General features: G+C 71.8%; 49 protein-coding genes (2 of these 49 only partly in view). 31 read left to right on the forward strand and 18 right to left on the reverse strand.

The annotated features are described in order from the left end of the window. Together AB0H84_RS22980 and AB0H84_RS22985 are read left to right on the forward strand one after the other, a co-directional pair. Nucleotides 1-770: the 3' portion of a DUF3097 domain-containing protein gene (locus tag AB0H84_RS22980; protein WP_357607467.1), read on the forward strand. It extends 37 nt beyond the left edge of the window; 770 of the gene's 807 nt are visible here — the last part of the coding sequence; the start codon falls outside the window, past its left edge; the stop codon is at nt 768-770. Further along, the gene (locus tag AB0H84_RS22985; RefSeq protein ID WP_357607470.1) at nt 767-1,549 is read left to right on the forward strand and encodes a DUF4870 domain-containing protein; all 783 of its coding nucleotides are present in this window, start codon (nt 767-769) and stop codon (nt 1,547-1,549) included. Before AB0H84_RS22980 ends, AB0H84_RS22985 begins: the two co-directional genes overlap by 4 nt. Here AB0H84_RS22985 and hemW read toward each other — a convergent pair. Next, nucleotides 1,546-2,766, reverse strand: coding sequence for a radical SAM family heme chaperone HemW (hemW, locus tag AB0H84_RS22990; RefSeq protein ID WP_357607473.1), 1,221 nt, complete (start codon nt 2,764-2,766; stop codon nt 1,546-1,548). The genes AB0H84_RS22985 and hemW overlap by 4 nt on opposite strands. An 89-nt stretch (nt 2,767-2,855) precedes the next feature. Between hemW and AB0H84_RS22995 the strand changes: the two genes are divergently transcribed. Both AB0H84_RS22995 and AB0H84_RS23000 read left to right on the forward strand, forming a co-directional pair. Further along, nucleotides 2,856-3,197 carry an NAD(P)-binding protein gene (locus tag AB0H84_RS22995; protein ID WP_357607474.1) on the forward strand — a complete coding sequence of 114 codons (342 nt, stop codon included), beginning with the start codon at nt 2,856-2,858 and terminating at the stop codon, nt 3,195-3,197. 274 nt (nt 3,198-3,471) lie between these two features. Continuing rightward, nucleotides 3,472-4,068, forward strand: a complete 597-nt coding sequence (locus tag AB0H84_RS23000; protein ID WP_357607476.1) for a hypothetical protein — start codon at nt 3,472-3,474, stop codon at nt 4,066-4,068. Between the two features lie 26 nt (nt 4,069-4,094). Here AB0H84_RS23000 and AB0H84_RS23005 read toward each other — a convergent pair whose 3' ends face one another. Then, nucleotides 4,095-4,739, reverse strand: coding sequence for an MOSC domain-containing protein (locus AB0H84_RS23005; RefSeq protein WP_357607479.1), 645 nt, complete (start codon nt 4,737-4,739; stop codon nt 4,095-4,097). Between the two features lie 138 nt (nt 4,740-4,877). Here AB0H84_RS23005 and AB0H84_RS23010 point away from each other — a divergent pair, with 138 nt between their 5' ends. From AB0H84_RS23010 to AB0H84_RS23020, 3 genes are read left to right on the forward strand one after another with little or no spacing between them, the layout of a single operon-like run. Next, nucleotides 4,878-5,366, forward strand: a complete 489-nt coding sequence (locus tag AB0H84_RS23010) for a hypothetical protein (protein ID WP_357607482.1) — start codon at nt 4,878-4,880, stop codon at nt 5,364-5,366. After that, nucleotides 5,366-6,634: a histidine kinase gene (locus AB0H84_RS23015; protein ID WP_357607837.1), complete on the forward strand. Its 1,269-nt coding sequence runs from the start codon at nt 5,366-5,368 to the stop codon at nt 6,632-6,634. The genes AB0H84_RS23010 and AB0H84_RS23015 overlap by 1 nt, the downstream gene beginning before the upstream one ends. Further along, on the forward strand, nt 6,631-7,323 hold the full coding sequence (locus AB0H84_RS23020) for a response regulator transcription factor (protein WP_357607485.1): 693 nt from the start codon (nt 6,631-6,633) through the stop codon (nt 7,321-7,323). Before AB0H84_RS23015 ends, AB0H84_RS23020 begins: the two co-directional genes overlap by 4 nt. Before the next feature lie 348 nt (nt 7,324-7,671). Here the strand turns inward: AB0H84_RS23020 and AB0H84_RS23025 are convergent, their stop codons facing one another. Beyond that, complete coding sequence (locus AB0H84_RS23025; RefSeq protein ID WP_357607487.1) at nt 7,672-7,962, reverse strand: hypothetical protein; 291 nt, start codon at nt 7,960-7,962, stop codon at nt 7,672-7,674. Between the two features lie 117 nt (nt 7,963-8,079). Between AB0H84_RS23025 and ccmA the strand changes: the two genes are divergently transcribed. Beyond that, nucleotides 8,080-8,703: a heme ABC exporter ATP-binding protein CcmA gene (gene ccmA / locus AB0H84_RS23030; protein WP_357607490.1), complete on the forward strand. Its 624-nt coding sequence runs from the start codon at nt 8,080-8,082 to the stop codon at nt 8,701-8,703. Next, on the forward strand, nt 8,700-10,283 hold the full coding sequence (locus AB0H84_RS23035; protein ID WP_357607492.1) for a DUF6297 family protein: 1,584 nt from the start codon (nt 8,700-8,702) through the stop codon (nt 10,281-10,283). Before ccmA ends, AB0H84_RS23035 begins: the two co-directional genes overlap by 4 nt. Here AB0H84_RS23035 and AB0H84_RS23040 read toward each other — a convergent pair. After that, nucleotides 10,271-10,762 carry a GNAT family N-acetyltransferase gene (locus tag AB0H84_RS23040; RefSeq protein ID WP_357607495.1) on the reverse strand — a complete coding sequence of 164 codons (492 nt, stop codon included), beginning with the start codon at nt 10,760-10,762 and terminating at the stop codon, nt 10,271-10,273. The genes AB0H84_RS23035 and AB0H84_RS23040 overlap by 13 nt on opposite strands. A gap of 18 nt (nt 10,763-10,780) precedes the next feature. Next, nucleotides 10,781-12,607, reverse strand: a complete 1,827-nt coding sequence (gene lepA / locus AB0H84_RS23045; RefSeq protein ID WP_357607498.1) for a translation elongation factor 4 — start codon at nt 12,605-12,607, stop codon at nt 10,781-10,783. 55 nt (nt 12,608-12,662) lie between these two features. Between lepA and AB0H84_RS23050 the strand changes: the two genes are divergently transcribed. The 6 genes from AB0H84_RS23050 (at nt 12,663) to AB0H84_RS23075 (ending at nt 21,421) form a co-directional block, all read left to right on the forward strand. Continuing rightward, entirely contained in the window at nt 12,663-13,649 is a 987-nt protein-coding gene (locus tag AB0H84_RS23050; protein WP_357607501.1) for a glycosyl hydrolase family 18 protein, read from the forward strand. A 108-nt stretch (nt 13,650-13,757) separates the two neighbouring features. Then, nucleotides 13,758-14,027, forward strand: coding sequence for a 30S ribosomal protein S20 (rpsT, locus tag AB0H84_RS23055; RefSeq protein ID WP_357607504.1), 270 nt, complete (start codon nt 13,758-13,760; stop codon nt 14,025-14,027). Between the two features lie 177 nt (nt 14,028-14,204). Beyond that, nucleotides 14,205-17,258 (forward strand): ABC transporter permease, encoded by a 3,054-nt coding sequence (locus tag AB0H84_RS23060; protein ID WP_357607507.1) that lies wholly within the window; start codon nt 14,205-14,207, stop codon nt 17,256-17,258. Then, nucleotides 17,255-19,822 (forward strand): FtsX-like permease family protein, encoded by a 2,568-nt coding sequence (locus AB0H84_RS23065; RefSeq protein WP_357607510.1) that lies wholly within the window; start codon nt 17,255-17,257, stop codon nt 19,820-19,822. The genes AB0H84_RS23060 and AB0H84_RS23065 overlap by 4 nt, the downstream gene beginning before the upstream one ends. Next, complete coding sequence (locus AB0H84_RS23070; protein WP_357607513.1) at nt 19,819-20,736, forward strand: ABC transporter ATP-binding protein; 918 nt, start codon at nt 19,819-19,821, stop codon at nt 20,734-20,736. The genes AB0H84_RS23065 and AB0H84_RS23070 overlap by 4 nt, the downstream gene beginning before the upstream one ends. Further along, a complete protein-coding gene (locus AB0H84_RS23075; RefSeq protein ID WP_357607516.1) occupies nt 20,729-21,421 on the forward strand; it encodes an ABC transporter ATP-binding protein in 693 nt (230 codons plus the stop codon). Before AB0H84_RS23070 ends, AB0H84_RS23075 begins: the two co-directional genes overlap by 8 nt. On the opposite strand, the gene AB0H84_RS23080 is transcribed toward AB0H84_RS23075, so the two are convergent. Continuing rightward, entirely contained in the window at nt 21,414-22,613 is a 1,200-nt protein-coding gene (locus AB0H84_RS23080; protein WP_357607518.1) for an MFS transporter, read from the reverse strand. The two genes, AB0H84_RS23075 and AB0H84_RS23080, sit on opposite strands and share 8 nt — an antisense overlap. A gap of 68 nt (nt 22,614-22,681) precedes the next feature. On the opposite strand from AB0H84_RS23080, the gene AB0H84_RS23085 reads away from it, so the two are divergent. Both AB0H84_RS23085 and AB0H84_RS23090 read left to right on the forward strand, forming a co-directional pair. Further along, nucleotides 22,682-23,167: a MarR family transcriptional regulator gene (locus AB0H84_RS23085; RefSeq protein ID WP_357607521.1), complete on the forward strand. Its 486-nt coding sequence runs from the start codon at nt 22,682-22,684 to the stop codon at nt 23,165-23,167. Nucleotides 23,168-23,251: 84 nt separating this feature from the next. Continuing rightward, a complete protein-coding gene (locus AB0H84_RS23090) occupies nt 23,252-24,382 on the forward strand; it encodes an epoxide hydrolase family protein (RefSeq protein WP_357607524.1) in 1,131 nt (376 codons plus the stop codon). 103 nt (nt 24,383-24,485) lie between these two features. Here the strand turns inward: AB0H84_RS23090 and holA are convergent, their stop codons facing one another. The 7 genes from holA to AB0H84_RS23125 form a co-directional block, all read right to left on the reverse strand. Beyond that, nucleotides 24,486-25,457 carry a DNA polymerase III subunit delta gene (holA, locus tag AB0H84_RS23095; RefSeq protein ID WP_357607527.1) on the reverse strand — a complete coding sequence of 324 codons (972 nt, stop codon included), beginning with the start codon at nt 25,455-25,457 and terminating at the stop codon, nt 24,486-24,488. Between the two features lie 225 nt (nt 25,458-25,682). After that, nucleotides 25,683-28,508 (reverse strand): ComEC/Rec2 family competence protein, encoded by a 2,826-nt coding sequence (locus AB0H84_RS23100; protein WP_357607530.1) that lies wholly within the window; start codon nt 28,506-28,508, stop codon nt 25,683-25,685. Between the two features lies 1 nt (nt 28,509). Then, nucleotides 28,510-29,052, reverse strand: a complete 543-nt coding sequence (locus tag AB0H84_RS23105) for a ComEA family DNA-binding protein (protein ID WP_357607533.1) — start codon at nt 29,050-29,052, stop codon at nt 28,510-28,512. Between the two features lie 649 nt (nt 29,053-29,701). Beyond that, nucleotides 29,702-30,796, reverse strand: a complete 1,095-nt coding sequence (locus AB0H84_RS23110) for a DegV family protein (RefSeq protein WP_357607536.1) — start codon at nt 30,794-30,796, stop codon at nt 29,702-29,704. A gap of 13 nt (nt 30,797-30,809) precedes the next feature. Next, nucleotides 30,810-32,018 carry an imidazolonepropionase gene (hutI, locus tag AB0H84_RS23115; RefSeq protein ID WP_357607539.1) on the reverse strand — a complete coding sequence of 403 codons (1,209 nt, stop codon included), beginning with the start codon at nt 32,016-32,018 and terminating at the stop codon, nt 30,810-30,812. 538 nt (nt 32,019-32,556) lie between these two features. Continuing rightward, nucleotides 32,557-33,975, reverse strand: a complete 1,419-nt coding sequence (gene hflX / locus AB0H84_RS23120) for a GTPase HflX (protein WP_357607542.1) — start codon at nt 33,973-33,975, stop codon at nt 32,557-32,559. A gap of 84 nt (nt 33,976-34,059) precedes the next feature. After that, nucleotides 34,060-34,749, reverse strand: a complete 690-nt coding sequence (locus AB0H84_RS23125) for a DUF4097 family beta strand repeat-containing protein (protein ID WP_357607545.1) — start codon at nt 34,747-34,749, stop codon at nt 34,060-34,062. A 153-nt stretch (nt 34,750-34,902) separates the two neighbouring features. On the opposite strand from AB0H84_RS23125, the gene aceB reads away from it, so the two are divergent. Genes aceB through AB0H84_RS23165 form a run of 8 tightly spaced genes read left to right on the forward strand, consistent with a single transcriptional unit; the run spans nt 34,903 to nt 44,005 of the window. Continuing rightward, nucleotides 34,903-36,480 (forward strand): malate synthase A, encoded by a 1,578-nt coding sequence (gene aceB / locus AB0H84_RS23130; RefSeq protein ID WP_357607548.1) that lies wholly within the window; start codon nt 34,903-34,905, stop codon nt 36,478-36,480. A 24-nt stretch (nt 36,481-36,504) separates the two neighbouring features. Continuing rightward, entirely contained in the window at nt 36,505-37,941 is a 1,437-nt protein-coding gene (locus tag AB0H84_RS23135) for an FAD-linked oxidase C-terminal domain-containing protein (protein ID WP_357607840.1), read from the forward strand. Beyond that, complete coding sequence (locus AB0H84_RS23140) at nt 37,941-39,104, forward strand: FAD-binding oxidoreductase (RefSeq protein ID WP_357607551.1); 1,164 nt, start codon at nt 37,941-37,943, stop codon at nt 39,102-39,104. The genes AB0H84_RS23135 and AB0H84_RS23140 overlap by 1 nt, the downstream gene beginning before the upstream one ends. A gap of 2 nt (nt 39,105-39,106) precedes the next feature. Next, on the forward strand, nt 39,107-40,309 hold the full coding sequence (locus AB0H84_RS23145; protein WP_357607554.1) for a heterodisulfide reductase-related iron-sulfur binding cluster: 1,203 nt from the start codon (nt 39,107-39,109) through the stop codon (nt 40,307-40,309). Beyond that, entirely contained in the window at nt 40,306-41,058 is a 753-nt protein-coding gene (locus AB0H84_RS23150; protein ID WP_357607557.1) for an IclR family transcriptional regulator, read from the forward strand. The genes AB0H84_RS23145 and AB0H84_RS23150 overlap by 4 nt, the downstream gene beginning before the upstream one ends. Nucleotides 41,059-41,077: 19 nt before the next feature. Further along, nucleotides 41,078-41,818, forward strand: a complete 741-nt coding sequence (locus AB0H84_RS23155; RefSeq protein ID WP_357607559.1) for an IclR family transcriptional regulator — start codon at nt 41,078-41,080, stop codon at nt 41,816-41,818. Nucleotides 41,819-41,821: 3 nt separating this feature from the next. Then, complete coding sequence (locus AB0H84_RS23160) at nt 41,822-42,034, forward strand: DUF2277 domain-containing protein (RefSeq protein ID WP_357607562.1); 213 nt, start codon at nt 41,822-41,824, stop codon at nt 42,032-42,034. Between the two features lie 57 nt (nt 42,035-42,091). Then, entirely contained in the window at nt 42,092-44,005 is a 1,914-nt protein-coding gene (locus tag AB0H84_RS23165; protein ID WP_357607565.1) for a hypothetical protein, read from the forward strand. Nucleotides 44,006-44,039: 34 nt separating this feature from the next. Here the strand turns inward: AB0H84_RS23165 and AB0H84_RS23170 are convergent, their stop codons facing one another. After that, entirely contained in the window at nt 44,040-44,528 is a 489-nt protein-coding gene (locus AB0H84_RS23170) for a DUF5946 family protein (RefSeq protein WP_357607568.1), read from the reverse strand. Between the two features lie 3 nt (nt 44,529-44,531). Further along, nucleotides 44,532-45,536, reverse strand: a complete 1,005-nt coding sequence (locus tag AB0H84_RS23175) for a helix-turn-helix domain-containing protein (protein ID WP_357607571.1) — start codon at nt 45,534-45,536, stop codon at nt 44,532-44,534. Between the two features lie 108 nt (nt 45,537-45,644). On the opposite strand from AB0H84_RS23175, the gene AB0H84_RS23180 reads away from it, so the two are divergent. The 5 genes from AB0H84_RS23180 to AB0H84_RS23200 all read left to right on the forward strand — a co-directional run bounded on the left by AB0H84_RS23180 (nt 45,645) and on the right by AB0H84_RS23200 (nt 53,304). Continuing rightward, nucleotides 45,645-48,026, forward strand: coding sequence for an FAD-dependent oxidoreductase (locus AB0H84_RS23180; RefSeq protein WP_357607574.1), 2,382 nt, complete (start codon nt 45,645-45,647; stop codon nt 48,024-48,026). Next, a complete protein-coding gene (locus tag AB0H84_RS23185) occupies nt 48,023-49,225 on the forward strand; it encodes a sarcosine oxidase subunit beta family protein (RefSeq protein WP_357607577.1) in 1,203 nt (400 codons plus the stop codon). The genes AB0H84_RS23180 and AB0H84_RS23185 overlap by 4 nt, the downstream gene beginning before the upstream one ends. Further along, a complete protein-coding gene (locus AB0H84_RS23190) occupies nt 49,225-49,467 on the forward strand; it encodes a sarcosine oxidase subunit delta (RefSeq protein WP_357607580.1) in 243 nt (80 codons plus the stop codon). The genes AB0H84_RS23185 and AB0H84_RS23190 overlap by 1 nt, the downstream gene beginning before the upstream one ends. Then, nucleotides 49,464-52,568 (forward strand): 2Fe-2S iron-sulfur cluster-binding protein, encoded by a 3,105-nt coding sequence (locus tag AB0H84_RS23195; protein ID WP_357607583.1) that lies wholly within the window; start codon nt 49,464-49,466, stop codon nt 52,566-52,568. Before AB0H84_RS23190 ends, AB0H84_RS23195 begins: the two co-directional genes overlap by 4 nt. 61 nt (nt 52,569-52,629) lie before the next feature. Beyond that, complete coding sequence (locus AB0H84_RS23200; protein WP_357607586.1) at nt 52,630-53,304, forward strand: HNH endonuclease family protein; 675 nt, start codon at nt 52,630-52,632, stop codon at nt 53,302-53,304. Between the two features lie 6 nt (nt 53,305-53,310). Here AB0H84_RS23200 and AB0H84_RS23205 read toward each other — a convergent pair whose 3' ends face one another. After that, complete coding sequence (locus AB0H84_RS23205; protein ID WP_357607589.1) at nt 53,311-54,798, reverse strand: PLP-dependent aminotransferase family protein; 1,488 nt, start codon at nt 54,796-54,798, stop codon at nt 53,311-53,313. Nucleotides 54,799-54,893: 95 nt separating this feature from the next. Here AB0H84_RS23205 and AB0H84_RS23210 point away from each other — a divergent pair, with 95 nt between their 5' ends. Further along, the gene (locus tag AB0H84_RS23210; RefSeq protein ID WP_357607592.1) at nt 54,894-55,520 is read left to right on the forward strand and encodes a hypothetical protein; all 627 of its coding nucleotides are present in this window, start codon (nt 54,894-54,896) and stop codon (nt 55,518-55,520) included. 59 nt (nt 55,521-55,579) lie between these two features. On the opposite strand, the gene AB0H84_RS23215 is transcribed toward AB0H84_RS23210, so the two are convergent. After that, the gene (locus AB0H84_RS23215; RefSeq protein WP_357607595.1) at nt 55,580-56,077 is read right to left on the reverse strand and encodes a PepSY domain-containing protein; all 498 of its coding nucleotides are present in this window, start codon (nt 56,075-56,077) and stop codon (nt 55,580-55,582) included. Between the two features lie 35 nt (nt 56,078-56,112). Next, nucleotides 56,113-56,888 carry the 3' portion of a HAMP domain-containing sensor histidine kinase gene (locus AB0H84_RS23220; RefSeq protein ID WP_357607598.1) on the reverse strand. Its footprint extends 466 nt past the window's final position, so only the last 776 of its 1,242 coding nucleotides appear in the window; its start codon lies off the right edge, out of view; it ends in the stop codon at nt 56,113-56,115.

Genomic DNA, 56,888 nt, shown 5'->3' on the forward strand with positions numbered 1-56,888 from the left:
GGCCGGGGAAGGGCAAGATCCCCCACGTGCCTGCCGAGTTGGACCTGGTCGTGGAGGACGCCGACAGCGGCTTCTGCGGCGCGGTGGTGGCCTGCGACAAGGAGGCCGTGACGCTCGAAGACCGGTTCGGCAAGCGCCGCCTGTTCCCGCTCGCGCCCGCCGCGTTCCTGCTGGAGGGCAAGCCCGTGACGCTGGTACGCCCGGCGGCGGCCCCCGCGGCCCCCCGGCGCAGCGCGTCCGGCTCGATCGCCGTGGAGGGGCTGCGGGCGAGGGTCGCGAGGGAGAGCCGGATCTACGTGGAGGGCGTGCACGACGCCGCCCTGGTCGAGAAGATCTGGGGCCATGACCTGCGGGTAGAGGGGGTCGTGGTCGAATACCTGGAGGGCGTGGACCACCTGCCGGCCATCGTGGCGGAGTTCGGCCCGGAGCCGGGGCGCCGGCTGGGGGTGCTGGTGGACCATCTCGTGCCCGGCTCCAAGGAGAGCAGGATCGCGGCCGAGATCACCTCGCCGGACGTGCTCGTCGTGGGGCATCCGTTCGTCGACATCTGGGAGGCGGTCAAGCCGTCCGTGCTGCGCATCCCGGCCTGGCCGGCCGTGCCGCGCGGGGTGCCGTGGAAAGAGGGCGTGATCGACGCCTTGGGCTGGCGCATGGAGCCCGCGGAGGCGTGGCGGCGGATCCTCGGCTCCGTCTCCACGTACGCAGACCTGGAGCCGGAACTCCTCGGCCGGGTCGAGGAACTGATCGACTTCGTTACGGAGGCACCATGAGCCAGGACCCGCCGCAGCCGGCGCCGGACGACGACGCCACCCGCTTCGTCCCACCTTCGGACATCCCGCCCAGCCAGGGCTCCGGCCCTCAGCAGCCGGACTACGGCCGGCAACCCGGCTCCGAGCTCGGCTACGGTGAGCAGCTGGGCTACGGGCAGCAACCCAGTTCTCAGCCCGGCTACGGACAGCAAGGTTACGGACAGTCGGGCTACGGTCAGCCTGGCTATGGTCAGGCCGGTTACGGACAACCGGGCTACGGCCAGCCAAGCTCAGGTGACCAGCCCGGTTACGGCCAGCCGGGTTACGGCCAGCCTGGTTACGGTCAGCCCGGTTACGGCCAGCAACCCCCGAGCTATCCCCCTCCCCCGCCGCCCGGTTACGGCCCGCCACCGCAGCCCGGCTACGGGTACGCCCGGCCCCCGGGAGAGCCGTACGTCCCCGGCAGGTTCGGCCCCCGTCCGGGCACCGACGACACCACCATGGCGATGCTCTCGCACCTGCTCGGCCTGCTGGTCTCGTGGATCGGCCCGCTGATCATCTATCTGATGAAGAAGGACGAGTCCCCCTACGTCAGGGACCAGGCGGCGGAGGCGCTCAACTTCCAGATCACGATGTTCATCGGCTATGTCATCGCCTTCGTCCTGGCGTTCGTCTTCATCGGCATACTCCTGCTCCCGGTCATCTGGGTCCTGTCGCTGATCTTCCACATCCAGGCCGCCATAGCCACCAACCGGGGCGAGAGGTACCGCTACCCGTTCTCCATCCGCATGATCACCTAGGCCAGCAGGTCCCTGACGAGGGCGTCGGCCAGCAGCCGCCCCTGGAGCGTGAGCACCATCAGGCCCGATCTGAAAGGCCCGGGCTCCAGCAGGCCGCGCGCCAGCGCGCTCGCCACGGCTGGGCGCGCGGCGGGCGCCACCTCGGCCAGCGGGTAGCCGGACGACAGCCGCAGCTCCAGCATCAGCCGCTCGGCCGCCCGGTCGTCGTCGCCGAGCACCTCGCGCGCGTGGGCGGGCGAGGCGCCGGCGGCCAGGCGCTGGGCGTAGGCGGCCGGGTGCTTGACGTTCCACCAGCGGGTGCCGCCGACGTGGCTGTGGGCGCCGGGACCGGCGGCCCACCAGTCGCCGCCGGTCCAGTAGAGCAGGTTGTGGCGGCAGCGCGCCTGCTCGGAGGTGGCCCAGTTGGAGACCTCGTACCAGGTCAACCCGGCCTGCGACAGCAGCTCGTCGGCGATCTGGTAGCGGTCGGCGGCCACGTCGTCGTCGGGCATGGGCAGCTCGCCGCGCCTGATCCTGGCCGCCAGCCTGGTGCCCTCCTCCACGATCAGCGAGTACGCCGACACGTGGTCGGGCCCGGCCTCGATCGCGGCGGCCAGCGAGGCCCGCCAGTCGTCGTCGGACTCGCCGGGCGTGCTGTAGATCAGGTCGAGGTTGACGTGCTCGAACCCGGCCTGCCTGGCCTCCCGCACGGCCGCCGCCGCCCTGCCGGGGGTGTGCCGGCGGTCGAGCACCTGGAGCACGTGCTCGCGTACGCTCTGCATGCCGAAGCTGACCCGGTTGAAGCCGCCCTGGCGGAGCTTGTCGAGGTAGGCGGGGTCCACGGACTCGGGGTTGGCCTCGGTGGTCACCTCGGCCCCCGGCCGCAGCCCGAACTCCGCGTCGATCGCGGCCAGGATCCTGGACAGGTCTTCCGGAGGCAGCAGCGTGGGCGTGCCGCCGCCGAAGAACACCGTCTCCACCGGCAGGTCGGCCGCGCCCAGGACGCGGCGCGCGAGGCGGATCTCCTCGACGACCGTGTCCGCGTAGTCCCGTTGCGAGGCGCCGGGGCCCAGCTCGGCGGCGGTGTAGGTGTTGAAGTCGCAGTAGCCGCAGCGGGTCACGCAGAACGGCACGTGCACGTAGAAGCCGAACGGCCGCTCGCCGAGGCCCTTCAGGGCGCTGTCGGGCAGCTCGCCCGAGGAGGGCGCGGGATCGCCGTCAGGCAGGGTGGATGGCACGCTTCCAGTTTGCCGGGTTCTCAGGAGTGCTATCGAACTGCGACTCCCAAGGCGTCCACTGGTGCCGTACCGGCTGAAGGGGGCCTCGCATGGCAGGCATCGGCATCGTGGGCGCCGGCATCTCCGGCCTGACCCTCGCGCTGCGCCTGCAGCAGCTCGGCGTCGACGCCACGCTCTATGCCGAGGGCGATGCCGACGCGATGCGCTCGGGGCGCCTGCCCAACACGGTGAGCAGGATGGGACACACCCTGGCGCGGGAGCGGGAGCTGGGCATCGGGCACTACCGGGATCCCGGGTGCCTGATGGGATCCGCCAGGCTCTCGATCAAGGGGGACCCGCCGCTGGAGTTCGTCGGCCGGATCTCCGAGCCGTTCCACGCGGTCGACTTCCGCCATTCTGGCTGCAAGAATCGAATAGCTTTTCGTGGTTGATGTGTTACGCTCGGTAGCACGGCGACGGGATCGAACGCACCCGGCCTGGCCGGGGTACGGCTTTGCGGTCTGCTATCGGAACCGCACTAGGCGTGGTTCGCCGCGCCGGGGCTGCCGTCAACCAGCCCAAACGCGGAACGTCGTTTCGCAATGCGGCCCGTGCCCGTCCGCCAGACAGGAGTGAGAGCCGCAAGCTCTGGGCCTCCAGCCCCGGGTCGTTGACCTACAACATCTCGCCCTGCTGCGGCGAGATCCTCCGCATGCCAATGACCACTTGGCACAGCGTGGTCTCCAGCGCGCTCGTCGAGGCGGGCCGCTGGAGCCGATCTCCCGCCTGCCCGCCGCCGAGGTCGCCGGAGAGCTGGCGAGGTTGCTCCCCGGACACGCGCCGCGGCTGGCCGAGCGGGCGGACCCGGGTCTGGAGCTGCTGGGCGAGGAGGACCTGCTGCGCGGCGCGGTCACGCCGGTCGTGCGGAAGGCGGTGGCGGAGCTGCCCGGCGGCCGGATCGCGCTGGCCGTCGGCGACGCCTGGATCACCAACGACCCGCTGACCGGCCAGGGCGCCAACCTGGGCTCGGCCTGCGCGTGGATCGCGGCCGAGGCCATCGCGGCGGGCGGCCCGTACGACACCGCCTTCGGCCACGCCACGGCGGAGCGGATGTGGGAGGCGGCGGCGCCCGTCACGCACTGGACCAACGCGTTCCTGCGTCCGCCGGCCGAGCACGTCCTGACCCTGCTGCTGGCCGCCGCGAGCAGGCAGGACGTGGCGGACGTGGTCCTGGAGCTGTTCGGGGATCCTGCGTACGCGTGGGCGGTGTTCTCGAGTCCGGAGGAGGTGGCGCGGATCGTCGACGGCCCGCCGGGTCCGTGACCGCCTCGACGCCGGCGCGGACCACGTCAGTCCGGCGGCAAGGGCACCTGGCCGAGCGCCCGCTCCGCGATGCGGTCCCACTCGGCGTCATGCCCGGGAACCGCCAGGACGCGGCGGAGCGCGTCCGCGTCCCCGTGGCGGGCACGGAACCAGTCGCCCACCGTGATCCCGGCCTCGGGCCGTGAGACGACCTCCACCGGGTCTCCCTCGCCCAGCTCACCTAGCTCGACCACCCGCAGGTACGCCCCGGGCCGCCCCACCCCCGTGAACCGCTTGACCCACCCGGGCTCGTCCATCCAGTTACGGAAGACCACACACGGCACCCGGGGCCCGCTCACCTCCAGCACAGCGGTGCCCACCCGCCACCGCTCGCCGATCAGTGCCCCGGTGACGTCGACGCCGGACGTGGTGAGGTTCTCGCCGAACCGCCCGTCACGCAGCCCGCGCCCGAGCTCACGCTCCCACCAGTCGTAGTCCTCCCTGGCGTACGCGTAGACGGCGTGGTCGAGTGCGCCGTGGGCCTCCTTGTCGGCCCGCTCGTCACCGGCGAGCCCGTTGGCCAGCACCTTCACCCGGTGCGTGACCCGCTGCTTGTCGATCGCGGTACGGCCCAGCTTCCCCGCCCATTCAGCTTCGACCGGTGTGCCTACATTTACCGAGAGAACGCGCATATCCGGACGGTAACCCGCACGCCCTCCGAAGAGCGAGCCGGTTCGCTCTCACCTCGGCCTCCACCCCAGGGTGGAGATCCGCGTTCTCAACCCTCGGGCCGATCCGCTACGCCCCCTCCCATCCCTACGGTCAAACCCGTGGATTACATGCCGATCTCCTTCCTCATCCTCCTTGTCGCGATCTTCGTCATCTATCGCCAGATGAAGACCCGCCCCACAGCCAAGCGGGGCATGCTCTACACCGCCGCCGTCATGAGCGTCGTCGGCCTCGTCACGGGCGGCCTCATCGACGCCCGGCACCTCGCGCTCAGCATCGGCCTGCTGCCGGTGGAGGCCGCGATCGCCGTCGCACTCGGCGTGTGGCGCGCGGCGACCGTACGGGTGTGGCTGGACGAGTCCGGCGTCGCCTGGTCGAAGGCCACGGGGTGGACCCTGCTGGCGTGGCTGGTGTCGGTCGCGACCCGCGTCGGCCTCTACTTCGCCGGCCAGGCCCTCGGCCTCACCTCCTCCCCCAGCGGGATCCTGCTCTTCGTCGGCCTGACCATCGGCGCCCAGGCGTACCTCGTCGCTCGGCGGGGACGTGCACTCTCCGGCGCGGGCAGGCGACCCGATACCGTCGTGAGGTGATGCGTGAGCCGTCCAGAATCGTCCCCACCGCGCTGCGGCTGGGGACGATCGTGCTGCTGGCCGGGGCCCAGATGACAGCGACCCCCGCACCCGGCCTGACCGGCACCTCCCTTGCGATCACCCTCATGACCATCGCGCTGGCAGGCGCCCTGGCCACCGTCCTGCTCCTGTCGATCCGCCGCACCGAACGTCCGGTGGCACGGCGGCGCGCCGTCAACCCGCCGGCCGCTCTTCGACGGTCGCGCCTCCACGACCTGCCGCTGTGGAAGGCGTTGCGGCGGCCCGCGAGCCCGGTTTGGAACCCGTCACGAGAAGAACCGCAGGCCGGCGACCACGCACCAGCCGAGGGACATCGCCCCGTCCTCGTCTTCGGCGTGCCTGTCGCTCTGATCGCCCTCGGCCTGGCCGTGATCCTCTCCATCGCCCTCGGCAGCCTGAGCCGAGGTGGTGCGGCGATCGCGGTCCTGCTCATCTGCGTCAGCCTGGCCGTGACCCGCTTCCCCATGCGCCAGGCGCTGCCCATCGGCGTACTGGCCGTCGTGGGGCTGGTCGTAGCGGGTGCGATCGCCGGCAACCCGGCCCAGGACCTCCCCCTCATCCTCAGCAACTGCCTGATCTTCCTGCTCTCGTACGCGGCCAAGCAGCGCAGGGCCACCAGAGCCGCCCAGGCACGTGAGGCCGTGCTCGCGGAACGGGCCAGGATCGCCAGGGAGATCCACGACATCCTCGCCCACTCCCTCTCCGCCCAGCTCGTCCACCTGGAGGGCGCCAAGCTGCTGCTCCGCGCGGAGCGGAGCGCCGAGGCGCTCGAACGGGTCACCCACGCCCGCGACCTGGCCAAGTCGGGGCTCGAGGAGGCCAGGCGCGCGGTGGCGGCACTGCGCGAGGATCCGCCCGCGCTCCCCGAGGCGCTGCGCACGCTCGCGGAGGACTTCGAGAGCACCACGCACCACCCCTGCACGCTGCGCGTCTCGGGGCCCGAGCGCCGCCTGCCGCCGGAAACCGAGCTCGCCCTGGTCCGCACCGCCCAGGAAGCCCTCACGAACGTACGCCGCCACGCCCCCGGCAGCCCGGCCACGGTCGAGCTCGAGTTCGGCCCGCCCTGGTGCGAACTGCGCGTCACCAACCCGGCCTCCGCGGAAAAGGGCTCCCCCGGAGGGGGCTACGGCCTCGTGGGCATGCGCGAACGCGCCGAACTGCTGGGCGGAACGCTGTCGGCGGGCGAACACGACGGCGGCTTCCTCGTCCATCTGAAGGTGCCGTCATGACCAGGGTGATCGTGGTGGACGACCAGGCCGTGGTGCGTGAGGGCCTGGTGCTGCTGCTCGGCCTGCTGCCCGAGATCGAGGTCGTCGGCGCGGCGGGCGACGGCGAGGCGGCGCTCCGGCTGGTCGAGGAGGAGCGGCCCGACGTGGTGCTCATGGACCTGCGCATGCCCCGCATGGACGGCGTGGAGGCCACCGGGCGCATCCGCTCGGCGTACCCGGAGACCCAGGTCGTGGTGCTCACCACGTACTCCGACGACGAGTCCGTCTTCGCCGCGCTGAAAGCCGGTGCGCGCGGCTTCCTCACCAAGGACGCCGACTCCGACGACATCGCCAGAGCCGTCGCCACGGTGATGCGCGGCGACGCCCAACTCGACCCCACCGTCCAACGCCGCCTCCTGGACACGATGTCGACATCTCCCTCCCAACCCGCCACGATCCCCGTACCTCCTGCTGAAACCACCACCCCGGCGTCTCCGGGCGCGCTACCGCACGGGTTGACCCGGCGTGAGGGCGAGGTGCTGGCCCTCATCGCCGACGGCCTCTCGAACGCCGAGATCGCCTCCCGCCTGCATGTCACGGAGGCCACCGTCAAGACCCACATCAACAACCTCTTCGCCAAGGCGCACCTGCGGGACCGGGCGCAGGCGGTCACCTACGCCTTCCGCCACGGCATAGCGCACCCGCACTGAGCCGCCTTTCCGTCGCACGAGGACCGCCGCCGCACTGAGCTGCCTCCCCGCCGCACGAAGACGGCCGCCGCGCCGAGACCTCGGCCGCACCGCCTCCGCTGCCAGGGAGACTGCCACCCCGGACCCGCCCCGCCGCCACGGACACCGCAGCCCGGACCCGTCCCGCCGCCACGGACACCGCAGCCCGGACCCGTCCCGCCGCCAGGGAGACCGCCACCGGGCTCCCTGGCCCGGAGGCCCGCCGCGCGGACCACGGACGAGCCTCGGGCGGCATGAGCGGTCGGGTCGCGAGCCGTGAATCGGCGCCTGAGGCGGCGGGCATGTGGCCACAGGGCCGACGGGACCGGCTCAGCCCGCGTTGAGCTGGGACTCGCCATCGAACCCGGCCAGCTGTAACAACGTCTCCAACGCCGCCTGCCTGGTCTCCTCGACCGAGTCGCCCCGCTCACCGAAACACTCCGCCGCCACGTCCAGCAGCGCCGTCACCACGACCGCGTCGGGATAGGGCACATCGACGAGCACCTCGCCGTCGCCCCCCTCCTGCCCTGAAGCCAGGTGGAGTCGCAGCAGCCGTCGAGTCTCCTCAGCCACGGCGACCCCCAGCACGGCAGCACGCTCAAAGCGCTCAGAAGCAATCACGTCACCCTCCAGTCGCACTGGTGTTCGGAACAGAAAGGTAGGCGATGGCACCGACAGAAAATCCCCCGATGATCGCCCGCCCGCCCCACCGGCCACGCCAGTGGCTACGCTCGAACGGTGTACGACTCGATCATCAACGTTCATGACCTCACGGTCGACCTGGGCGGCAACCCCGTACTGCGAGGCATGGAGCTGACCGTCTCAGCGGGCGAGATCGTGGCCGTGGTCGGCCCGAACGGATCCGGCAAGTCGACCCTGCTGCGCTGCCTGGCCGGGCTCCAACCCGCCGCCTCGGGTGAGGTGCGGGTGTTCGGGAGGGCGCCGGCCGACGATGCCGCGTTCTGGCGCGAGGTCGCGCTGCTGGGCGACGAGCCCGCCTGGTACCCGGGGCTCACCGCCCGCGAGCACCTGGAGCTGGTGGGAGCCGTGCATGCTCGGGCGCGCATGACGGTCGAGTCGGCGCTGGAGGAGTTCGCGCTGGTGGAGCGGGCTGACTCGGTGCCGCTGAACCTGTCCACCGGCCAGCGCCAGCGCCTCGCCCTGGCCGCCGCATTGCTCAGGCCCAGCGCGTTGCTGCTGCTGGACGAGCCGGAACGCGGGCTGGACGCCGAGTTCCGGGCCCGGCTGGCCGGCCTGCTCGGTGAGTACGCGGCTGAGGGCGGCACGGTGGTCATGGCCACGCACGACCATGGCCTGGCCGCCCGCGCCCGCCAGGTCTCGCCTTCAGGGGTGGTCGCGTGACGAGCGGGGCCGAGGGCAACGTGCGGTCGGTGCGGGCATACGTCCGCTCGCGCGGCCGAGCCCCGCGGGGCCTCCTCGACCGGTACGTCTCCGGCTTCGGCCTGGCGATGCTCCTCGCGGTGCTCGGCCGGCCGGTGTCCACCGTGCTCACCGGGCTGGCCGGACCGGTCGATCCCGCGCGCATGAGCGCGGGTGCGGCGCTGGTCGCGTTGGCGCTGGCCGGATTCCTCTTCGCGGCCCGGACGGCGGGGCCCGTACTGCTGTCTCCCGCCGACGCGTCCTGGCTCCTGCTCTCGCCGCTCAACCGGCGGCGCCTGCTCGCGCGTACCGGCCGGGTGCTGATCATGGTCGCGGTGGTGGCGGGTGCGGCGCTCGGGCTGGGGCTGCTGGCGGTGCTGGGCGCGCCCGACCAGCTCGTCTGGCGGCTGCTCGGCGCGCTGGTGCTGGGAGTGTCGGCGGCCGTGGGCGGGATGGCGCTGGCGGTGCTCGGCCAGGCCTCCCAGTCCTGGCAGTTCTGGCTGACGGCGGCGATGGTCGCGCTGCTGGTGCTGGCGGTGGTGGCGGTGAGCGGTCAGGCCCGTACGGTGCTCGCCGTTGCCGCGAGCGCCCCCCTCACGACGGTCGCCGCGTCCGCCTCCACGGCTGCCGTGGTCTCCGCGCTGCTGGTACGGCGGGCGTGGGCGTCGCTCGACCGGATCCCCACCCGTATCCTCCTGGCCTCGTCCACCCGCGCGGGCCACGTGGCGGACGCCGCCGTGGGGCTCGATCCCGGCGCGCTCACCTGGATCGCCGAGGAGAACCACTGGCGGGCCAGGACGCTCAGGTCGCGGCGGTGGCCGTCGCTGCCGGCGCCGCTCGCGCTGGCCTGGCAGGACTGGCGGCGGCTGGCACGCAGGCCCGGGCGGCTGGCGGCCATGTCCGGGGCGGCCGGGTTGCCCGTCGTGCTGGCCCAGGCAGGCGCGGGTCCGGCGGCATCGGGGGCGGTCGTGCTGGCGGGGGCGCTGGCCGTGGCGGCGGCGGGCGTGTCAGGTGCGCGCTGGGACCGCGACAACCCGGCCCTTTCCCGGATCGTCGGCGTCGGGCACCGCCCCGCGCTCGCGGCCCGCGCGCTGCTGCCGATGGTGCTGAGCGGCGCGTGGGCAACCCTGGCGCTGGCCGGCCTGAGCGTGTCGGCAAGCCTGGCGCTGGCCGGCCTGGGAGCGTGGGCGAGCGTCGGAACGGCCGTCCCGGGAGCGTGGAGCGTGGGGACGGCCGGACTGAGCGCGTTCTCCGGGGGCTGGTGGCTGTTCGGGCCGCTGGTCGCTCCCGCGCTGGCCGCCGGTGCGCTGCGGATGGCCGGGCGCGGACCGGTCGACCACTCCATGCCGGTCATCGACACGCCGGGCGGCGCGATCCCGACCGGCCCGCTGCTCTGGGCCGCCACCGGGGCGGACCTCGCCGTGCTCGGATGCCTGCCCGCCATCGCGGCCCTGCTCTCCCCGCCCGGCGCGCTGGGCTGGTTCCTGGCGGCTCAGGGCGTATTCGGGGCCCTGACGCTTGTGGGGTACGCGTGGCGCAGAGGAGCGGGTCAGGCCACGTAGACGTCGCTCGGCACGCCCCCGTACGGGATCGTCCGGTCCTTGCGCATGCCGGCCCGCTCCGCCACGCGGTGCGACGGCTCGTTGATGTCGCGGATCACCGCCACGACCGTCCCGAGGTCCTTGCCGATCCGCAGCGCCGCCTCCACGAGCTCACCCGCGTACCCGTGCCCCCAGGCGGACGGCCGGAAGCGGTAGTAGAGGTTCAGCACGTGCTCCCCGCCGAGGAGAGCGTGGCGCAGCCCGCCGAAGCCGAGCACCTCCGACTCCCCCGCGGCCCGCGCCGCCCAGTAGCCGAGCCCGCGCTCGGCCCAGTCGGACAGCCACAGATCCAGCATGGCCCGGCTCGACTCCAGATCGGGAGTCGGGCCGGCGGGGTTGTAGACGTTCGTCCGGGGGTCGGAGTGGATCTCGTGGACAGCGGCCAGATCGTCGGGCGTGACCCGAGAGAGCACCAATCGCGCCGTCTGCACCACTTCCATGGTTTCAGACTAGGCGGTTCATTTCTTCTTGTCGGCGCTGGAGTCGGTGGCCAGCGCGGCGACGAAGGCCTCCTGCGGGACCTCCACGCGCCCGACCATCTTCATCCGCTTCTTGCCTTCCTTCTGCTTCTCCAGCAGCTTGCGCTTACGGGAGATGTCACCGCCGTAGCACTTGGCCAGGACGTCCTTGCGGATGGCGCGGATGTTCTCGCGGGCGATGACCCGGGCCCCGATGGCGGCCTGGATCGGCACCTCGAACTGCTGCCTGGGGATCAGCTCCCGCAGCTTCTTCGCCATGTCGACGCCGTACGTGTAGGCCTTGTCCTTGTGAACGATGGCGCTGAACGCGTCGACCGCCTCACCCTGCAGCAGGATGTCGACCTTGACCAGGTCGGCCTCCTGCTCGCCGGCCGGCTCGTAGTCGAGCGAGGCGTAGCCACGGGTGCGCGACTTGAGCTGGTCGAAGAAGTCAAAGATGATCTCGCCGAGCGGCAGCGTGTAGCGGATCTCGACCCGGTCCTCCGACAGGTAATCCATGCCCAGCAGCTGCCCGCGCCGCCCCTGGCAGATCTCCATGATCGCCCCGATGAACTCGGCCGGCGCCAGGATCGTCGACTTGGTGACCGGCTCGAAGACCTGCGCGATCTTCCCGCCCGTCGGGAACTCCGACGGGTTGGTGACGGTGAGCTCCTTGCCGTCCTCCATGACCACGCGGTAGACCACGTTGGGCGCGGTGGAGATCAGCGACAGGCCGAACTCGCGCTCCAGCCGCTCGCGCACGATCTCCATGTGCAGCAGCCCGAGGAACCCGACCCGGAAGCCGAACCCGAGCGCCGCCGAGGTCTCCGGCTCGTAGACCAGCGCCGCGTCGTTGAGCTGCAGCTTGTCGAGCGCCTCGCGCAGCTCGGGGTATTCGTCGCCGTCGATCGGATAGAGGCCGGAGAACACCATGGGCTTCGGGTGCTCGTAGCCGGCCAGCATGTCGCCGGCGGGCTTGGCGGCCGAGGTGACGGTGTCACCCACGCGCGACTGGCGGACGTCCTTGACGCCCGTGATGAGGTAGCCCACCTCGCCGACGCCCAGGCCGAGGTCGGCGGGCTTGGGCTCGGGCGAGATGACGCCGATCTCCAGCGTCTCGTGGGTGGCGCTGGTGGACATCATGAGGATGCGCTCGCGCTTGCCCAGGTGGCCGTCCACGACCCGCACGTACGTGACGACGCCGCGGTACGTGTCGTACACCGAGTCGAAGATCAGCGCGCGGGCGGCCGCGTCGGCCTTGCCCACCGGGGCGGGCACCGTGTTGACCACGTGGTCGAGCAGCTCGCGCACGCCCTCGCCGGTCTTGCCCGACACCTTGAGCACGTCGGACGGGTCGCAGCCGATCAGCCCCGCCAGCTCCTCGGCGAACTTCTCCGGCTGCGCCGCGGGCAGGTCGATCTTGTTGAGCACGGGGATGATGTGCAGGTCGGCGTTCATGGCCAGGTAGAGGTTGGCCAGCGTCTGCGCCTCGATGCCCTGGGCGGCGTCGACCAGCAGGATGGCGCCCTCGCACGCCTGCAGCGACCTGGAGACCTCATAGGTGAAGTCGACGTGGCCGGGCGTGTCGATCATGTTGAGCACGTGGCCGTCCCACGGCAGCCGCACGGCCTGCGACTTGATCGTGATGCCGCGTTCGCGCTCGATGTCCATCCTGTCGAGGTATTGCGCGCGCATGGAGCGGTCGTCGACCACGCCGGTGATCTGGAGCATCCGGTCGGCAAGGGTCGACTTGCCATGGTCGATGTGCGCGATGATGCAGAAGTTGCGGATCAACGCGGGGTCGGTCTGGCCAGGCTGAGTGCGCACCGAAGTCCGTTTCGACAGGGTTGAGGTCAAGCGTCTTTCATGGTGACATGCCCGGATGAATGCCCGAACCGTCATCCGCCGCGGCCTGCGCCTGCTCGCGCTTGCCTTGGTCATCGTGGTCGCGTTGGCCGCTCTGCTCGCCGCCGCGCTCCGGGTCCAGTTTACCGGTGCCCCGGCGGCCTGGGCGAAGAGCACGGGCAACGACGCCCTGTGGCTGGGCCACATGTGGGTGGACGGCCGCCGTACGGAGCGTGACGTCGAGCGGCTGGTGGTCCGGCTGCGCGCCACGGGCATCAAGGACGTGTACGTCCACTCGGGCCCTTTCAACTGGGACGGCACGCTAAATCCAGCTAAATACCCCAACGCCGGAAATTTCATGAAGTGGATGCACGAACGCCTCCCCGAGGTCCGCGTCTCCGCCTGGCTCGGCCAGTCCGTCAAGAACGGCCTCGACCTGGACGACCCCAAGTCCCGCGAGAACGTCCTGGCCGGAGTCGCCGCCATCATGAAGCAGGGCTACGACGGCATCCACTACAACTTCGAGCCGATCGGCGACGACGACACCGAGTTCCTCGAGCTCCTCGACAGGACCCGGCAGCACACGAAGCTGCTGTCCACCTCCACCCCGCAGATCGAGCCGTACCCGGGGATGCGCCTGACCGCCAGGGCCCTCCTGGCCCACGACAAGTACTGGTCCGAGAGCTACTTCAAGCAGGTCGTGGAGCGCGTGGACCAGGTCGCCGTCATGACGTACGACTCGTTCACGCCCCTGCAGTCCCTCTACGGCGGCTACGTGGCCCGCCAGGCCGAGCTGGCCCTGGACCTGGTGCCCGACGGCAAGTCCCTGTTCATCGGCGCTCCCGCCTATCACGACCACGGCGTCGCCTGGGCCGACGGCGCGGAGAGCGTCGCCATGGCGGCGGAGGGCGCTAAACTCGCGTTAACGGAGCACGGTCGCCGGGAGCGCTTCGGCCTGGCCCTCTACGTGGACTTCGCCGCCACGGAGGAGGACTGGCAGGAGTACATGACGCGCTGGCGTTGATTTGAGCAGCCACCTGAGTTATTGGTAACCTGTTCAACTGCGTGTGGCGCGCCCTCTCTCGAGCCCGCGCGCCCATCCATCACTTCAGACTCTCACCGAGGCTTCTTCGTGGCGAACATCAAGTCCCAGGTCAAGCGCAACAAGCAGAACGAGAAGGCGCGTCTGCGCAACAAGGCGGTCAAGTCCTCCCTGAAGACGGCCGTCCGCAAGTTCCGCGAGGCCGCCGAGCAGGGCGACGTCGAGCAGGCCGTCGCGCTGCAGAAGGCCGCCGCCCGCCAGCTCGACAAGGCCGTCAGCAAGGGCGTCATTCACAAGAACCAGGCCGCCAACCGCAAGTCCGCGATCGCCAAGCAGGCCGCGGCGCTGGCCACCAAGTAGAACGCCTGGCGTAGCGACGCCGCATCCCTCCTGGGGTGCGGCGTTTTCGTTTTCCGCACTCTTTTGTCACGGTTTCGATATCACACGCCCATATCGGGTGCGTCACCGTTGCAAAGATCACCTTGCCTGCCGTCCGACACCTGCCCGAAGGTGCACTAAACGGGCAAAGGGGGATGCATGCGGGGGCCGCTGGTCGTCAAGCGGGCGTTCAGTGAGCCGCTGCTCCTGCTGGCCGCGTTCGGCTCGATCCTGCTGGCCACGACCACGCTGGTCGCGCTGACCATGTACGCCTCCTCCATCGCCGACGCCGGTGTCCGCAGGACGATGGAGACGGCCTCGTACCGCCAGATCGCCGCCACCATCAGCGCCCCCGTGACGGCGCAGACGTTCCCGAAGTTCGACCAGGCCGTACGCGCCGAGCTCGGCAAGGCGTACACCAGGCCGCCCGCCGTCACCACCAGCTTCCGCTCGGACTCCTACGTCATGCCCGGCCAGGACGGCCGGGAGCGGCCCGAGCTGCTCAGGTTCGGCAGCTATGACGGCCTCGACCGGCACGCCAGACTCGTCTCCGGCGCCTGGCCGCGCGAGGCCGGCGACCGGGTGGAGGCCGCGATCTCGCTGTCGGCGGCCTCGGCGACCGGGTTCAAGACGGGCCAGGAGTTCACCACGAAGGGCCGCCTGGACCCGCGCCCGGTCAACGTGCGCATCGTGGGGGTGTTCCAGCTCAACGACCCGTTCGGCGAGCGGTGGGCGGGCGAGCAGCTGCTCAGCCGGGGCGTGGAGCGCGGCGACTTCACCACGTACGGGCCGCTGATGGTGCCCCGGGGGACGTTCGTCGCCCGCTTCGCCACGAACGTCAACGCCACCTGGACCGCCGAGCCCGACCTGCGCACGCTGACGCCCGCCCAGCTCCGCCCGATGGCCCGCGCGATCGACCAGCTGGGCGCGCGGCTGAAGGCGGACGGCTGCGGCAGCTGCGTGGCCGCCAGCCGGCTGCCCGAGATGCTGACTCAGCTCGACACCGCGTCCCTGGTGGCCCGCTCCACGATGCTGATCCCCGTGCTGCAGCTGCTGCTGCTGGCCGCGTACGCGCTGATGCTCACCGCGCGGCTGCTCGCGGACCACCGGCGCATGGAGGTGGCGCTGCTGCGCTCGCGCGGCGCGGGCACGGTGCGGCTGGGGGCGCTGGCGGGAGGCGAGGCGCTGCTGGTGGCGCTGCCGTGCGCGGTCGCCGCGCCGTTCCTGGGCCCGCCGCTGCTCGCGCTGGTCAACCAGTTGCCGTGGATCAAGGCGTCCGGGGTGCGGCTGGCGCCCTCCCCCGGCCTGGGCACGTTCCTCGTCTCGTTCGGCGTGGCGCTGGCCGCGGCCGTGCTGCTGGTGCTGCCGGCGCTGGCGGGCGCGCGGCGCACGTACGTCGAGGAGCAGTCGGCGCGTGGCCGCGGCGGCGGGCGCGGGCTGATGGAGCGGGCGGGCGCGGACGTGGCGCTGCTGGTGGTGGCGGGGCTGGCGATCTGGCAGCTCCAGCACTACGGCGCGCCGGTCACCGCGACGGCCGCCGGAGCGCTCGGCATCGACCCGCTGATCATCTCCGGGCCCGCGCTGGCCCTGCTCGCGGGCGGCATGCTGGGGCTGCGGCTGGTGCCGCGCATCTCGAGGCTGGCCGAGCGGCTGACCTCCAGGCGGCCCACGCTCGCACCGGCGCTCGGGGCGTGGCAGGTGAGCAGGCGGCCGCTCAAGTACGCGGGCCCCGCCCTGCTGCTGACCATGGCCATCGCGATCGGCGTCGTGTCCATGGCCACCGCGTCCACGTGGCGGGCCTCGCAGCTCGACCAGGCCCGCCACCAGGTAGGGGCCGACCTGCGGCTGTCGGGGCCGCCGGACGGGCCGGAGCTGGGCGCGCTCGGGCGCGGGACGGCGTTCGCGGCACTGCCGGGCGTCACGGCGTACTCGCCGGGCTTTCGCGGGCAGACCGAGGTGAGCGGGGAAAGCGCGCTGCTGCTCGGCGTGGACGCCGGCAAGCTGGGCGCGCTGTTCCACATACGTCCTGATCTGTCAGCCCAGCCGGTCGGCGAGATGTCACGCGAGCTGGTGGGAGACCAGGCGGGCAAGCTGGACCTGCCAGGTCAGCCGGCCACGCTGACGCTCCGGGCCGAGGTGGACGCGGACGTGCCGGCCCGGCTGGTGCTCTCCGACGCGCTGGGCGTGTGGCGTGACCTGTCTCTCGGCGTGCTGCACAAGGGCGAGAACCGGATCGACCTCGACCTCCGCGCGCTGGCCGGGCGCACCGGGAAGATCACGTACCCGCTGTCGCTGCGCGGCCTCGTCGCGAGCGCGCCGGACGGCACCGCGAACCTGACCCTGACCGGCCTCAGCGCCGACGGGCGCGAGCTGGCGGCCCCTCCGCTGGCCACGAAGGTGACGCGCTCCACGGTGGCCCCCTTCGCGCCGCTGCCGCGCCCGGGACCGCTGCCCGTGGTGCTCACCGCCGACCTGGCCGCCTCGCTCAAGCTGGCCGCCGGGCAGGTCGGGCCGGCCAGCATCGACCGCAGGGTGCTCCAGGTCAAGGTGGTGGCGGTCGTGGAGAGCATGCCGACGGCCGCCGCGGGGCAGAAGGCCGTGCTCGCCGACTGGGGGACGCTGCAGGCGTACGAGCTGGCCGCGGCGCAGCTGCCCAGGCCCGCGACCGAATGGTGGCTCGCGGCGGGCGACACCGCGCCCGCGGTGAAGGCGCTCAAGTCCCGGCCCGAGTGGGACGTGACCGCGCTCGACCAGCGGGAGCTGGCGGCCGAGCTGCAGGACGACCCCCTGGCCAGCGGGCTGCAGGGGGCGCTGATGCTCGGGTTCCTGGCGGCGCTGGTCTTCGCGGCGCTCGGGTTCCTGGTGAACGCGGCCGTGGCGGCGCGGGAGCGCATGGGCGAGTTCGCGATCCTGCGGGCGCTCGGGGTGAGCTCGAGGCAGGTGTTCGGGCTGCTGGCGATGGAGCAGGCGTTCGTCATCGGATTGTCCCTGGCCGCGGGCACCGGGCTCGCCGTGGTCGTCGGCGTGCTGGTGGTGCCGCACATCGTGCTGACCGGGCAGGCCTCGGCGGTCACGCCGGGCGTGGTGCTCGACATCCCGTGGGGCGCCACCGTCGCGATGCTGGCGCTGGTGGCGGCCGTGCTGTTCGGCATCGTGGCCGGGCTGGCCCGCCGATTGCGCGGGCACCACGGGCAACTCGTGGAGGAACGGTGAGGATCGCCCTGCTCGCCCGCGTGCACCTGGGCACGCTGGCCGTGCTCTTCGTGCTGGCGCTGAGCGCCTGCCTGCTGGTCGCGGGCCTGCCCAGGGCGATGCAGTCCTCGTTCGACGAGGCGCTGCGCCGCTCGCTGGCCACCGCCCCCGCGTGGCAGGCCGACCTGACGGTGAGCGTGGAACCGCGCTCACCGGAGGAGGATCTGCGCGAACGCGGCCAGTTCGACCTCCGCGACCGCCGCTGGCGCCAGATCCTGCCCGCGGCGCTGCGCCCGCTCGTCACCGGCTCGGGCCACATGAGCGCCAAGACCACCCGCACGCCCGTCACCGGGACCGGCGGCCAGACGTACATCAACCTCGGCTGGCTCTCGGACGCGGACCAGCGCGTCGACTGGGTCCAGGGGCGCGCGCCCGGCAGGGGCTCGACCATGCGGTACGAGGGCGCGACGATCCCGGTGTTCGAGGTGGGCGTCTCGGAGGACGCCCAGCGCGAGATGGGTCTCCAGGTGGGCCAGCGGAAGATGCTCGGCGAGAACGACTACGTCGCCGTGCAGATCGTCGGCATCTTCAAGGCCAGGAATCCGGCAGACCGCTACTGGAGCCACAACCTCGAGATCCTGCAGGTCACCAAGATTCAGCCGGCTGGCGCGCTGGACTTCGAGAAGCACACCACGACCCTCATCTCCGACGAGGGTCTGGCCGCGCTCCGCAGCGAGGGGCGCAACCTCTCCTACCACTGGATCCTGCCGATCGACGCCCGGGGGGCGAGCGCGCTGGCCGTGCCGGACGTGGACGCGGCGGTCACCGAGTTCGGGCGGGTGGCCGCGCTGCAGTCCACGGGCAGCCCGTACCACCTGGAGACCGGGCTGCCCAAGCTGCTCGGCGAATTCCGGGCCGCGCTGGGCACCGCGCAGACCGTGATGTACCTGGTGCTCGGGGGGCTGCTGGCGGTGGCGCTCGGCGTGATCGCGCTGGCCGTGCTGCTGCTGACCGACCGGCTCGACCACACGCTGACCGTGGCCAGGGCGCGCGGCGGGTCGCTGCGTCAGGTCGCCGGGGCCGCGGCTGCGGTGACCGGGGCCGCGGTGGTGCCCGCCGGTCTGGCCGGATATGGGCTGTCCTTCCTCGTCCCCGGCCCTGTGCTGCCGATCGTGCACCTGGGGCCGGCCGTCGTCGTCCTGGTGGCCGTCGGGTTCGCCGCCGCCCGGGTGGCCCGCTCGCATCGGAGCCCGCTGCACGAGCGCCGCGACGACGTGGCCGCCGGCCGGGTCTCGGCTCGCCGCATCACGCTGGAGGTGCTCGTCGTGGCGCTCGCGCTGGCGGGGGCCTACCTGCTGCGGGCCCGCGGGCTGGCGGGGGGCGACCCGTTCCTGCTGCTGGTGCCGGTCGGGCTGACGCTGGCGGCGGCGTTGATCACCTTGCGCTGCTACCCGTACCCCTTGCGGCTGTTCGTCCGGCTGGCCGCGCGCGGGCGGGCGGCGGTGCCGTTCCTCGGGCTGACCAGGGCGGCCAGGGCGCGCTCCGCCAGCGTGCTGCCGGTGCTGGTCCTGCTGCCCGCGCTGGGCGTGTCGGTGTTCGCGGCGGTGATCTCCGACGGGATCGCGAGCACCCAGCGGCTGGCGTCCTGGCAGCAGGTGGGCGCGCCGATCAAGGTGACGTCGGAGATCGAGATCCCGGCCGCCACGATCTCGCAGGTGCGCGCGCTCGCCGGCGTGGAGCAGGTGGTGCTCGCGCAGACGGGACGGGTGCAGGTCGGGTACGGCGCGGAGCGCGCGGAGGCCATCGCGGTGGACGTGGCGCAGTGGCGCCGGATCCTGGACGGCGCTCCCGTGAGCGTGCCCGCCCTGTCCGATGGCGCGCTGGTCTCTCCTGAGCTGCGGGGGCGGGGGACGTTCGAGATCGGGTGGCAGTCGCGGGTCAAGCTCGCCACGCGGGGCGTGATCGACTCGCTGCCCGGTTTCTACACCCAAGGTAAGTTCATCGTCGTGCCGCTGAGCGTGCTGACCCGGCCGGCCGTGAACACGCTGCTGATCAAGGGAGACGTGTCTCCTGACTCGCTGGCGCGGCTGATCCCGTCGGGGCGCGTGGAGTCGCAGGAGCGGGCGCTGAGCGCCATCAGGGACGATCCGCTCACCCGTACCGTGCGCTGGGCGCTGGTCGTGGTGACGGTGGCGCTGGGCTCGTACGCTCTGGTCGCGGTCGTGCTCTCCCTGGTCGTCGGCGCCGCCGAACGGGCGCGGGCGGTGTCGTTCCTGCGCACGCTCGGGCTGTCGGACCGCCAGGCGCAGCGGCTGACCGTGCTGGAGATCCTGCCCATGATCCTCCTCACCGCGCTGGTCGGGCTCGGCCTGGGCCTCTTGCTGCCGTACGCGCTGGGGCCCGGCGTGAACCTCGCCTCGTACGCCGGTGGCCTGCCCGTCGGCGACTACTCGCTCGACCTGCTCATACCTCTTGCGCTGGCCGCCGGGCTCGCGGCCGTCGCCGTGCTCGGCGCGTACGCGCACACCGCCATCAGCCGCCGCCGCAACCTCGGCGCCGTCCTGCGAGTGGGGGACCTCACATGAACCCGACCCTGTCCGAGCTGGAAGCGAGGGCCACCCGGGAGAAGGCCGCGTTCGGCGGCGACGCGCACATCGTGTGCGACAACCTGGTGCGCATCTACAAGACCGAGGGCGTCGAGGTCGTCGCCCTGCAGGGGCTCGACCTGGTGATCGACAAGGGTGAGCTGGTGGCCATCGTCGGCGCCTCGGGGTCGGGCAAGTCCACGCTGCTCAACGTGCTGTCCGGGCTGGACGTGCCGACGGCCGGGGTGGCGAGGGTGGCGGGGATGGACCTGCTGTCGATGAACGCCCGTGACCGGCTGCGGTACCGGCGCTCCGTGGTGGGCTTCATCTGGCAGCAGACCGCGCGGAACCTGCTGCCGTACCTGTCCGCCCGGGAGAACGTCGAGCTGCCGATGAAGCTGGCCGGCCGGCGTGGGGGGCGGGCCCTCGAACTGCTGGAGCTGGTCGGGGTCGGCTACTGCGCCGACCGCAAAATTCCCGAAATGTCGGGCGGCGAGCAGCAGCGGGTGGCCATCGCCGTCGCGCTCGCCAACTCCCCGCAGCTCATCCTGGCCGACGAACCCACCGGCGAGCTGGACAGCGAGACGTCGGAGCAGGTCTTCGACGCGCTGCGCAAGGCCAACAGGGAGCTTGGGGTGACCGTGGTCGTCGTGACGCACGATCCGCTGGTGGCCGAGCAGGTGGACCGTACGGTGGGCATTCGCGACGGGCGTACCAGCAGCGAGACGCTGCGGCGCGAGGGCGCCGAGGGGCAGATCGTCGCCGAGGAGTACGCGGTGCTGGACCGGGTGGGGCGGCTCCAGCTGCCACGCGACTTCATGAGCGCCCTCCAGATGGAGCGGCGCGTACGCCTCGAGCTCGAATCCGACCACATCGGCGTGTGGCCTGCCCGGGAGGAGCCCTCTGATGACTGATTCGCCCCTGCTCGTGGTGGAAGGGCTGCGCAAGGTCTACCGCAGCGGGCCCAAGGAGGTCGTGGCGCTGCGGGAGGTGTCCTTCTCGGTGTTCCCGGGAGAGCTCGTCGCCGTGCGCGGGCGGTCCGGCTCCGGGAAGACGACCCTGCTCAACCAGATCGGCGGGCTGGACCGACCGGACGCCGGGCGGGTGGTGGTCGACGGGCACGAGGTCACCGCCATGTCCGAGGACGCGCTGCTGGCCTTGCGGCGGGACGTGGTGGGGTTCGTGTTCCAGTCGTTCGGGCTGATCCCGGTGCTGTCGGCGGCCGAGAACGTCGGGGTGCCGATGCGGCTGCTGCGGATGCCGGTGGAGGAGCGCGAGGCCCGCATCCGGCTGCTGCTGGCCCTGGTGGGGCTGGAGCAGCATGCCAACCAGCGGCCGTACGAGCTCTCCGGCGGGCAGCGGCAGCGGGTCGCCATCGCGCGGTCGCTGGCGAACCGGCCCAGGCTGCTGGTGGCCGACGAGCCCACGGGGCAGCTCGACTCGCAGACCGGGCGGCAGATCATGGAGCTGCTGCGGGCGCTCGTACGGAGTGAGGGGGTCACGGCCCTGGTCGCCACCCATGACCCCAGCCTGATCACGCTGGCCGACCGGGTGCTCGAGATCAGCGACGGCGTCGTACAGGAGGCGGCACTCACCTGACCCGCTCCGGGGCTTCCTCCGCGGGAGCCTGCCGGAGAGAGGATCGCGACGGGAGGATGGCGGCCAGGTTCGCGGCGGCGACCAGCACTCCGCCCGTCAGGGCGAGCGCCGTCACCCCGGTGACGCCGGCCAGCGGCGCCGCCACCGCCAGCCCGAACGGCCGCGACGCGAACGAGATGAGCTGGTCGAACGAGCGCACCCGCCCCAGCGCCCGCTCCGGGATCTCGTCGGCCACCACCGTCTCCCACAGCGGGCTGAGCAGCCCCAGCCCGAACATCGCCACGAAGTACGCGCCCGCCAGCACCGCGGTGGGCGCCGCCACGGCCAGGGCCACCATGGGCAGCAGGTAGCAGGCGGCACCGGCCTGGACCACCACCAGCGGCCGGCGGATGGGCAGCCGAGGAGCGGCCAGCACGCCCAGGACCAGGCCGACCGTGCCGCTCTGCACGATGATCGTCCAGCTCACCTCGCCGCCGAGCTCCCGCACGGCCGTCACCGGCGCGAGCGTCAGGAACAGCCCGGCCATGAAGTGCCACACGCCGTGCGCGAGCGTGCAGGCCAGGAACCATCGACGTCCCCTGACCTCCCGCCAGCCCTCGGCCACGTCCCTGCCGAAAGAGGAGACCTTTCTGAGCTGAGGCGCCGCGGGCGTGCGGATCCCGCCGAGGGTGAGCGCCGAGCACGCGAACAGGGCCGCCGTGAGCGCGGCCGCCCAGCCGGGACCGGCAACCAGCGTGACCGTCCCCGCCACCGCCGGAGCGACGACCGCGGACAGGCTGGTGGCCACGCCGATCCGCGCGTTCATCCGCAACCGGTTGTCGCCGGGCACCACCGCGACCACCAGCCTCGGCACGGCCGGGCTGCCGAACGCGATGGCGACCCCCGCCACGGCCGACAGCACCGCCAGGTCGAGCAGCCGGTTCACACCGAGCAGCAGCTCGACGGCGATGGCGGCCTGCGACAGGCACCGGGTCAGGTCGGCGAGGAGGGCGACCCGTTCGGGCCGGATCCGGTCGGCCAGCACCCCGCCCACGGGGAGGAAGAGCAGGAGCGGCACCATCTCGCTAGCCAGCACGATGCCCAGCGCCCCGCCGTCCCCGGTCGCCCGCAGGACGGCGAGCGTCAGGGTGGTGGGGATGAGCGCGGTGGCGAGCGCGGACAGGCACCGCCCGATGAGGAGTCGCTTGATCACAGGTCAGCAGGATATTTCGCCAGCAAATGTTTCGTCAACAAAATACTTACGGCCGTATGATCCGTTGCATGGAGGACTCGGTCGATCGCCACCTGGCCCGCTGGCGCGGCAGGGCCCCGTTCGACGAACGGGTGGAGGCGGTCGTGACGCGGATGCAGTTCCTCGTCAAGCACCTGGCCCACACCAAGGAGGCGGCGCTGAAGGAGGTGGGGATGCAGGACTTCGAGTTCGAGACGCTGCACCGGCTCGTGGCACGCGACGGCTCGGCCACCCCGTCCGAGCTGGCCGCCGACCTCCTGCTCTCCCCGGCCGGGATGACGGGCCGGCTGGACACCCTGGAGCGCTCGGGCCTGGTACGGCGGGTGCGCAGCACGGAGGACCGCCGGCGGGTGGACGTCGAGCTCACCCCCAAGGGCCACGACCTCTGGATGGACGCGATGACGATCCGGGGAGAGGTGGAGGCCGAGCTGGTGAACGCCCTGCCGCCCGCGGACCAGGCCCTCCTGGACGGCCTGCTCAAACGGCTCCTGGTGAAGGCGGAAGCCGGCCACTGAGCTCCGCGCCGGTAATCCGATTGAGCGTGTCAGGCCACCGGTGGTATGCCAGTCCCGTCATTTCCGGCGATTCGGAGGCAGTACGTGGCCCCATCCCCCTTCCGCATCGAGGTGCCCGGCGACGTGCTGGACGACCTGCGGGCTCGCCTGCGTGCGACCAGGTTCACGGACCGCAGCGGGAAGCAGCCGTGGCAGGCCGGAGCCGACCCCGCGTACCTGCGGGAGCTCGTGGCGTACTGGGCGGAAGGGTTCGACTACCGCGCCCGGGAGGCGGAGCTCAACGCGCTGTCGCACCACCGGGAGCGCGGCCTGCATTTCGTACGCATTCCCGGGGTGGGTCCCGCGCCCATGCCCATCCTCCTCTGCCACGGATGGCCGAGCAGCTTTCTGGAGATGCTCCCCCTGGCGGCACGCCTGTCCGACCCCGCCCGCCACGGCGGCGACCCGGCCGACGCGTTCGACGTCGTGATCCCGTCCATGCCGGGCTTCCTCTACTCCGACCTGCCGGACGAGCCGCTCACGCGGGCCGCGATGGCGCGTACGCTGCACACCCTGATGACCGACACCCTCGGGTACGAGCGGTACGCCGCCTTCGGAGGCGACATCGGCGGGGCGGCCATCCAGTGGCTCGGCGCGCTCCATCCCGAGGCGGTGGCCGGGATCCACCTGATCCATCCACCGTTCCCCGCCTCGCTGGACGAGCCGCCGATGTCGGCGGAGGAGCAGGCGTTCATGGCGGCGGAGGAGGCGTACGACGAGCAGGACGGCGGCTACAGCGCCATCATGGGGACGCGACCCGACACCATCGCCGCCGCCCTGGCCGACTCACCCGCCGGACTGGCTGCGTGGATAGTCGACAAATATCGTGACTGGAGCGACTGCCACGGCGACGTGGAGTCCCGCTTCGACCGCGACACCCTGCTCACGATCCTGACGCTGTACTGGGCGACCGGCTCGATCGGCACCTCGTTCAGGCAGTACTACGACTGGGAGCACAACACCCCTCGCCCGCCCATCACGGTGCCGACGGCCATCACCCTCAGCCACGAACCGTCCATGGCCGGGATCCCCCGCTCGATCGCCGAACGCTCCTGCACCGACCTCCGCCACTGGAGCGAACCTGGACGTGGTGGTCACTTCCTGGCGCTGGAGGAGCCGGACCTGATGCATGGGGAACTGACCACATTCTTCCGCCCCCTCCGCCATACCTCCTGATACCCGCCCACACCACGCCCCGCGCACACCACCACCCGCCCACGTCCCGCTCGCCACATCACGCCACGCCCTGCCCACACCACGTCAGGGCGTGGGAGACCCGCTACCGTCCCGTGCGGCAGGCGACGATGACCTGCACCGCATGCTCCAGCGCGTAGGCCGGGTCCGCTCCCCCACCCTTGACCTGCTCATCCGCACTGGCCACAGCCTGGATGGCCTTGGACAACCCTTCGGGCCCCCACCCGTTCAGCTGCCGCTTGACCCGGTCGACCTTCCACGGCGGCATGCCGACATGGCTGGCCAGCTGCCCGCCCCTGAGGTTGCGCGGCGCGCTGCCGACCTTGGCCAGCGAGCGCAGCCCACCGGCGAGCGCGCTCACCAGCAGGACGGGAGCGACCCCGGTGCCGAGAGCCCACCGCAACTGCTCCAGAGCGTCGGCCAGGCGCCCCTCGACAGCCGAGTCCGCCACGTTGAAGCCGGTCACCTCGGCCCGGCCCTTGTGGTAGCGAGCCACGGCGGCCGCACTGATCGTCTTGTCCTCGGTGTCGAACGCCAGCTGGCTGCAGGCCGCCGCCAGCTCCCGCAGGTCATTGCCCACGGCGTCGAGCAACGCCTGAGCCGCGTCACCGGAAATGCTCCGCCCGGCCCGCTTGAACTCGCCCTTGATGAAGTCGAGCCGCTCCCCTGCCTTGGTGACCTTGTCGACCGTGACCACCTTGGCCCCGGCCTTCTTCACCCCGTCGACCAGCGCCTTCCCCTTCACCCCGCCCGGGTGCGCCAGCACCAGCACGGTGTCGCCGGAGGGCTGCTTGGCATAGGCGACGATCTCGGCGATGACCTCCTTCGCCAGATCCTGCGCCGATCGGATCACCACCACGGACTGATCGCCGAAGAGCGACGGCGAAGTCAGCTGCGTCAACTCCCCGACGCCGACCTTGCCGCCCACGAGGTCATGCACCTCGGCCGTCGGGTCAGCGGACCGAGCCGCCGCGACGACCACACTGACCGCCCGCTCGGCCAGCAGCTCCTCATCGCCGAGGACCAGGGTCACAGGTGCTGGATCGGTTCCCGCCATGCCAGGAGCATGCCATGCACCACCGACAACCTGGTACTCGAAGGCCCTTGGAGCACCATCGACGCGCGAGTCATCCTGGTAGTTGCGGGGACCCCACCTCAGCACCGCCAAAGCCCGCCGTCTCCCCGTATGGACCCCACGCTCCAGTTAAGAGACACTCACGTCCACCGCCGCGAGAGCCTCCTCCGTCCCCGGCCTCCTCAGGCGAGTCTGATGGCGTGGAGACTACGGACCACGCGAGACCACAGCAATCTCCCCTTCCCGCTCCACGACGGCAAGGTCGCCGGATTTGTCGGTCCGGTAGACGTCGGCCCCCAGACGGCGGAGGAGGGCGAGCGTGGACGGGGCCGGATGACCGTAGTCGTTGTCGGCCCCCACGCTGATCAACGCCGCCCGCGCCCCGACAGCAGCCAGGAAGGCCGGGGACTGCCGGTTGGATCCATGATGCGGGGTCTTGAGGAGGTCTGCCCGTACCGCAACCCGCCGCAACAGCTCCTCCTGCGCCTCCGTCTCCAGGTCGCCGCTCAGCAGAATCGAGCCGGACCGCCAGCGCACATGGACGACCACACTGGAGTTGTTGATCGCGCTGCCCTCACCCTGCCCGTTCGTCTCGCTCTGAGCGGGATCGGGGCCGAGCACAGTCAGCTCCGACGGGCCGAACCGCCAACCGGTCCCCGGCGATGCCGTCCACTCCGGTATGTGGTGGCGGGCCAGTGTGGCCGAGACGTAGGCGCTGGATCGAGCGCCTGTCCGTTGCGGGCTGACGACCACGGCTCCGACTCGCCGGTTCCTGAGCACGCCGGGGAGGCCGTCCACATGATCGGCATGCGGGTGGGTGAGGATGAGCAGGGGCACGTCGTCAACGCCGACCCTGCGCAGGCACCGATCCATGACGACCGGATCAGGTCCGGTGTCGACCACGACGCCTCGTCCCGGCCCCGCCGCCACGACAAGGCCGTCCCCTTGGCCCACATCGCACATCACCATCAGCCATCCCTTGGGCGGCCACGAACCGGCGATGGGCCGGATCACCAGCACCGCCACCAAGGCAGCACCGGCCACTGTCAGCGCCACCGCCCTCCAGGCCCGCCGCCGCAGGATCGGGATCGCGACCGCCACCGCGACCAGGAGCAACCCCAGTCCTGGAAGGCCGCCGGGCCACGGCACGGTGGCGAAGGGCAGGTTGACCGCCCAGCGGGCCACCGTGACGATCCACCCGACCGCGTAACCAGCCGGAATCACCAGAAGCCTGGCACCTCCGGGCCATACGGGCGCCACCAGAGCGGCAGCGAACCCGAGCAGCGTCGCAGGCGCCACCGCCGGAGCCACAAGCAGGTTGGCGACCACCGCGACGGGGGTCAGTTGCCCTGCCATGAGCACGAGAACGGGCGTCACCGCCATCTGCGCGGCCACCGGCACAGCGACAGCCTCAGCCATCCAACGCGGCAACCGATACGCCCTTTTGGAACCCCCGCCGCCACCCGATGACTCATCGGCTTCGTGACAGTGCGAATGCCGGCCATCTTGCGGGTGTCGGCCATCTTGCGGGTGCCGGACGCCTTGCAGGCGCCGGACGCCTTGCAGGCGCCGGACGCCTTGCAGGCGCCGGCCATCTTGCAGGTGCCGGACGCCCTCCGCGTGCCGGACGCCTTTCCTGGGCAGGGTCGGGTGTGGCTGCGGGCCATGTCCCGTGTCATTCCGCTCTGAGGCGGCGCTCCCGCCGCTCGACGCCGACAAGCGGTCGCGCCAGCGTGGGGCGAGGACGAGGATGCCTGCGGTTGCTGAGACCGAAAGGGCGAAGCCGTACGAGCGGGCCAGCTCGGGAGCGAACAGCACCAAGAGGAGGACCGTTGCCGACAGTGCCGCCAGGCCGTCCTTCGAGCGGCCCGTGCCCAGCGCGATGGCGGCGGCCAGGCCCATGAGGAGGGCGCGCAGGACGCTCGGCGACGGGCGGGCGACCACAGCGAAGGCGAGCATCGCGATGGCCGCGAGGACAGCTCTCAGAGGGAGGGGGAGCCCGAGAAGGCGGGACAGGGCGAGGGTGGCGCCTGCCACGATTGCCAGGTTTGCACCGCTTACGGCGTTCAAGTGGCTCAGCCCTGCCTCCTTGAGGTCTGCTGCCACCTGAGGGTCCATGCGTGAGACATCACCGACGACCAAGCCCGGCAGGAGTCCGCGCTGATCGGCGGGAAGGGGGTCGGCGGCGGCTCGCAAGCCCGACCTGAGGGTGCCCGCCGCCGTCTGGAGGCCGGACGGGGCTGTCAGGACCCGAGGGGAGCCTTGCACCAGGAGGATGGCTGCAACGAGGTCGCCAGGGCCGGGCGTGGCGAGGCGGCCGGTGACCTCAAGGTGCTGGCTGGGGAGAAGGGCGCCCCAGTCGTGTCCGCTGGCGAAGACGGTGATGGGGACGTTGACGGACTCTCGGGTGCCGGGCGTTTGGATGAGCTCCAGGGTCGCCGGGATCACGTAGCTCTCTTGGTTGAAGTGGCCGCTTCTCTTAGCTCTCCGCTTGGGGTCGTCTGTCAGGGCGATCTGGGCGGTTACAGAGGTGTTCTTCTTGGCCAGGTCGGCCGCCGGGCCGGTGCTCAGAGCGTGGACTCGGAAGGCGACCGACGCCGAGGCGGCGGCGGCGCAGATGAGCGTGGCAATGGTGATGTTGCGCCATGGAGCCGGGTGAGCTGACCGCCGTGCCTCCCGTTGGAGCCGAGGAAGCCGGTGGCCGGGCAGCGAAAGTCGGTGCCCAAGCCAAGGGAGCCGGTAGCCGGGCGCTGAAAGCCAGTGCCCAAGCCAACGGCTCTGATACACGTGTCGGGTCGGCCGGTCGGCGAGCCTCGTTCGCCCGGTCATGGACTGGGCGAACGACATCATGAGCCGGGTGTGCCAGGCTACGGCCGTGGCGGCCAGGGCTGCGGATATGGCGACGATCAGGCCTGTGCGGGCAGAGCAGCCGAGTAGCGTCAGGGCACTCGCCCAGGCGGCCAGCGCGGGCAGGATGAGTGGCCAGGCATGTTCACGCTTGTCGACAGCCTGGTCGGCGCGCGGGGTCGTCATGTCAGACGCTGACCCTCGCCTTGAGTTCGTCGAACTTTCGCGGGCCTATTCCGGTCACCTCGCGTAGCTGCTCAACCGCGGTGAAACCACCATGAGAGTCGCGGAACTCGATGATGCGCGCGGCCAGGACCTCCCCTACGCCGGGAAGCTGTTCGAGTTGGTCGGTTGTGGCGGAGTTGAGGTTGAGCACGGCGGTGGCGGCCGGGCCCGTGACGGAGGTTCCGGGGGCCGCCTGGGTGGCGGTGCCGCCCACGACTATCTGCTCGCCGTCGATCAGGCGTCTGGCGAGGTTGAGTGTGCCGGTGGAGGCGCCGCGTGACACGCCTCCTGCCGCTTCCACGGCGTCCGTGACTCGAGAGCCTGACGGGAGTTGGTAGACGCCGGGCTTGTGGATCTTCCCGGTGACGTGGACGGTCACCTTGGCCGGGGCGGTCGGCGACGGGGTCGTGTGTGCGGCGATCGGAGTGGGCGGTGGCAAGGGCTCCGGTGAGGGCTGGGAACGCCAGAGGAAGAAGGCCGCGACGGCGGCGGCGAGGACTCCCACGGCCAGCAGGACCCGAAGACCGGGCTTTCCGGGGTCCAGGGTCGGGGCGTGGGCGGCGAGGGCCGCGCGGAATGCCTGGAAGGTGGGTGGTTCAGGGGCAGGTCCGCCGCTCCTTCGATGCGGTGACGTTGACGCGTTCGGGCGGTGTTCGTGGGGTGCGGGTGGGGTGGTGTCCTCCTCCCATCCGTCTGTGGCATGAGATGAGGGCACGGCGGCGGAACCCCAGCGGCTCTCCTCATGACTCAGCTGCTGAGACCGCTCACCTTCGTACCCTCTCTCCTGGAGGTGGGGTGGCGGCCAGCCGGCCTGGTGCCCACTCCCCTGAGGGCTGTACGGGTGCCGGCCGCCTTGGCGGCCTCTGCCTCGCGGTTCGGAGGGAACGTCGTGATCCCGAGCCTCGGCCGGCCCCCCCGTGCCGCCGGCGAGCCGGCCGAGAGGGTGGCGGGAGCGGCGGGAAGGCGCGTTGATCGACCGTAGCCGGGACTCGGCTATGGTCCGCTCTGCCGTGGGATCGGGGGTTCGCACGGCAGCGAACGTATCTTCTCAGCCGTCGGCGCCGGGGTCCCGAACCGCGTTCTGGGGATGGAGAGGAGACGGGTGCAGGGCCTGTGGACAACGGCCGTACACGGAGGTCTCGAACGGCACGGAGCTACCGGTCGGCGGACGTGACCGTGAGGCCGAGCATGCCGGGGCCCACGTGGGCGCCGATCACCGCCCCAAGCTCCACCACCCGCAACTCCACCAGACCGGCCAGCCGCTTCGGCAGGCGCTCTGCCAGTGCCTCGGCCCGTTCCCTCGCCCCCAGGTGCTGTACGGCCACCTCCACGGGCCCCTCACCCGCCGCCCGGACGGCCAGGTCCTCCAAGCGGGCGATGGCGCGTGACGACGTGCGGACCTTCTCCAGGAGCGAGATGCGGCCGTCCACAATGTGGAGCAGCGGCTTGATCAGGAGGGCAGAGCCGACGAGGGAGGCGGCGGCGCCGATACGGCCGCCGCGACGCAGGTAGTCGAGGGTGTCGACGTAGAAGAACGTCCGCGTGGTTTCCATGCGGCGGCGCGCGGCTGACGTGACCTCCTCCAAGGAGGCGCCGCGCGCGGCGGCGCGGGCGGCGGCAAGGACCGGGTAGCCGAGGCCCATGGCGATCGAACGGCTGTCGATCACTTCCACGGGTACGGGCGCCCGGCCGGCGGCCGTCTGGGCGGACTCGACGGTGCCCGACAGCTCCCGGGACAGATGGATCGAGACGATGCCGGTCGCGCCTGCGGCCGCCAGGGCGGAGTAGCAGGACGCGAAGCTCTCCGGCGATGGGCGCGAGGTGCTGGCAGAGGCGAGGTCGCCACGGAAAGGGCTCGCGTCGCGGAAGCCGCCGCCACGCTCACCCAAAGGCGTCCCGTTGTTGCCGGCCCACTCGTGCTCGGGCGCGGCCCACTCGTGCTCGGGTGCGGCCCACTCGTGCTCGGGTGCGGCCCACTCATGCCGGGGAACGGCCCGCTCATGCTCCGGAGCAGCGGCCTCATGCTCGGGCGCGGCGGCCCGCTCATGCCGGGGTGCGGCCTGCTCATGCCGGGGCGCGCCGCCACCCGCCCCGAAGGGGGGCTCGCCGGAGGAAGCGCCGTCGATCCCGAACAAGGGCTCGTCGTACGACACACCCCCGGCGATCACCTGCACCGGCACCACCGCGACACCCGGCACATCCGGCAGATAGGCCGTCGAATCCGTGACGACGGCGACCGAGGGCGGCATGACCCGGGACAAGCTACTGAACGGGTGTCCCACCCCGCCACACCCGGCGCGGCTTGAGCCCGAAGGACCAGGCGAAGGCGCCCTCGTGGTCGGCGTCCCACTGCACGATGTCCGCCAGCCGGCCCGGCGCCAGGACGCCGCGGTCAGGAGCGCCCAGGACGGTGGCCCCGCCGAGGGTGGCGGCGCGCAGGGCGTCGTTGACGCTCATCCCGAACGCCGACACCGCCATGGCGATGACGAGGGACATCGAGGTGATGCCGCAGTAGCCGGGGTTGTGGTCGCTGCCGAGGGCGATCTGCACGCCGTGCTTGATCATCTGGCGGACCGGCGGGAGATGGCCGCGCTGCAGAGCCGTGGCCGGGCAGACGACGGCGGGCACGCCGTAGCGGGACATGATCGCGATGTCCTCGTCCGACATGTGGTGCAGCCCGTCCGCGGAGGCGCAGCCGAGCTCGGCGGCCAGCTGGACGGCCCCGCGCCGGCTGAAGAGGCCGGCGTGGATGCGCGGCAGCAGCCCGACGTTGCGCCCCGAGGCGAGCACCCAGCGGGACTCCTCGGTGGTGAAGTGGCCCTCGTCGCAGTAGACGTCGACGCTGTCGGCGCCCGCCGCGGCCGCGTCGGCGCACCAGGCGCCCACGGCCTCGACGTATTCGCGCTGACGCCCGAAGTATTCGGGCGGCACGACGTGCCCCGCCAGGAACGTGACGTGCACCCGCGGCATCATCGGCTCCTTCTCCAGCTCGCGCAGGAGTCGGACGTCGGCCAGCTCGCCGTCGCGGGTGAGGTGGTAGCCGGTCTTGGCCTCGACCGTGGTGGTGCCGCTGAGCAGCCAGCTGCGCAGCCGCTCGCGCACGCCGTTGCAGAGGGTCCACGGGTCGGTGCCGCGCGTCACGGTGACGGTCGAGCCCACGCCGCCGCCCGCCGCGGTGATCGAGGCCGAGGTGGAGCCGCCGGTGCGGATGGCCAGCTCGGCGTAGCGGTTGCCGGCGTAGACGGGATGGGTGTGGGCGTCGATGAGGCCGGGCGTGACGAGCGCGCCGCCCAGGTTTTCGACGTGGTCGACGTCGACGATGTCGTCGACGACCCCGGGCACGCTCTGCGGCAGGTCAGGCGCCCGCCCGACCCACGCGATGCGATCGTTGTGCACGAGGATGGCCGCGTTGCTGAGGACCTCGTTGCCGGTCCAGAGGCGGCCGATGTTGGTCAGGAGTCGAACGGTCACCGCATCACCGCCTCGCGTGAGCCCCCACTCGCGCACCGGCATGAACGCAGCGCACAGCGCACGGCCTGGGCCGCGCCCACTGAGTCCGCTCCGGGTCCGGACGACATGGGGGGTCTCCTGCTCTCATCCGCATCTTGTTGTGCGGTGACCGTATCGCCAGAGTCATGATCCAGCGATTTCAGTTCAGTTACGTTATTTCACAGCTGGGCTCGCTGTACAGGGTTATTCGGAAGAAAGCCCAATGATCCCTGCCGTCACCCAGCCCTACGTCGTCCCCACGGCCCCCGCTGACGACTTCGACACCTTGAGTCATCATCCGAAACCCAGAACCCGAAACCCAGAAACCCGATCACACCAGACCTACGATGGGCCTGGCCAATCTTAGCAACCCCTTGACTCGAGGACCACTGACGCTTTTGGGTAGGCATGCGTACTTTGTGGCGAGGATCTACCCCACCGAGGGCGACATCGCAACGGGCGACCCCACCGTACCGTGTCGATGGGGCCGCCCGGCCGCGATCCGTGACTTCCGAACGAGCTAGGAGACGCGCTCCACGGGCTTGCCCACCCGATCCAGCTCCTGCTGCAGGCCGGGCAGCACCCGGGCGTGCAGGATCGTGCCGTCCTCCACGTGCTCGACGGAGAGCACCTCGCCCTCCTGGTGCGCCCGGGAGATCAGATCCCCTCTGTCGTACGGCACCAGCAGGTGAACCTCGTGGTCCAGCCGAGGCAGCTCCCGCTCGATGACCGCCATCAGCTCGGGAATGCCGTGGCCCGTCCGCGCGGACACCACGACGCTGTCACGCTCGCGCCGCAGGATCCGGTCGATCACGTCCTGATCGGCCGCGTCGGCCTTGTTGATCACGACGATCTCGCGTACGTCGGAGGCGCCGTCGATGTCGGCCAGCACCTCGCGAACAGCGGCCAGCTGCCCCTCGGGATCGGGATGCGAGCCGTCCACCACGTGCAGGATCAGGTCGGCGTCGGCCACCTCCTCCAGCGTCGAGCGGAACGCCTCGACGAGCTGGTGCGGCAGGTGCCGGACGAAGCCCACGGTGTCGGCGATCGTGAAGAGCCGGCCTTCCGGCGTGCGCGCCCGGCGCACGGTCGGGTCGAGGGTGGCGAACAGCGCGTCCTCCACCAGCACGCCCGCTCCCGTGACGCGGTTGAGCAGCGAGGACTTGCCGGCGTTGGTGTAGCCGGCGATGGCCACGGCCGGGACCTCGCGCCGCTGGCGCCGGTGGCGCATGGTGTCGCGCGAGGTGGACATGCCGCTGATCTGCCGGCGCAGCTTGGCCATGCGCTCGCGGATGCGGCGGCGATCCAGCTCGATCTTGGTTTCACCGGGGCCGCGGCCGCCGATGCCGACGCCGCCCGCGGCGCGACCGCCGACCTGCCTGGACAGGTTGCCACCCCAGCCGCGCAGGCGGGGCAGCAGGTATTGCAGCTGTGCCAGCTCGACCTGGGCCTTGCCCTCGCGGCTCTTGGCGTGCTGGGCGAAGATGTCGAGGATCAGCGCGGTGCGGTCGATGACCTTGACCTTGACCGTGTCCTCGAGCTGGCGGAGCTGGCCGGGGGTCAGCTCGCCGTCGCAGATCACGGTGTCGGCGCCGGTCGACTCGACCACGTCGCGCAGCTCGAGTGCCTTGCCGGAGCCGATGTAGGTGGCCGGGTCGGGCTTCTGGCGGCGCTGGATGAGCCCCTCGAGCACTTCGGAACCGGCCGTCTCGGCCAGGAGCTTGAGCTCGAGCAGGGAGTTTTCCGCGTCCTCCACGGTGCCGGAGGTCCAGACGCCGACGAGGACGACCCGCTCCAGCCGCAGCTGACGGTACTCGACCTCGGAGACATCCTGGAGTTCGGTGGAGAGGCCCGCCACGCGGCGCAGCGCCTGGCGCTCCTCGAGGTCCATGTCGCCGTTCTCGAACTCATCGAGGTCGAGTGCGGAGTAATCGTGCATACGTGTCATCTCTATTAGGGAACGTCTGGACACCTCGGTGTCTTCCCACGATGGTGGCACGAGATCCGCGCCGCAATCATCCGGTTATCCAGCCGACACAGTGACGTCGCCGGAGCCCGAGGTCAGCGAGATCTTGTGCGGCGAGGCGCCGTCGTTCTTGACCGAGACCTTCGCGTCGCCGGACCCCACCTCGGTCTTCACGTCGTAGGAGCCGTCGGGCACGGTGAGCACGACGTCACCGGAGCCGCCCTTGAGCTCGGCGCTGTCGGGCGCGGCGGTGTACTTGAGCTCCATGTTCCCCGATCCCGCCTGGGCGACCAGCTGCTTGCCCGTCAGCCCCGTGGCGTCCAGGTCTCCGGAGCCGAGGTGTACGTCGAGCGGCCCGCTCAGGCTCCTGAGCGTGATGTTGCCCGAGCCCGCGTCCAGGTTCAACGCCAGGCCCTTGGGGACCTCCACCTTGTAGTTGACGCCGCAGGAGCCCCACGATCTCTGGCAGTCGTAGTACATCGACAGCGTGTCGCCATCCACCTTGTGCTCGGCCTGGGGCTTGTCATTGCTCCAGTAGAGCGTCTCGGTGACGTTGATCTGCGCCGTGTCCGACTCGCTGATCACCACGTCGCCGGCGCCGCTCCTCAGGTGGATCTTCTGCACCTTCTCCTTGACCTGGTAGGTGACGGTGTCCTGGTTCTTCGGCCCCGCGATGCCGTCGAGCCCGCATCCGGTCAGCAGCAGAGCGGAGGCCAGCAGCCCGCCCGCGATCGCGATCGTCTTCATGCCGTAATCCTGGCGGGGGACGCCCCGGCCGGCATCGGGGATACCCCCGACGGCTCCCCGAAGAGGCCCCCACTTTTGACCGGGGAGCAGCGGGCGGAGTACCTTCACTTCCACAATCCAGAATTCATTTTCCATGATACGGAAAGAGGTCCCATGGAGATCACCGGCCCGATGCTCGACCGGTTCGACGAGATCCTCACTCCGGAGGCGCTCGATTTCGTGGCGGCTCTCCAGCGGGAGTTCGGCGCCAGGCGACTGGAGCTGCTGGAGGCCCGTCAGGCGCGCCAGGCGGAGCTGTCGGCGGGCGGCATGCTCGACTTCCTGCCGGAGACCAAGCAGATCAGGGAGGCCGACTGGCAGGTCGCGCCCCCGGCGCCCGGCCTGGAGGACCGCCGGGTCGAGATCACCGGCCCGGTCGACAAGAAGATGACCATCAACGCGCTCAATTCCGGGGCCAAGGTCTGGCTGGCCGACTTCGAGGACGCCAACTCGCCGCTCTGGGAGAACTGCGTGGCCGGCCACCTCAACCTGCGCGACGCGCTCGACCGCACGATCGACTTCGAGACCGGCGGCAAGACGTACGCGCTCAGGCCCGACGCCGAGCTGGCCACGATCGTCGTGCGCCCGCGCGGCTGGCACCTGGACGAGAAGCACGCCCTGGTGGACGGGGAGCCGGTCTCCGCGTCGCTGTTCGACTTCGGCCTCTACTTCTTCCACTGCGCCCAGCGGCAGATCGACAAGGGCAAGGGCCCGTACTTCTACCTGCCGAAGATGGAGTCCCACCTGGAGGCGCGGCTCTGGAACGACGTGTTCACCAGGGCGCAGGAGCTGCTCGGCATCCCCTACGGCACGATCAGGGCGACCGTGCTCATCGAGACGTACCCGGCCGCCTTCGAGATGGAGGAGATCCTGTACGAGCTCCGCGACCACTCGGCGGGCCTCAACGCCGGCCGCTGGGACTACCTGTTCAGCGTGATCAAAAAGTTCCGCACCAGGGGCCGCGAGTTCCTGCTGCCCGAGCGGAACGCGGTCACGATGACCGCCCCGTTCATGCGCGCGTACACCGAGCTGCTGGTGCGCACGTGCCACAAGCGCGGCGCGCACGCCATCGGCGGCATGGCGGCGTTCATCCCCTCGCGGCGCGACCCCGAGGTGAACGCGGTGGCGCTGGAGAAGGTGCGGGCGGACAAGACGCGCGAGTCCGGCGACGGGTTCGACGGGTCATGGGTGGCGCACCCCGATCTGGTGCCGGTGTGCCGGGAGGTGTTCGACGGGGTGCTGGGGTCGCGGCCCAACCAGCTCGACCGGCTGCGCGAGGACGTCAACGTGACCGCCGCCGAGCTGCTGGCCGTCTCCGAGACGCCGGGCCGGATCACCGAGGCCGGCCTGCGCGGCAACGTGGACGTGGCGCTGCGCTACCTGGCCGCGTGGATGGGCGGTCTGGGCGCGGTGGCGATCCACAACCTCATGGAGGACGCCGCCACGGCGGAGATCTCGCGCTCGCAGATCTGGCAGTGGATCCACAACGACATCACGCTCGCCGACACGGGCGCGCAGGTGACGAAGGAGCTGGTCGAGCAGATCATCTCGGAGGAGCTGGCCGGCATCGCCGAGGAGCCCGGCTACGACGAGAAGCTGTACGGCCAGGCGACGGCCCTGTTCAAGCAGGTGGCGCTGGACGACGACTTCGCCGAATTCCTGACACTTCCGGCCTATGCTCAAATGCCGTAGAACAGAGGTAAGGGGGGATCGGTGCTGGAAACGTTGACGGCCGCCCTGCGCTCGCTGCTGCCCCACGACTCGGTGATCACCGACCCGGTACGCCTGCGCACGTACGAGTGCGACGGCCTCACCTACCACCGGGCGACCCCCGGCGTGGTCGTGCTGCCCGACACGGCCGAGCAGGTCGCCCGGGTGGTCCGCGTGTGCAACGACTTCGGCGTGCCGTTCGTGGCCAGGGGCTCGGGCACCGGCCTGTCGGGAGGCGCGCTCCCCCGCGAGGACGGCGTGCTCATCGTCACCTCCAAGATGCGCCGGATCCTGGAGATCGACCTGGACAACCGCAGGGCGGTCGTCGAGCCCGGCGTCACCAACCTGGCAATCACCGAGGCCGTGCGCGACCGGGGCTACTACTACGCGCCCGACCCCTCCAGCCAGCAGGTCTGCTCCATCGGCGGCAACGTCGCCGAGAACTCCGGCGGCGCCCACTGCCTCAAGTACGGCTTCACGGTCAACCACGTCGAGGCCTGCGAGATCGTCACGCCCGACGGCGACCTCGTCACGCTCGACCGCATGGACCCCGGCTACGACCTGCTGGGCGCGTTCATCGGCTCGGAGGGCACGCTGGGCATCGCCACCAAGATCACAGTACGCCTGAGCCGCGCGCCCGAGACCGTCACCACGGTGCTGGCGGCGTTCGAGAGCATCGAGCAGGGCGGCCTGGCGGTCTCGGCGATCATCGGGGCGGGCATCGTGCCCGCCGCCATCGAGATGATGGACGCGCTCGCCATCGAGGCGGCCGAGGCGGCGGTGGCCTGCCGCTACCCGGAGGGCGCGGGCGCCGTGCTCATCGTGGAGCTGGACGGGCCGCAGGCCGAGGTGGAGCGGCAGTTCACGCAGCTCACGGAGATCTGCTCGGGCGCGTTCGAGCTGCGGGTGGCGGCCGACGCGGCCGAGCGGGCGGCGATCTGGAAGGGCCGCAAGTCGGCGTTCGCCGCCGTCGGGCGCATCAGCCCGGCCTACATCGTGCAGGACGGGGTGGTGCCGCGCACGTCCCTGCCCGGCGTGCTGGCCGCCATCGACCGGCTCTCCCAGGAGCACGGCATCAGGGTGGCGAACGTGTTCCACGCCGGAGACGGCAACCTGCACCCGCTCGTGCTGTTCGACGACGCGGAGCCGGGGGCCGGCGAACGGGCCGAGGTGGTCTCCGGGGCGATCCTCGACCTGTGCGTCGAGCACGGCGGGTCGATCACGGGCGAGCACGGGGTCGGGGTGGACAAGGCGCGGTACATGCCGAAGATGTTCAGCGCGGACGACCTGGACACCATGCAGCTGGTCCGATGCGCGTTCGACCCACGCGGCCTGTCCAACCCGGGCAAGGTGTTCCCCACGCCCCGCCTGTGCGGCGAGGTCCCGGGCGTGCGCAAGGGCGTGCACCCGCTGGTGGAGTCGGGGAGGGCGGAGCAATTTTGATGGGGGTGACCGTCAGGCAGGCGGACGCGGACGACGCCGTCAACGGCGTGCTGCCCCGCTGGGTCGCGCTGCCCGAGACCGTCGAGGAGGTCTCGGCCGTGCTGCGGGCCTGCGCCGAGCAGGACCTCGCGGTGGTGCCGGCGGGCGGCGGCACGAAGCTGCACTGGGGGCCGCCGCCCGAGCGGTGCGACGTCCTGCTCGACATGTGCTGCATGAACGCCGTGCTCGAGCACGCCGCAGGCGACCTCGTGGTGCGCGCGCAGGCCGGGGTGACCATGGACGCCCTGGCCGCAACCCTCGCGGACCAGGGCCAGGAGCTGGCGCTCGACCCGCCGTTCACGGAGTACACCACGGTCGGCGGCACGCTCGCCACCGCGACGGCCGGTCCGCGCGCCTTCCGCTACGGCACCGCCCGGGACCTGCTCATCGGCATCACGGTCGTGCTGCCCGACGGGACGATCGCGAAGTCGGGCGGCAAAGTGGTCAAGAACGTCGCGGGCTACGACCTCGGCAAGCTCTTCACCGGCTCACAGGGCACGCTCGGCGTGATCGCGGAGGCCACGTTCCGGCTGCACCCGCTGGCCGCCGAGCGCCGCTGGCTGGTCGCGGAGACCGAGGTCTCCGACGACGTGCTGCTGCGCCTGGCCGCCTCCCAGGCCGAGCCGTCCGCCGTCGAGATCGACTGCCCCGACGGCAAGAACGCGACGGTCGCGGTGCTGGTGGAGGGGTCGGCGGCCGAGTCGCGGGCGCTGGCGCTGCGCGAGGTGCTCGGGGACGGCACGGTCACGGCCGAGGCGCCGGAGTGGTGGGGGCTGATCCTCAACGACGACGTGCTGCTGGAGGCGCGCTTCCCGCCCGCCCGCGCGGTGGAGGCGCTGGCCGCGGCCGGCGAAGCCGGCCTCTCGTTCCGCGGCTCGGCCGCGGCGGGACGGGCGTACCTGGAGGGCCGGGGCGACGTCCCGGAGGACGAGCTGGCGGCGGCGGTCGCCCGGCTGCGCGCGCGGCTCGAGGCGCTGGGCGGGCGCGTGAACGTGCTGGCCACACCGTACGCGGGCGTCGACAGGTGGGGGCAGGTGAGCGCGCTGCCGTTGATGCGGCGGGTCAAGGAACGGTTCGATCCCGGGCGCAGGATGTCTCCCGGCCGGTTCGTGGGAGGCATGTGAATATGGACCCCGAGCTGATCAACGACTGCGTGCACTGCGGGTTCTGCCTGCCCACGTGCCCCACGTACGTGCTGTGGGGCGAGGAGATGGACTCGCCGCGCGGGCGGATCCACCTGATGAAGCAGCACGTCGAGGGCACGCCGATCACCCCCGAGATGGCCGGGCACTTCGACGCCTGCCTGGGGTGCATGGCGTGCGTCACGGCCTGCCCGTCCGGCGTCCGGTACGACCGCCTGATCGAGCAGACCAGGGCGGAGGTGGAGCGGCGGCACGTGCGCGATCCGCGGGAGCGGGCGGTGCGCGGGATCGTGTTCAGCCTGTTCCCCTACCCGCGCCGGCTGCGGCTGCTGCGCCCCACGATGTGGCTGGCGGAGCGCCTGGCGCCGTTCCTCGCCAGGGCCGACGCGAGCCTCGGCGCCATGGCCGCGCTCGCCCCGCGCGTGGAGCGCCGGCGGCGGCTGCCGCGCCTGGTCAGGGCCAGAGGGCAGCGCAGGGCCGTGGTGGGCATGCTGACCGGCTGCGTGCAGGGGGAGTTCTTCCCGCAGGTGAACGCGGCCACCGCACGAGTGCTCTCGCTGGAGGGCTGCGACGTGGTCATCCCCCGCGGCCAGGGCTGCTGCGGGGCGCTCAGCGTGCACTCGGGCCGCGACGACCAGGCCCGGCGGCTGGCACGCAGGACGGTCAGGACGTTCGAGAAGGCCGGTGTGGACACCGTCGTGGTGAACGCGGCCGGCTGCGGCTCGTCGATGAAGGAGTACGGCGAGCTGCTCGGGCGCGAGCCCGGCTTCAGGGTGGTCGATCTGTCGGAGTACCTCGCCGAGCTGGGGCCCGTGGCCAAGCGGCACCCGCTGCCGCTCACCGTCGCCTACCACGACGCCTGCCATCTGGCCCACGCCCAAGGGGTACGCGCCCAGCCGCGCGAGCTGCTGAGCGGCATCCCCGAGCTGGAGATCCGCGAGATCCCCGAGTCGGCCGTCTGCTGCGGCTCGGCGGGCACGTACAACATCTTCCAGCCGGAGGCCGCCCGCGACCTCGGCGACAGGAAGGCCGCGGCGGTGGCCACGACCGGCGCCGAGCTGCTGGTCTCGGCCAACCCGGGCTGCACCATGCAGATCGCCTCGGCCATGCGGCGCGCGGGCGCGCGGATCAGGGTGGCCCACACGGCCGAAGTGCTGGACGCCTCTCTCCGCGGAGTCTCCCTATGAGTGTGCAGTCGGTCGAGCGGGCGCTGGACGTGCTGGAGGCGCTGGCCGAGCACGGGGGCGAGGCGGGTCTGTCGGAGATCGCCGCCAGGACCGGGCTGCCGTACGGGACCATCCACCGGCTGCTGCGGACCCTGCTCGCCCGCGGCTACGTACGCCAGGAGTCCGACAAGAGGTACGCCCTGGGCGGCGGCCTCGTGCGCCTGGGCGGCATCGCCGAGAGCATGGTCGGCGTGTGGGCGCAGCCGTACCTGACGAAGATGGTCGAGCTGTCGGGCGAGACCGCGAACCTGGCCGTGCTCGAAGGCGACTTCGTCGTCTACGTCGCGCAGGTGCCCTCGCCGCGCAGGCTGCGCATGTTCGCCGAGGTGGGCCGGCGGGTGCTGCCGCACAGCACGGCCGTGGGCAAGGTGCTGCTGGCCGGACGGCCCCCTGCCGAGGCGGTCGCCGTCTTCGAGCGCACCGGCATGCCGCGCCGCACCCCGAACACGATCACCGACCTGACCGCCATGCTGGCCGAGCTCGATCGCGTCAGAGCCCGGGGGCACGCCATGGACCTGGGCGAGGAGGAGCTGGGCGTGCACTGCCTGGCCGTGCCCGTGTGGGACGGCGACCGGGTGGTGGCGGCGATGTCGGTCTCCGGGCCCGCCGAGCGCATCGACGCCCTCGACCGCGACGACCTGGCCGGGGGCATGCGGAAGATCGCCCTCGACTTCGGCACCCAGCTCAGCCCGGTGGCCGGCGCAGGCTGACGAAGTATTCTGTTGCGCTATGAGCAACAGCACGTCGGTGCAGTCGGTCGATCGTGCCATCGCGATCCTGGAGATCCTCGCCCGGGACGGCGCCACCCGGGTCACGGATCTCGCGGCGGAGCTCGCCGTGCACAAGTCCACGGCGTTCCGGCTGCTGGCGGCGCTCGAGCACGGCGGGCTGGTCGAGCAGAGCGGCGACCGGGGGCGCTACCGGCTGGGGTTCGGCGTCGTCCGGCTGGCCGGCGCGGCCACGGCCCAGCTCGACCTGTCGCGCGAGAGCAGGCCCGTCTGCCTGCGCCTGGCCGAGGAGGTCGGCGAGACGGTCAACATCGCCGTGCCACAGGACGGCGACGCGGTCAACATCAGCCAGGTGCGCGGCCCCGCGGCGATCAGCGGCCACAACTGGGTCGGCCAGCGCACCCCCTCCCACGCCACCTCCAGCGGGAAGGTGCTGCTGGCCTTCGGCGCCCTGCGGCTCCCCGCCGAGCTGGCGCGGTACACCCCACGGACGATCACCTCGCCCGGCGCGCTGGGCCTCGAGGAGATCAGGCAGCGCGGCTGGGCCGCCACCGTGGAGGAGCTCGAGGTCGGCCTGAACGCGGTCGCCGCGCCGATCAGGGGCAGCGACGGCTCGGTCGTGGCCGCGGTCAGCGCCTCGGGCCCGTCCTACCGGCTGACGCCGGACCGGCTGCCCGAGGTGGGCGTGCTGCTGGCCGAGGCGGCGCGGGAGATAAGCCAGCGGATCGGCTATTACCGTTAGGGCATGTGCAGAAGCATCAAGACCCTCCGCCCCCCGTACACCGAGAGCGTGACCGAGGAGGACGTGCGGGCGGCGGCCCTGCAGTACGTCAGGAAGATCTCCGGCTTCCGCGCGCCCGCCGCGCACAACGCCGAGGCGTTCGACCGGGCCGTCGAGGCGATCACCAAGGCGTCTGAGGAGCTGCTGGCGGCGCTCCAAGTTCGCGGATCGCGTTGACAGGCACCCGCTGCGGGAGAAGTGTTCCCTCGTGTAGGCCCAAGCGAGGGAGCTCCCATGATCAGCGGGCTTTACCAGGGGCAGGACGGCGACTCGCAGCTGGCGCTCCGCGTCGATGTCGACGGGGTCAGGCCCACCGGCCGGGTCAGCGGTGACCTCTTCACCGTGGCGGGCTCGACGACCTCCTACGTCGGCTCTTTCGTGGTCGACGCCCCCACCGTGCACGCCGCGGGTGACGAGGCGCGGGTCCAGGGCCGCGGGGCCTTCACGTTCGAGACCCCGGTGAAGGACGTGAGCGTCACGATCGCCGACGGGGCGGGGACGGTCGCGGTCGCGGGGCGCACGTACCAGGTGGGGTTCGCGTCGCCGTTCTTCCGCAGCGTGCTGCTGGAGCAGGACTCGGTGATCGGGACCGTGCCGTTCGTGTCGTACCGCACCGGCACGCTGCCCGGGCCGATCGGCTCGCCGGCGAGGGAGCTGAGCGTCAGCGCCGCGTACGCGGAGGCGGGCATCGAGCTGACCCTGGCGCGGCCGGGCGTCATCCCGGTGGACGGGTCCGGCGCGGACCTCGCGTGGGACGACGCCGAGCTGCACCACGCGATGACGCAGCAGTTCAGCGGGTTCGGGGAGGCGCCGGCCTGGCGGGTGTGGCTGCTGGTGGCGAGCAAGCACGTGGGCGGCTTCCGGGGGATCATGTTCGACTACAACGACGCGCACCAGCGGCAGGGCTCCGCGGTGTTCTACGACGTGATCAAGGGGACGACGCCGCAGGCGCAGCGGGCGCAGTTACGTACGTACGTGCACGAGCTCGGGCACGCCTTCAACCTGCTGCACTCCTGGCAGAAGAACCTCGGCACCCCGCCCCAGCCGCTGGGCCCGCAGGGCGGCTTCGGCGATCTGTCGTGGATGAACTATGTGCAGAACTACCTCCCCGGTGGGGAGCAGGGCTACTGGGCCGCCTTCCCCTTCCAGTTCACGGACGCGGAGCTGGTCCACCTCCGCCACGGCTTCTACCGCGACGTCGCGATGGGCGCGAACGCGTTCGGCACCGGGGCCGCCGAGATCGTGCCGTTCGAGCAGCCGGTCGAGGACCGCTCCGGGCTGCGGCTGGAGCTGCGCGCCAAGGAGTCGTTCGAGCTGGGTGAGCCCGTCGTGGTCGAGCTCAAGCTCTCCTGCGCGGGCGAGCCCCGCACCACGCACGGCCACCTGCACCCCGACACCGAGTTCACCCAGGTGTCGATCACGCAGCCGGGCGGCAGGACCGTGCTGTACCGGCCGATGATGCGGCACTGCGTGGACTCCTCGCCGGAGATCCGGCTGGACGAGGGCAATCCGGCCATGTATCGCAGCGCGTACATCGGCCACGGCCGCGACGGCCACTACTTCCAGCAGCCCGGTGAGTACCACGTCCGGGCCCAGTACATCGCCGCCGACGGCTCGCGCATCGTCTCCCCCGCCTGCCTGGTCCGGGTGCGCTTCCCGGTCGGCCGCGACGACCACCAGGTGGCCGAGCTGATGCTGGGCGAGGAGCAGGGAAAGCTGTTCTCGCTGCTCGGCTCCGACTCCCCCACGCTGCGCTCGGGCAACCTGGCGCTGGACGAGGTCATCGACCGGTACGGCACCCACCCGCTGGCCGTCTACGCCCGCATGGTCAAGGGCCTGAACGCCGAGCGCGAGTTCAAGGCGCTGACGGCGGGCAAGCGGCTGCGCATCCGGCCGCCGGACCCGAAGGAGGGCATCGAGCACCTCAGCCAGGTCGCCAGGGACGCGAGCATCGACAACATCACCCTGAACATGGTGATGCGCCGCCTGGCCAGGGCCGAGGCGCGGCAGGGCGACCTCCAGCGGGCGGACGCGGTGCTGGACCAGATGGTCGCCACGTTCCAGGCCAAGGAGGTGAACCCCATCGTCATGGGGCAGATCCGGCGCCAGGCCGAGCTGACGAAGGCCGCGCTCGCCGCCGAAGCGTGATTCCCGGGCCCGTGCCGGGCTCGGGGACCGCGCATCAGCCCTGGACGGATCTCCAGGACTCCACTGTCGCGCCGGCGATGAGGTCGATATGGCGGCCGTACGCCGCATGGCCGTCAGCGACGAAGCTGCCGTCCTTGTACGGCAGCTCGCAGAACGTGGCGCGGAAGCGCCTGGGAGGTCCGCCCTGCGGGAGCGGCGCGTAGGCCGCGAGGGGTGCCAGGTCGTAGCCCGACCGCGCCCTGTGGTTGTTCCGTGCCACCTGATGAGCCGCTACGCGAAGCATCGCGTCAAGGCCCTGGTCCACGTAGAGCTGCAGCTGGCGGAACTGGCCGTCGAGGTACCTCTCATGGGCCTGGGAAGGATGCTGCAGGAGATACGCGCAGACCACGGGCGCGTGCCACCTGTACATCCGCGGGTCGGCCTGCTCTTCGGCCAGGATCGCGTGGTAGTAGTCCACGCACAGGCCGAGCGGGCCGGCGATCGCACCGCAGTCGCACTGACCGGGTGTGGCGCTGTCTGTCATGGTTCACTCCAGAAGGTGCTGTTGGGCGGCGAGGAAGCCGGCGTGGAAGCGGGTCCTGGCGCCGAGGCGTTCGGACAGCACCTGCACGCGCCGCTGGACCGTGCGCGGCGAAAGCCCCAGCTGCCGGGCGATGGCGTCGTCCTTCATGCCGGCCGCCAGCAGCGCCAGCACCTCCGCGTCCGGGGTCTGCGGCCACGTCTCCGGCTCCAGCGTGTCCCCGGCGGTCAGGTGGAGCGGCACGGCGGCCCGCCACAGCGTCTCGAAGAGCCCGACCAGGGCGTCCAGCAGCGCGGACGGGTGCACCACCAGCGCGCTCTCCACGGCCCGGTCCTCGTCGGAGACCAGGGGCAGGATGGCGGTGCGGGCGTCGGCGATGGCCAGCTTGACCGGCACCTGCCCGAGCCTGGCCTGCTCGCCGTCGGCGATGGCGCGGCGCGTGTGGGCCAGCATGCCTGGGTGCTCGAACGCCTGCGGGCCGTAGATCCCGCGCGTGGGCGCCCCCTTGCGGGCCGCGCGCTGCCGGTTCTCCCGGTCGTCGCTGATGTCCACGGCGTACGGGGGATGCACCAGGACGAGCATCTCCCGCGTGGCGTTCCGTTCCATCTGGAGATAGCGGCGGGCCACCGCGTCGCGCCCGCTCACCACCTCGAGCACCTCCTCCGGGTGCGGCCCGTTGCGCTCGGCGACCTCGGTGGCCAGCAGCGCGGCGGCGGCCCGGCTGTGGGTGATCTCCTCCTGGCGGCGGGCGACGAGGATGTCGATGGCGATGTTCGGGGGCGTGGCGATCAGCCGTAGCGGGCGGCCCGCCACGCGGGAGATCAGGCCGAGGTCCTCCAGCCGGGGCAGCATGCGCCGGATGGCGGCGGCCGACGAGCCGGTCTCGGCGGCGAGCTCGCTCAGCGTGGCCGGGCCGTGCCGGAGCAGCGCGCGATAGGCGCTCTCCTCGGTCACGGAGACGCCGAGCCCCTCCAGTAAGCGCCGCTGCGCCATCTCGCCTCTCTCTGACATGCCATGATCCGCGTTCAGAGTACTCATGCTTGTTCGAGGATGTGTGGGGCTTTATGGTCGTTGCGTAGTCCGGTGCCTGTTGCGCATTATGGAACAACCGGAGGCGTCATGAGTCGGCCCCGTCTGGTGATCGTGGGAGCGGGGATCGTGGGCTGCGCCCTCGCCGACGAGCTCACCGAACGGGGGTGGACCGACGTCACGGTGGTCGACCGGGGTCCGCTCTTCGCCGCGGGCGGGTCCAGCTCGCACGCCCCCGGCCTGGTCTTCCAGACGAACCCGTCGAAGACGATGACCGAGTTCGCCGCCTACACCGTGCGCAAGTACGGCGCGCTCGGGGAGTCGTGCTTCCGGCAGGTCGGCGGGCTGGAGGTGGCCACCACCCCCGAACGCTGGACCGACCTGCACCGCAAGCTCGGCTGGGCCGAGTCGTGGGGCCTCGAGGGCCACCTGATCGACGCCGGGCAGTGCGCCGAGCTCTGGCCGCTGCTGGACAAGGCGAAGGTGCTCGGCGGCTACCACGTGCCCGGCGACGGGCTGGCCGCGGCGGTCGCGTGCGGCGCGGCGCAGGCGGCGCGGGCCACGGAGCGCGGGGCGCGGTTCCTGGCGCGGCACACGGTGGTGGGCATCGAGCAGAAGGGCGGACGGGTCACCGGCGTCACGGTCGCGGCCTCGGGCGAGCGCCGGACGATCCCCGCCGACGTGGTCGTGTGCGCCGCGGGCTTCTGGGGGCCTTCGGTCGGGAGGATGGCCGGGCTGACCGTGCCCCTGCTGCCGCTGGCCCACCAGTACGCCAGGTCAGGCCCCCTCGCCCTGGGCAGACCCGGTCCCATCCTCCGCCACCAGGACCGTGACCTCTACTTCCGCCAGTACGACGACCGCATCGGCATCGGCTCGTACGCGCACCGCCCCATGCCGGTGGCCCAGGACGAGATCGGCACCGGAGCCACCGCCATGCCGTCGGTGCAGGCGTTCACCGAGGAGGACTTCGACCCGGCCTGGCGGGACGCGGTCGAGCTGATGCCCGCGCTCGCCGCGTCCACGTACGAGGACGGCATCAACGGGATCTTCTCCTTCACGCCCGACGGGTTCCCGCTGATCGGCGAGTCACCGCACCTCGACGGGTTCTGGCTGGCGGAGGCCGTCTGGGTGACGCACTCGGCCGGGGTCGCCAGGGCGCTGGCCGAGGTGCTGGTGGACGGGCGGTCGGCGGTCGATCTGCATGAGTGCGAGCTCGGCCGGTTCGAGCAGGCGCAGCTCTCGCCCGCCTTCGTCGAGGAGCGCGGCAGGCAGAACTTCGTCGAGGTCTACGACATCATCCACCCGCTCCAGCCGATGGAGTCGCCGCGGCCCCTGCGTACCAGCCCGTTCCACCCGAGACAGCGGGAGCTGGGCGCCTTCTTCCTGGAGTCGGCGGGGTGGGAGCGGCCCCAATGGTTCGAGTCGAACGCGCCGCTGCTGGATGCGGCGGCCGAGACCGGCCCGCGCGACGCATGGGCCGCCCGCTACTGGTCGCCGATCGCCGCCGCCGAGTCGTACGCGACCAGGGAGCGGGTGGCGCTCTACGACATGACCCCGCTCAAGCGGATCGAGGTGCGCGGCCCGGGCGCGGCGGCGTTCCTGCAGCGCATGACCACGAACAACGTGGACAGGAAGCCGGGCTCGGTCACGTACACGCTGCTGCTCGACGCCAAGGGCGGCATCCGCTCCGACCTCACGGTGGCGCGGCTGGAGGAGGACCTGTTCCAGGTCGGCGCGAACGGCAACCTCGACCTCGACTGGCTGACCAGGCACGCGCCCGGCGGGGTGCGGGTGCGCGACCTGACGCCGGGCACCTGCTGCGTGGGCGTGTGGGGGCCGCGGGCCAGGGAGCTGGTGCAGCCGCTCACCGACATGGACCTGTCGCACGAGGGTTTCCGCTACTTCGGCTGCAAGAGCGGGTATGTCGGGCATGTGCCGGTGCTGGCGATGCGGGTCTCGTACGTGGGCGAGCTGGGCTGGGAGCTCTACACCACGGCCGACATGGGGCTCAAGCTCTGGGACACGCTCTGGTCGCGTGGCATGGCCGTCGCGGGCGGCCGGGCCGCGTTCAACAGCCTCCGGCTGGAGAAGGGGTACCGGCTCTGGGGCGTGGACATGACGACCGAGCACAACCCGTACGAGGCCGGGCTGGGCTTCGCGGTCAGGGCGGACAAGGACTTCATCGGCCGCGACGCCCTGTCAGGCGAGGTCACGCGCAGGCTGGTGCCGCTGCTCAGCGCCGAGGTGGTCATGGGCAAGGAGCCGGTACGGCACGCGGGGCGCACGGTCGGGTACGTCACGAGCGCCGCGTACGGGCACACGATCGAGCGGCCCATCGCGTACACCTGGCTCCCGAGCGAGCTCGCCGAGCCCGGGACACATGTCGAAATTTCCTACTTCGGCCGCCGCGTCCCCGCGGAAGTCGCCGCAGAGCCGCTGTTCGACCCCGGGATGGAGAAGATCAGGCGTTGACCCACCCCGACTTCCTCTGGCGCAACCCCGACCCCAGGCCGTCCTACGACGTGGTCATCGTGGGCGGCGGCGGGCACGGGCTGGCCACCGCCTACTACCTGGCCAGGAACCACGGCCTCACGAACGTCGCCGTCCTGGAGCGGGGCTGGCTCGCAGGCGGCAACATGGCGCGCAACACCACGATCATCCGCTCCAACTACCTGTGGGACGAGAGCGCCGCGATCTACGAGCACTCGCTGAAGCTCTGGGAGGGGCTGAGCGCGGAGCTCGACTACGACCTGCAGTTCAGCCAGCGCGGCGTGCTCAACCTGGCGCACAACCTGGGCGACGTGCGCGAGGGCAGGCGCCGGGTGAACGCGAACCGGCTCAACGGCGTGGACGCCGAATGGCTCGGCCCCGACGAGGTCAGGAAGTTCTGCCCGATCATCAACGTCTCCGACCGGGCCCGCTACCCGGTCCTGGGTGCCACCCTGCAGCGTCGCGGCGGCATCGCCAAGCACGACCACGTGGCGTGGGCGCTGGCCCGCAGGGCGGACGCGTACGGGATCGACCTGATCCAGGGGTGCGAGGTCACCGGCTTCGAGATCGCGGGCAACCGGGTGACGGCCGTCGAGACCTCGCGCGGGCGCATCGCGGCCGGGAAGGTCGCGCTCGCGGCGGCCGGGCACACGTCGGTCCTCGCCGAACAGGCCGGGATCCGGCTGCCGCTGCAGTCGCACCCGCTCCAGGCGCTGGTGTCGGAGCTGCTGGAGCCGGTGCTCGACTGCGTGGTCATGTCCAACGCCGTCCACGTGTACGTCAGCCAGGCCCACAAGGGCGAGCTGGTCATGGGGGCGGGCATCGACGCGTACAACTCCTACGGGCAGCGCGGCGGCGTACACGTCATCGAGGCGCAGATGGCGGCGGCGCTGGAGCTGTTCCCGATCTTCAGCCGCGTGCGCGTGCTGCGCACCTGGGCCGGGATCGTGGACGTCTCGCCCGACGCGTCGCCCATCATCGGGCCGACGCCTGTCGACGGTCTCTACATCAACGCGGGCTGGGGCACGGGCGGCTTCAAGGCGACCCCGGGCTCCGGCTGGGTGTACGCCCACACGATCGCCGAGGGCCGGCCGCACCCGCTGGCGGAGCCGTTCGGGCTGGACAGGTTCGTCACGGGAGCGCTCATCGACGAGCACGGCGCGGCGGCGGTGGCGCACTGATGCTGCTGATCGACTGCCCCCACTGCGGGCCCCGCGACGAGACCGAGTTCCGCTACGGCGGCCAGGCCGGGATCGCCTGCCCCGCGCCGGACGTGGCGGACGAGGAGTGGGCCGCGTACGTGTTCATGCGCGACAACCCCAAGGGCTGGTTCCGCGAGCGCTGGTTCCACGTGCACGGGTGCCGGACCTGGTTCGACGTCGAGCGGCACACGGTCACCCACGAGATCAGGCAGGTGAAATGAGGTTCACCTTCGACGGCCGCCCGCTGCGGGGCGAGCCGGGTGACACGCTGGCCGCCGCGCTGCTGCGCAACGGGGTGCGGGTGGTCGGCCGCAGCGTGGAGCTGGGACGGCCGCGCGGGGTCTTCACCGCCGGTCCCGAGGAGCCGAACGCGCTGGTTCGCGTGGGCGCCGACCCCATGCTCGCGGCCACCACCGTGGAGCTGTACGACGGGCTGGAGGCGTGGAGCCTGCGCGGCAAGGGACGCGTAAACCTCGACGCGGTGGACGACCGGCGCTGCGACAAGGGGTACCTGCACTGCGACGTGCTGGTGGTCGGCGGCGGCCCCGCCGGCCTGGCCGCCACGGTGGCGGCGGGACGCTCGGGGGCGCGCGTGATCCTCGTGGACGACCAGCCGGCGCTGGGCGGCGACCTGCTGAACAGCCGCCTGCTGCTCGACGGCGCTCCCGCCCTGGAGTGGGTGGCCGGGCTGTCGCTGCCCGCCCGGGTGCTCACCAGGACGACCGCCGTCGGCTACTACGACCACAACTACGTGGTGGCGGTGGAGCGGCGGGCGCGCGGCGAGCGGCTGTGGCACATCAGGGCACGCAGGGTGGTGCTGGCCACGGGGGCGCACGAGCGCTCGCTCGCCTTCCCTGGCAACGACCGGCCCGGCGTGATGCTGGCCTCGGCGGCCCGCGCCTACGCCAACCGGTACGGGGTGGCGGCCGGGCGGCGGGCGGTGGTGTTCGCCTGCGCGGACTCCGGCTACGAGGCGGCGCGGGATCTGGCGGCGGCCGGGGTGGAGGTCCTCGCGGTCGTCGATCCCCGTCCCCAGGCTCTGGTGTCCGGCGCGCTCGCCGGTCAGGTGGTGACCGGCACGACCGGCGACGCGGACGGCGTGCTGGACGGCGTGTGGGTGGGGGAACGGCACTTCCCGGCCGACCTGCTGGCCGTGGCGGGTGGCTGGAACCCGGCCGTGCATCTGTTCAGCCAGTCGCAGGGGCGGGTGCGGTTCGACGAGGGCCTGCAGGCGTTCGTGCCGGGCGCGTCCGTGCAGGCGGAGCGCTCGGCCGGGGCGTGCAGGGGCGTCTACGGCATCCGGGAGGCCGTCGCCGACGGCTACGCGGCCGGTGCGGAGGCCGCCGGGCACCAGAGCCTGTGGACGGAGGCAGGGCTGCGGGTGCCCGAGTGCGACGAGATCCCCTCGCGGCCGCCCGCAGCCCTGTGGTGGGTCGAGGGGACCGCGCCGGAGGAGTCCTTCGTGGACCTGCAGCGGGACGTGACCGTGGCCGACCTCGCCCGGGCCGCCGGGACCGGGATGCGCTCGGTGGAGCACGTCAAGCGCTACACCACCGCGGGCACCGGCGCCGAGCAGGGCAAGACCTCGGGCGCGGTGGTCGTGGGGGTCATGTCCGCGCTCCTCGGCGCCGGGCCGGGCCAGGTGGGCACCACCACGTTCCGTCCCCCGTACACGCCGGTGTCCTTCGCCACCCTGGCGGGCCGCGACCGCGGCGCGCTGTCCGACCCCGTCAGGACCACCGCCATGCACGACGCGCACGTCGCCCGGGGAGCGGTGTTCGAGGACGTCGGCCAGTGGAAACGTCCCCGGTACTTCCCCCAGGACGGCGAGTCCATGGAGGCCGCCGTGCGGCGCGAGTGCCACGCGGCCCGCACCGCCGTGGCCGCCATGGACGCCTCCACCCTCGGCAAGATCGACGTCCGGGGCGCGGACGCGGGGGCGTTCCTCGACCGGATCTACACGAACATGTACTCCACGCTCGCCGTCGGCGCCTGCCGGTACGGGCTGATGTGCACGGCGGACGGGATGGTGTTCGACGACGGCACCACGACCAGGCTGGGCGAGGAGCACTTCCTGACGACCACGACCACGGGCAACGCCGCCGCGGTGCTCGACTGGCTGGAGGAGTGGCGGCAGACGGAGTGGCCGGAGCTGGACGTGTCGTTCACGTCGGTTACCGACCACTGGGCGACGGTCGCGGTCGTGGGGCCGCGCGCCCGGGAGATCATCGCGGTCGTCGCGCCGGGGGCGCTGGACCTGGCGTTCATGCGGTACGCGGGCACCCCCGTGCTGGGCGTCGAGGGGCGGGTGTTCAGGATCAGCTTCTCCGGCGAGCTGGCGTACGAGGTCAACGTGCCCTGGCGGTACGGCAGGGCGCTGTGGGAGGCGGTGCTGGAGCTCGGGGCGGTGCCGTACGGGACGGAGACCATGCACGTGCTGCGGGCCGAGAAGGGGTTCGCGATCGTCGGCCAGGAGACCGACGGGACCGTCACCCCTCAGGACCTGGGCATGGCGTGGATCGTCTCCACCCGCAAGCCGGACTCCGTGGGCAGACGCTCCCACTCCCGCCCGGACACCGCCAGGCAGGGCCGCAAGCGCCTGATCGGCCTGCTGCCCGACGACCCGGCGGCCGTCGTGGAGGAGGGCGCCCAGCTGGTCAGGGAACCCGGCTCCGGCATGGTCGGCCACGTGACCTCCAGCTACGCCAGTGCCGCGCTTGGCCGTACGTTCGGCCTGGCCATGGCGGGGAACGTCGAGGCCGGCGATCGGCTCACGGCGGTGGCCGGGGAGGTCGCGCACGGCGTGACCGTCGTCGAGCCCGTCTTCTACGACCCCGGCAACGCCCGCCGCGACGGCGACCCGCTGACCGGCCGGCCGGACCCGTACCGGGGCGAGTGCCGCTCGGAGAGCCCCGCCGCCGCCTTCGCCGGCCGCTTCGAGGCGGCGGGCACCCCGTCCGTACGGCTGCGCGAGATCCCGTACGAGCCCATGTGGGAGGTGCGGGGCGCGGACCCTGGCACGGGCCTGCGCCTCGGCCCGTCCTGGTGGCTCGTGTCCGGAGACGTCACGCCACGGCCCGGCTGGGTGGACGTGTCGGGCCAGCGCACGATCCTCGAGCTGTCCGGGCCGGACGCGACCGAGGTCCTGATCACCGGCTGCCCCATAGACCTCGACGCCCTTCCCGGCCACGCCCAGACCCTCCTGGGCAGGACGTCGGTCATCCTCGAGCGGCGGGAACCCGACGTCTACCGCGTCTACGTCAGATCATCGTTCACCAGATACCTGGCAGAGTGGCTGCTGGACGCCCTGGATGCGTTGTAGGGCCGTTTATGGGCACTTGACCTAGACTTTACGAAACTTCGGAACAAGTCTGGGAGACGGCGTGCGGCGGCGGGTTCAGGCGTTCATGGCCGGTGTGGCCACGGTGGCGGTGCTGGCGGGCTGCGGCGGCCTGGATGCGCGGTCCACCTCCGAGAAGGACTCCAAGGCGGACTCGGCCTCCGTCTCGGACGCCCGCAAGAAACTGGCCAAGCTGTCGGTCAAGGGGCGCGCGCCGAAGACGGGGTTCGACCGCGACAAGTTCGGCCCCGCCTGGTCGGACGTGGACCACAACGGCTGCGACACCCGTAACGACATACTCAAGCGCGACCTGGTGGACGAGAAGTTCAAGTCCGGCACGCACGACTGCATCGTGCTGAGCGGCACGCTGCACGACCCGTACAGCGGCAAGACGATCAACTTCAAGCGCGGCCAGGACACCAGCACGGACGTGCAGATCGACCACCTGGTGCCGCTGTCGGACGCCTGGCAGAAGGGCGCGCAGCAGTGGTCGGCGGACAAGCGCAAGCAGTTCGCCAACGACCCGCTGAACCTCATGGCCGTGGACGGCCCGCTGAACGGCCAGAAGAGCGACTCCGACGCGGCCACCTGGCTGCCGCCGCGCAAGGCGTACCGGTGCACCTACATCGCCCGTCAGATCGACGTGAAGGCGAAGTACGACGTCTGGGTGACCTCGGCGGAGAAGGACGCCATGGAGACCGTGCTCAAGGACTGTTGATCTCGGTCAGGCGATCCAGTGCGGTCGCCTGGTGGCGGACGGCGCCGGGAGGCCGTCGGCGAGCGCGGCGGCGATGCGGCGCACCGCCTCGCGCAGCGTGTCGGAGGGCATGGTGTAGGGCATGCGGAGACGCTGCTCGAACAGGCCCGGATCGGTGGCGAAGTAGGCGCCGCCCTCGACGCGTACGCCGTAGTCCAGTGCGCGCTCGGCCAGTGTCGAGGCGACCGGCTCGCCCAGGTCGACCCATAGGGAGACGCCGCCGAGGGGCGGCTGCCAGGTCCACTGCGGGATGTGCTCGGCCAGGGCGTCGGCCAGGGCCGCACGCTGCTCGCGCAGCTGTTCCAGGCGGGGTGGCAGCAGGTCCGCGGCCCGATCCAGGAGGGCGATGGCGAGGAGCTGGTCCACGACCGAGCCACCCAGGTCGGTGACGATCCGCTGACCGGCGAGTTCGGTCACCAGCCGCGAGGAGGCGCGCAGCCAGCCGATGCGCAGGCCGCCCCAGTGGGTCTTGCTCATCGAGCCGACGGTGATGACCTGGCCGTTCGCACCGGGCGCGGCGTGCGAGGCGAAGGGCGGCGGGGCGGGGACGTCGAGGGCGAGCTCCGCCAGCGTCTCGTCGATGACCAGCCAGGTGCCCGAGCGCTGGGCGGCGCGCAGGACGCGGGCGCGCTCTTGGGCGGGCATGAGAAGCCCCGTCGGGTTGTGGAAGTCGGGGATCAGGTAGGCCAGCTGGGGCACCGTCTGGCGGAGGGTGGACTCGATGATCTCGATGTCCCAGCCGCTCTCGGTCACCGGGACGGACACGGTGCGCAGCCGGGCGCGGCGCATGGCCTCCAGCGCGTTCGGGTAGGACGGGTTCTCGACCATGACGCGGTCGCCGCGCTGGGCCAGAAGCCCCAGGACCAGGGTGAGGGCGTGCTGGGCGCCGGCGGTCACCAGGATCTGTTCGGGCACGGTGGCCAGTCCCCGCCGGGTGAATCGCTCGGCGACGGCGGCGCGCAGCTCCGGAAGGCCGTAGGGGTGGTAGCCGGGAGTGTGCGTGTACTGCGCCAGTTGAGGGGCGATCTGGCGCAGCGCGTCGCCGAGCGTCCGCTCCGGTAGCCCGGGGGCGGCCCTGGCCAGGTCGATCGCGGTGTCCGGGGGCGTGAGTGCCCGGGTGACGCCGCGCGGGGTGGCCCCTTCGGGCAGGGCCGTCCAGGTGCCGGAGCCCTGGCGGCTCTGCGCGTAGCCGCTCTCGCGCAGCAGGTCATAGGCGGCGGTGACAGTGGGCCTGCTGGTGTTGAGCGCGGCGGCCAGTTCGCGCTCGGCGGGGAGTCTGACGTGCAACGCGATCCGCCCGTCCAGGATCAGCGCGCTCACCGCCTGGGCCAGGTGGCGGTAGGCGGGTCTCGTGCCCGCCAGGTCGGGCAGCATCGCGGCGAGTTGGCGTCCCCCGAGCGTCCGCTCGGCGCGGCCCACCCTGTCCACCGGCCGGAACGGAACCGAGGCGACCATGCCACTCTCCCCAGATTGGCCATGCTGTTGCAGCCAATCAATGTACAGACTCGCGCCAGTGGCATTGACGCACGAGCACGCTGGAGGCGACAGGCATGGAGAAGACGATCACCTACGTTCCCCTGGGTGAGCGTCCGCTGAGACGCCTTCTCCAGTTGTTCATCGGCCTCGCGCTGTACGGATTGAGCCTTTCCGCGATGGTCCGGGCTGCTCTGGGGGTCACCCCCTGGAGCGTGCTGTACGAGGGGCTGGAGCGCCACACGCCCCTGAGTTTCGGCATGATCAGCGCCGTCGTAGGGGTTCTCGTGCTCCTCCTGTGGATTCCCCTCAGGCAGCGGCCGACCTTCGGCACCGTCGCCAACATCATCGTCCTGGCGTGCTCGTCGGATCTCGGCCTCTGGCTCATCCCCCAGCACCTCGGGCTCCCGGCGCGGGCCGGCCTGCTGGCCGCAGGCGTCCTCCTCAACGGACTGTCCATCGCCGTCTACGTCGGCGCGCGCTGTGGCCCCGGCCCCCGGGACGGGCTGATGACCGGCACGGCCGCCAGAACCGGCCACTCCATCCGGCGCGTCCGCACCCTGATCGAGATCACCGTGCTCGCCGCGGGCTGGTTGCTCGGGGGAAGCGTGGGCGCCGGCACCGTGCTGTACGCACTCGCGGTCGGTCCGATCACCCAGCACTTCATGCCGTGGTTCGCCTACCGCGGCGCCGGCGAGGCCTGAACACGGCGACGGCCCACCGCTGCCTGCGGTGGGCCGGTCGGCGAGGGACGGCGACGCGATCAGTCGTCGTCGTGGCTCTGGTCATCGTGACCCTGGTCGTCGTGACCCTGGCCGTCCTGGCCCTGGTCGTCGTCCCGCCCGCCGTCGTCGTCCCGCCCGCCGTCGTCGTCCCGCCCGCCGTCGTCGTCCCGCCCGCCGTGGTCGTCCTGGCCGGTCTCGTGCTTGGTGACCTTGCCGGTGGCCGCGTCCACGTCCACCTCGTGCCGCTGCGCGTCCTTCGCCAGCTGGATCTCCCACACGCCGGGCCGCGTGCCTTCGCGGTCGTAGTCGACCTCGCTGATCCAGGCGCCGGGCACCGCGTCGTGCGCGATCTGGATGGCCTGCTCCGCGGTGACCTTCGGCGCGGCGTCCGTAGGGGCGGCGTCCGTGGGGGCGGCGCTGGGCGTGGCGGCGGGAGTGGGCGTGGAGGCGGCAGTGGCGGCGAAGGCGGCGCCCCCGCCCGCGACCAGCGCGACGATCCCGGCCCCCGCAACGATGAACTTCTTCGTGATCTGCATGACTTCACGAAATCGCGGCGCCGGGTAACCGCGCGCTAAGGGGCAGTTAACACCACCTCCACCCGCGCGCCGCCCTCCGCGGGCGTGGAGACGGTCAGCGCGCCGCCCGAGGCTTCGGCGGTACGGCGGGCGATGTCCAGGCCGAGGCCGGTCGAGCCGCCGCCGCTGGTGCCCCGTTCCAGCAGCGCGGGGTCGAAGCCGGGTCCCGAGTCCTCGACCGCCAGCACGGCTCCGCCCGACGGACGGGTCGCAAGCCGTACCGACATGGCCGCCCCTTCAGGGGTGTGCGCGAAGACGTTGCCGAGCAGGGCGTCCACGCACGCCGCGAGCTCGTCGGCGCCCACCGCGACCGGCAGCGGCGCGTCCGGCAGCGAGACCGACATCTCGCGGCACTGGTCCTCGGCCAGCACCGACCAGAACCGCACCCGTTCCCGCACGACCGTCGCCGCGTCGCACGAGTCGCGCCCGGCCGAGCGGCGTCGCGCCTCCGTGATGACGGCGTTCACCGCGCGCTCCAGGGCGTCCACACGGGCCTGTACGCGTGCCGCCTCCTCCGGGTCCCGCAGCGACTCGGCGTCCAGCCTGAGGCCCGTCAGAGGGGTGCGCAGCCGGTGCGACAGGTCTGCCACCGACTCACGCTCGGCCAGCAGCAGCTCGTCCATCCGCCCCGCCAGGTGGTTGAGCGCGAGGGCCACGGAACGCACCTCCGGCGGCCCTCCCGGCTCCGCCCGAGCCGTCAGATCGCCCCCGGCCAGCCGGTGCGAGACACGCGCGAGCCCGTCCACCGGCCTGGTCACGGCCAGCGCCAGCC

The organism is Nonomuraea sp. NPDC050786 (genome assembly GCF_040654115.1).
Classification (GTDB): domain Bacteria; phylum Actinomycetota; class Actinomycetes; order Streptosporangiales; family Streptosporangiaceae; genus Nonomuraea.

Excerpts from the sequence above, each read along its gene's own strand:
- AB0H84_RS23125 (WP_357607545.1), bottom strand. The coding sequence starts at position 34,749 with ATGAAGACGATCGCGATCGCGGGCGGGCTGCTGGCCTCCGCTCTGCTG.
- AB0H84_RS23015 (WP_357607837.1), top strand. The coding sequence starts at position 5,366 with ATGCGTGAGCCGTCCAGAATCGTCCCCACCGCGCTGCGGCTGGGGACG.
- AB0H84_RS23020 (WP_357607485.1), top strand. The coding sequence starts at position 6,631 with ATGACCAGGGTGATCGTGGTGGACGACCAGGCCGTGGTGCGTGAGGGC.
- AB0H84_RS23160 (WP_357607562.1), top strand. The coding sequence starts at position 41,822 with ATGTGCAGAAGCATCAAGACCCTCCGCCCCCCGTACACCGAGAGCGTG.
- AB0H84_RS23075 (WP_357607516.1), top strand. The coding sequence starts at position 20,729 with ATGACTGATTCGCCCCTGCTCGTGGTGGAAGGGCTGCGCAAGGTCTAC.
- AB0H84_RS23085 (WP_357607521.1), top strand. The coding sequence starts at position 22,682 with ATGGAGGACTCGGTCGATCGCCACCTGGCCCGCTGGCGCGGCAGGGCC.
- AB0H84_RS23215 (WP_357607595.1), bottom strand. The coding sequence starts at position 56,077 with ATGCAGATCACGAAGAAGTTCATCGTTGCGGGGGCCGGGATCGTCGCG.
- AB0H84_RS23180 (WP_357607574.1), top strand. The coding sequence starts at position 45,645 with ATGAGTCGGCCCCGTCTGGTGATCGTGGGAGCGGGGATCGTGGGCTGC.
- holA (WP_357607527.1), bottom strand. The coding sequence starts at position 25,457 with ATGGCGGGAACCGATCCAGCACCTGTGACCCTGGTCCTCGGCGATGAG.
- AB0H84_RS23205 (WP_357607589.1), bottom strand. The coding sequence starts at position 54,798 with ATGGTCGCCTCGGTTCCGTTCCGGCCGGTGGACAGGGTGGGCCGCGCC.
- AB0H84_RS23155 (WP_357607559.1), top strand. The coding sequence starts at position 41,078 with ATGAGCAACAGCACGTCGGTGCAGTCGGTCGATCGTGCCATCGCGATC.
- AB0H84_RS23170 (WP_357607568.1), bottom strand. The coding sequence starts at position 44,528 with ATGACAGACAGCGCCACACCCGGTCAGTGCGACTGCGGTGCGATCGCC.
- AB0H84_RS23140 (WP_357607551.1), top strand. The coding sequence starts at position 37,941 with ATGGGGGTGACCGTCAGGCAGGCGGACGCGGACGACGCCGTCAACGGC.
- aceB (WP_357607548.1), top strand. The coding sequence starts at position 34,903 with ATGGAGATCACCGGCCCGATGCTCGACCGGTTCGACGAGATCCTCACT.
- AB0H84_RS22985 (WP_357607470.1), top strand. The coding sequence starts at position 767 with ATGAGCCAGGACCCGCCGCAGCCGGCGCCGGACGACGACGCCACCCGC.
- AB0H84_RS23040 (WP_357607495.1), bottom strand. The coding sequence starts at position 10,762 with ATGGAAGTGGTGCAGACGGCGCGATTGGTGCTCTCTCGGGTCACGCCC.
- AB0H84_RS23190 (WP_357607580.1), top strand. The coding sequence starts at position 49,225 with ATGCTGCTGATCGACTGCCCCCACTGCGGGCCCCGCGACGAGACCGAG.
- AB0H84_RS23195 (WP_357607583.1), top strand. The coding sequence starts at position 49,464 with ATGAGGTTCACCTTCGACGGCCGCCCGCTGCGGGGCGAGCCGGGTGAC.
- AB0H84_RS23050 (WP_357607501.1), top strand. The coding sequence starts at position 12,663 with ATGAATGCCCGAACCGTCATCCGCCGCGGCCTGCGCCTGCTCGCGCTT.
- AB0H84_RS23070 (WP_357607513.1), top strand. The coding sequence starts at position 19,819 with ATGAACCCGACCCTGTCCGAGCTGGAAGCGAGGGCCACCCGGGAGAAG.
- AB0H84_RS23100 (WP_357607530.1), bottom strand. The coding sequence starts at position 28,508 with ATGACGACCCCGCGCGCCGACCAGGCTGTCGACAAGCGTGAACATGCC.
- AB0H84_RS23145 (WP_357607554.1), top strand. The coding sequence starts at position 39,107 with ATGGACCCCGAGCTGATCAACGACTGCGTGCACTGCGGGTTCTGCCTG.
- AB0H84_RS23165 (WP_357607565.1), top strand. The coding sequence starts at position 42,092 with ATGATCAGCGGGCTTTACCAGGGGCAGGACGGCGACTCGCAGCTGGCG.
- AB0H84_RS23005 (WP_357607479.1), bottom strand. The coding sequence starts at position 4,739 with ATGCGCGTTCTCTCGGTAAATGTAGGCACACCGGTCGAAGCTGAATGG.
- AB0H84_RS23210 (WP_357607592.1), top strand. The coding sequence starts at position 54,894 with ATGGAGAAGACGATCACCTACGTTCCCCTGGGTGAGCGTCCGCTGAGA.
- AB0H84_RS23175 (WP_357607571.1), bottom strand. The coding sequence starts at position 45,536 with ATGTCAGAGAGAGGCGAGATGGCGCAGCGGCGCTTACTGGAGGGGCTC.
- AB0H84_RS22995 (WP_357607474.1), top strand. The coding sequence starts at position 2,856 with ATGGCAGGCATCGGCATCGTGGGCGCCGGCATCTCCGGCCTGACCCTC.
- AB0H84_RS23110 (WP_357607536.1), bottom strand. The coding sequence starts at position 30,796 with ATGCCGCCCTCGGTCGCCGTCGTCACGGATTCGACGGCCTATCTGCCG.
- hflX (WP_357607542.1), bottom strand. The coding sequence starts at position 33,975 with ATGCACGATTACTCCGCACTCGACCTCGATGAGTTCGAGAACGGCGAC.
- AB0H84_RS23060 (WP_357607507.1), top strand. The coding sequence starts at position 14,205 with ATGCGGGGGCCGCTGGTCGTCAAGCGGGCGTTCAGTGAGCCGCTGCTC.
- AB0H84_RS23150 (WP_357607557.1), top strand. The coding sequence starts at position 40,306 with ATGAGTGTGCAGTCGGTCGAGCGGGCGCTGGACGTGCTGGAGGCGCTG.